This window comes from Micromonospora sp. NPDC049903 (assembly GCF_044460945.1).
GTDB lineage: Bacteria > Actinomycetota > Actinomycetes > Mycobacteriales > Micromonosporaceae > Micromonospora.
In genome coordinates this window covers 317,350-375,020 of the sequence record NZ_JBITKL010000001.1, presented here as the reverse complement: position 1 = coordinate 375,020, position 57,671 = coordinate 317,350, and the positions used below count along the sequence as shown (strand labels likewise).

Below are 57,671 nucleotides of genomic sequence, written 5' to 3'. Positions count from 1 at the left end.
GGCGGCGTACCGGTGGAGGGCATGGAGTCCCTCGCCCCTGCGCTGATCGGCGACGACTCGATGGAGTTGCTGCTGGACTGCATGCCCGAGGGCACGTACGTCCTGCTCTGCGACCCGGAGCGGATCCGCACCCGGGCGCACGACCTGGTGCGTACCTCGGAGGAGTTCCTCCAGGCGAGCTGGGCCGCCGCGGCCGTCGGCGGCCAGGCCCCGATCGACCTCGGCGCGGCCGCCTTCCGCACCCTGGCCGACGTCCGCGCGACCGCCGCCACGCTGCGTCGGCCCTGGTGGACGCTGTCCCCGTTCGGGCTGGCGGAACCTGACGCCGCCCCGGAGCGGCAGCCGTGGGAGGACGCGCCGGAGGCGGTCGACGTCACCCCCGACGACGCCATCGCGGTCAGCCTGAGCGCCCAGCCCGCGCCGCTCTATCACGGCGAGACCGACCGGGTGGTGGCCGACCTGACGCGCTGGGCCGGTGAGGGCTGGTCGGTCGCGCTGGTCTTCGAGGGGCACGGGCCCGCCCACCGGGCCGTCGAGGTGCTCCGCGACGGCGGCCTGGGTGCCCGGATGACCGAACGGGTCCCGGACGCGCCGGTGCCGGGCGAGGTGCTGGTCACCTGCGGCAGCCTCACCGGCGGCTTCGTCGACGAGGCGGCCCGGTTCGTGCTGCTCACCGGCAGTGACGTCACCGGTGGCCGGGGCGTCTCCACCCGGGACATGCGCAAGATGCCGAGCCGGCGGCGCAACACCATCGACCCGCTGGAGCTGCGGGCCGGCGACCACGTGGTGCACGAGCAGCACGGCATCGGCCGGTACGTGGAGCTGGTGCAGCGGACGGTCAACGGCGCGTCCCGGGAGTACCTGGTCATCGAGTACGCCGCGAGCAAGCGCGGCCAGCCGGGAGACCGTCTCTTCGTCCCCACCGACCAGCTCGACCAGCTCAGCCGGTACGTTGGTGGCGAGCAGCCGACGCTGCACAAGATGGGCGGCTCGGACTGGCAGAAGTCCAAGGCGCGGGCCCGCAAGGCGGTCCGGGAGATCGCCGCCCAGCTCATCCAGCTCTACGCCGCCCGCAAGGCGTCCAAGGGGCACACCTTCGGCCCGGACACCCCGTGGCAGCGGGAGCTTGAGGACGCCTTCCCCTGGCAGGAGACGCCCGACCAGCTCGCCGCCATCGAGGAGGTCAAGCGGGACATGGAGCAGAGCGTCCCGATGGACCGGCTGATCTGCGGCGACGTCGGCTACGGCAAGACCGAGATCGCGGTACGCGCGGCGTTCAAGGCGGTCCAGGACGGCAAGCAGGTGGCCGTGCTGGTGCCCACCACCCTGCTGGTGCAGCAGCACTACAACACGTTCGCCGAGCGGATGAGCCAGTTCCCGGTGACGATCCGGCAGCTCTCCCGGTTCCAGACGCCGAAGGAGGCCGAGCAGACGCTCGCGATGGTCGCCGACGGCACCGCCGACATCGTCATCGGCACCCACCGGCTGCTGGCGGCCGCCACCCGATTCAAGTCCCTCGGGCTGGTCATCGTCGACGAGGAGCAGCGGTTCGGCGTCGAGCACAAGGAACACCTCAAGTCGATGCGGGCCGCCGTCGACGTGCTGAGCATGTCGGCGACCCCGATCCCGCGCACTCTGGAGATGGCGATCACCGGCATCCGGGAGATGTCCACCATCGCCACCCCGCCGGAGGAACGGCACCCGGTGCTCACCGCCGTCGGGGCGCAGGACGACCGGCAGGTGGCCGCCGCCATCCACCGCGAGCTGCTGCGCGATGGACAGGTCTTCTACCTGCACAACCGGGTCGAGTCGATCGAGCGGGCGGCTCGCCGGCTGCGCGAGCTGGTGCCCGAGGCCCGGGTCGCGGTGGCACACGGCCAGATGGGCGAGGACGCCCTGGAGAAGGTCATGGTCGGCTTCTGGGAGAAGGAGTTCGACGTCCTGGTCTGCACCACGATCGTGGAGTCCGGCATCGACATCCCGAACGCCAACACGCTGATCGTGGAGCGGGCCGACCTGCTCGGCCTGGCCCAGTTGCACCAGATCCGGGGCCGGGTGGGCCGGGGCCGGGAGCGGGCGTACGCGTACTTCCTCTATCCGCCGGAGAAGCCGCTCACCGAGCACGCGCACGAACGGCTGGCCACCATCGCCCAGCACACCGAGTTGGGTGCCGGCATGTACGTGGCGATGAAGGACCTGGAGATCCGGGGCGCCGGCAACCTGCTCGGCGGCGAGCAGTCCGGGCACATCGAGGGCGTCGGGTTCGACCTCTACGTCCGGATGGTCGGCGAGGCGGTGCAGGCGTTCAAGGGCGAACGTCCCGAGGAGGAGACGGACGTCAAGATCGACCTTCCGGTGGACGCTCACCTGCCGCACGACTACGTCGGCGTGGAGCGGCTGCGCCTGGAGATGTACCGCAAGCTCGCCGAGGCGCGCGACGAGGAACGGTTGCGCGAGGTGGCGGCCGAGATGACCGACCGCTACGGCGAGCCGCCCGCGCCGGTGCAGAACCTGATCGCGGTGGCGCGGTTCCGGCTGCTGGCCCGGCAGTACGGCCTCACCGACGTCAGCATGCAGGGCAAGCACCTGCGCTTCGGGCCGCTGCCGCTGCCCGACTCGAAGCAGATGCGACTCAAGCGCTACCACCCGGACTCGGTCTACAAGGCCGCGCTCGACCAGGTCAGCGTGCCGCGGCCGACGACCCGTCGGATCGGTGGCGAGCCGCTGCGCGACCAGGCGCTGCTGGAGTGGTGCGCGCAGTTGCTCTCCGACGTCCTCGGTGCCCCTGCGGTGGCCGTGGGTGCTGGTGGCACCGGTGGGTAGGGGGCATGAGAGAGTGACGGGCATGCGTGCTCGCCGTCTTGTCGCCGTCGCCAGCGTGGCGGTCGGCCTCGTCGCCCTCTCCGGTTGCCGTTCCGAGCCCGGTGTCGCCGCGTACGTCGGTGACCACCGGATCACCGAGGACGCCGTCACCGAGGTCATCGACGACGCCCGGGCCAAGAACCCGGAGCCGGCCGAGCCGGTGCCCGGCCAGCAGCAGGTACGGCTGCCCGGGCGCGGCGAGGTGGTGAGCACCCTGGTGCTCGGTCAGGTCTGCGAGCGGATCTCCGCCGCCGAGGGCTACCGCCCCCAGGGGCAGGCCGAGGCCGCCCAGGTGGCCCAGCAGCTCGGCATCAGCCCGGAGGCCACGTACGCGCGGCAGGTCGCCGAGCTGTACACCTGCCTGTCCGGCATCCCGGTCGGCTCGCCGGTGGCACCGACCGAGCAGGAGCTGGCCGACCTGGTGGCGGCGGGCAAGCGCGCCGGTGCCGTACCCGCCGACGTGACCGTCGAGCAGGCCGCCCCGCAGCTCGACGGCGAACAGCTCCGCCAGGCCCTGGCCACCCGCGACGCTCTGGCCGGGGCGGTCGAGACGTACGACGTGACGGTCAACCCGCGCTACCGTCCGCTGGAGTTCCCGGTGCTCAGCTTCGCCGGTCAGGCGGTCGCGGTGGGTGTGCCGCTGGGTGAGCCCGGTTCCGACGCGGTCACCGACGTCTCCACTCCGAGGCCGGCGCAGACCGGCCCGGTCGACGGCTGACCGTGCCCCGGATCGTCCTGCTGGTGACCTCGCCCCGGTTGCCGGCCGGTCTGCTGACGGCGGCCGCCTGGGACGTCGTACGCGCCGCGCCGGTGTTCGCCGGTGCGGAGAGCGAGCTGACCAACGCCCTGCGGGTCGCCGGTGCCGAGGTGCGGGTGCTCGACGGGCCGGCGGTGCCGGCGCTGCTGGACGCCTCGGCGACGCACGAGACCGTGGTGTGGCTGGCCGGCCCGGCCGGTGACGAGTCGCTGGCCCGTCAGCTGGGGCTGCGGTTGGCCCGCGAACCGGGGCTGGCCGAGCTGGAGCTGATGTACGGCTCGTGGGATCCGCCGGGGGCCCGGCTGCTCGACGCGGTGGCGGTGCTGGACCGACTGCTCTCCCCGGGTGGTGATCCGTGGAAGCGGGCGCAGACCCACCGGAGTCTGGCCGGGTTCCTGCTGGAGGAGTGCTACGAGGCGTACGACGCGATCGGTGCCGGGGACACCGACGCGTTGCGCGAGGAGTTGGGTGACGTGCTCCTCCAGGTGGTGCTGCACGCCCGGCTGGCCGAGGAGCTGCCCGAGGGCGAGCGGTGGACCGTGGACGACGTGGCCGGTGGCCTGGTCGACAAGATGGTCCGGCGCAACCCGCACGTCTTCGCCGACGCCCAGGCGGGCAGCCTGGAGGAGATCACCGCGAACTGGGAGCGGATCAAGCAGGCCGAGAAGTCCCGGGACTCGGTGCTCGACGGCATCGCGGTGAGCCAGCCCGCGCTGGCGCTGGCCGCCAAGACCCTGGAACGCGCCACCCGGGCCGGGCTCGGTGTGCCGCTCCCGTCGCCGGAGGCCCAGCCGGATGCCGAGGCCGCTCTGGGCGCCGCCCTGCTGACCGCCGTGGCCGAGGCCCGCGACGCCGGCCTGGACCCGGAGACCGCCCTGCGCCGCGCCACCCTCGCCCACGCCGAGTCCATCCGCAAGGCCGAATCCACCGCCCGCCCGAGCTGACGCACCGCCCCCCTGACGCGCTCCCCGGATCGTGGCAGTGCAGCTGTTCCAGGTCCGGCGTGTCGAACAGCTGCGCCGCCACGCTGCTGCCAAATGCCGAAGCCCCACCATCGCGCTGAGGTTGGGCAGCCCAGCGGCCCGATCGACCGGCCAGGTGCACGAACCCCTGCCAGATGGCCGGCGTGGCTCCGTGATCAAGAGGTTTGCATCGGAAAACCGTGTCGGCACGACGCAAACTCCTTGATCACCGGAGTGGATGGACCGTTTGCGGTGGGCGGGGCTCGCCGGCAAGGGAGGCGGGGCGGGGCGGGGGGAGGGGGCGGGGCGGGACCGCTCCAGCGGCGGGGGGCGGGTGGGGTGGTTAGGGTCGGGGGGTGGAGAAGTTCGGGGTGGTGGCGGAGCGGATCGTCGAGGCGTTGCTGGTCAGTCGGCCGGGGGTGGCCACCTCGGTCGGAGACCACCGGTACGACGACCGGTTGCCGGATCTCTCCGCCGACGCGGTGGCGGCCGACCGGGCGATGCTCGTGGATGCGGCCAGCGTGTTGTGCGAGATCGACCCGGACCCGGGCGACGTCGAGGAGCAGGTGGACCACGCACTGCTGGCGGCGGCGGTCGACCGGGAGTTGTTCGAGCTGACCGAGATCCGGGCACACGAGTGGGACCCGCTCGCGCACAATCCCGGCCCGCTGCTGCACGCGCTCGTCGCCCGGCCGTACGCGCCGGTCGAGGAGCGGTTGACCGCGCTCGCCGGGCGGCTCGCCGCCGTACCGGACGCGTTGGCGACCGCGCGGGCGACGCTGCGCGACATGCCCCGGATCCACGCCGAGACGGCGGTCGGGCAGTTCACCGGCACCGCCGCGCTGGTCCGGGACGAGGTGCCGGCGCTGCTCGCGCAGGCACCGGCGCTGGTCGACCGGGTCGAGCCGGCGGCCACCGCGGCGATCGCCGCGCTGGAGGAGTTCGTCGCCTGGCTGCGCACCGGGCTGGCCACCGAGGACGGGCCGGGACGGGATCCCCGGTTGGGGCGGCGGCGCTGGGAGGCCCGCCTGTGGCACACCCTCGACACCGAGCTGGGCGCCGCCGAGATCCAGCGGCGGGCCTGGGCCAACCTGGACCGGATCGGTGAGGAGATCCGGGCGGCGGCGGTCGAGCTGGTCGGCGGTCCGGCCGACGACGAGACGGTACGCCGCGCGCTGGACCTGCTCGCCGCCGAGCACCCCGACGACCACACCATCGTCGACCTGGCCTCGATCACCATGGACGAGGCGAGCGACTTCGTTCGCGCGCACGACCTGGTGAGCGTGCCGGACGACCCCTGCGTGATCCAGGTGATGCCGCAGTTCGCGCGCGGCGTGGCGGTGGCCTACTGTGACGCGCCGGGCGCGCTGGAGACCGCCGACCTGCCCACCTTCTACTGCATCGCGCCGCCTCCGGCGGACTGGCCGGCGCATCGCGTGGATTCGTTCTACCGCGAGTACAACGACCACATGATCAGGAACCTGACCGTGCACGAGGCGATGCCCGGTCACTTCCTCCAGCTCGCCCACGCCCGCCGTCACCGGGGCGCCACCCGGGTCCGCGCGCTGACCCGGTCCGGTCCGTTCGTCGAGGGTTGGGCGGTCTACGCCGAGGAGCTGATGGCCGGGCACGGGTTCGGCGGGCTACCGGTGCGGTTGCAGCAGCTCAAGGTGCAGTTGCGGATGACCCTCAACGCGTTGCTGGACCAGTTGGTCCACGCCGAGGAGGCGTCCGAGGCGGAGGCGATGGCGTTGCTGACCGGGCGCGGCTTCCAGGAGGAGGGTGAGGCGGCCGGCAAGTGGCGCCGCTCGCTGCTCACCTCGGCCCAGCTCTCCACCTACTTCGTCGGGTACGCGGAGGTCGCCGACATCGCCGCGGCCCGCCCGTCCGAGGTGGCGCTACGGGACTGGCACGACGAGATGTTGGCGCACAACTGCCCGCCCCCGCGCCATCTGCGGACCCTGCTCGGGATCTGAGCCTCAGGTGGCGGGTCGGCGGTCCACCACGCCCGCGCCCGGCGGTACCTCGAACGCGGCGCCGTCGACCTGCTCCTGGTAGCGGCTCAGCGCCAACTCCACCGGCACGCCGTCGATCTGGCCGGTGAAGCTGCCGAGCACGCCCTCCGCGGTCACGCAGGCGTTGAAGCTCTCGGCCGTCTGCCGCACGTCGACGCAGGTCGCGTGGTGCCCGGCGATGGTGTTCTCGCGTTGGGTGATGACCGCGCCGGGATCCAGTGCGGCACTGGTCAGCAGGCCCATCACCAGCGGCGGCGTGACCAGGCCCTCGCGTTCGGCGGCGGCGAAGACGACCACCGGCGGCTTGCTGTTCGCAGCGGGCGGCGCTTCGAGCGTGCAGACCGTCCGCCCGTCGTCGGCCTCGCAGCGGGTGGTCGCCTCGGCGGTGACGGTCAGCTTGCCGTCCGGCCACTCGTACGCCGACCGGGCCGGGTCCTGCGACTGGTTGATCGACGCGGTCCGTCCGCCGGAGAGTTGGTACTGCGCCGAGTAGGTCAACTCCAGCGCCCGGTCGATCCGGGCGGCGAGTTCGTTGACCACGTCGGCCCGTCCCATCGCCCGTCCGGCGTCGTCCAGAGCCTGACAGCCAGTGACGGTGAGCAACGCGATGACCGACACGGCGAGCGTACGGAGGGTGGTCGAGGCGGCGGGCATGGCGCCAAGCCTGATCGATCAGGTCCCGCTCGTGCAAACCCGTTGCCGGTTGACGCACGAGAATTCGGGAATGTCCGACCCGTCGGCGGTCACAGAGCGGGTCGCGGCCCGCCCGGTCGCGGTGCGGAGGAACGGGGACCGATACGCTGCGTTCAACACCTGCCTCAGCCGCACCGTCGCGGCCCATACCGCACGAGACGACACGAACGAGGAGCGACTCAGTGGCAACCATCGAGGTAATCGAGGCTCGGGAGATCCTGGACTCGCGGGGTAACCCGACGGTCGAGGTCGAGGTCGGGCTGGACGACGGCACGGTCTCCCGGGCGGCGGTGCCCTCCGGCGCCTCCACCGGCGCCTTCGAGGCGGTCGAGCTGCGCGACGGTGACAAGGGCCGCTACCTGGGCAAGGGAGTGGAGAAGGCGGTCGCCAACATCGAGGACCGCATCGTCGACCAGCTCATCGGGTACGACGCCAGCGAGCAGCGGGTGATCGACCAGAAGATGCTGGACATCGACGGCTCCGACAACAAGGGGGAGCTGGGCGCCAACGCCATCCTCGGCGTCTCGCTGGCGGTGGCCAAGGCGGCAGCCGGCAGCGCCGGGCTGAGCCTCTTCCGCTACCTGGGCGGGCCGAACGCGCACCTGCTCCCGGTGCCGATGATGAACATCCTCAACGGCGGGGCGCACGCCGACAGCAACGTCGACATCCAGGAGTTCATGATCGCGCCGATCGGCGCGCCGAGCTTCCGGGAGGCGCTGCGCTCCGGCGCTGAGGTCTACCACGCGCTCAAGACCGTGCTGAAGAAGAAGGACCTGTCGACCGGGCTCGGCGACGAGGGCGGCTTCGCCCCGAACCTGCCCACCAACGCCGCCGCGCTGGACCTGATCGCCGAGGCGGTGGAGAAGGCCGGCTACACGCTCGGCACCGACATCGTCTTCGCCCTGGACGTCGCCGCCACCGAGTTCTTCGCCGACGGGCGCTACACCTTCGAGGGCGTCGCCAAGAGCGCGGAGGAGATGAGCGAGTACTACACCAAGCTCGCCGACGCGTACCCGATCGTGTCGATCGAGGACCCGCTGGCCGAGGACGACTGGAGCGGCTGGCAGACGCTGACCGCCGCGATCGGCGACCGGGTCCAGATCGTCGGTGACGACCTGTTCGTCACCAACCCGCAGCGCATCGCCCGGGGCATCACCGAGCGGGCGGCCAACGCGGTGCTGGTGAAGGTCAACCAGATCGGCTCGCTGACCGAGACCCTGGACGCGGTCGACCTGGCCCACCGGGCCGGCTTCAAGTGCATGATGAGCCACCGGTCCGGCGAGACCGAGGACACCACCATCGCCGACCTCGCGGTGGCCACCGGCTGCGGCCAGATCAAGACCGGTGCCCCGGCCCGCTCCGACCGGGTGGCCAAGTACAACCAGCTCCTGCGCATCGAGGAGGAGTTGGCCGACGCGGCGCGGTACGCCGGTGCGGGCGCCTTCCCGCGTTACCGTTCCGCCTGACGGGTGGTGAACCTCGGGGGAGGGGTGTGATGCAGCAGCGCCGCACGCCGGGTGGTCAACGTCCGGCCCGCCGGCCCGGCCGCACCGGTCGGCCCGGCACCGGCCGGGGCGCGGTCCGGGACGGCGGAGGGGTCCGCGCCGAGTCGCGTACCACCGCCGGCCGGGCGCCGTCGGCCGCCCGCGGTGCCGAGGGCGTACGCTCCGCCAAGCGGCCTGCCGCAGCCCGGCGCACCGCCGCAGGCGGCGTCACCCGGCTCTCCGCACCCCAATCCCGAGGTCTCACCGGCCGGGCCACCGTGCTGGTCGCGGTGCTGATCGCGCTCGCGCTCGCCTACACGTACCCGGTCCGGGTCTATCTCGACCAGCAGGCCGACATCGAGCGGATGGAGGCCTCGCAGGCCGCCCAGCGCAAGCTGATCGCCGAGCTGACCGAGGAGGCCGAGAAGTGGCAGGACGACGCGTTCATCGAGGCCAAGGCGCGGGAGCGGTTCTTCATGACCCGGCCCGGTGAGAAGTTGGTGGTGCTGCTCGACGACCCGGCCGGCGCCGCCCGGGACGCCGGCACCGCGCAGCCCGGCACTCCGTCCACACCGGACCGCTGGTACGACACGCTCTGGTCGAGCGTGCGCGCCGCCGACGCGACCCCGACCGTCGACTGAGCACCGACCACCCCCGCACGAACGAGAGATGGCACCGTGACTGTCGTACCACCGCAGGAGCCGGCGGCGGCCTCCGTACCCCCACCGAAGCGGGAGCCGGCCACGGAGGCCGACCTCGCCGCGGTGGCCGCGCAGCTCGGACGCCCGCCGCGCGGCACCCGGGCGGTGGCGCACCGCTGCCCGTGCGGCCTGCCCGACGTGGTGGAGACGACGCCCCGGCTGGCCGACGGCACCCCCTTCCCGACGCTCTACTACCTGACCTGCCCCCGCGCGACCGCGGCGTGCAGCCGGTTGGAGTCGGCCGGGTTGATGCGGGAGATGGCCGACCGGTTGGCCGCCGATCCGGAGCTGGCCGACCGCTACCGGGCCGCGCACGAGGACTACCTCGCCCGGCGGGACTCGATCGCCGAGGTCCCCGAGATCGCCGGCATCTCGGCCGGCGGGATGCCCGGCCGGGTGAAGTGCCTGCACGTCCATCTCGGTCACGCGCTCGGTGCCGGGCCCGGCGTGAACCCGTTCGGTGACGAGACGCTGGACCTGGTCGAGCCCTGGTGGGCGGCGGGCCGGTGCGTCGACGTGCCGGACGCCGAGTGAGCGGCGAGCCCGCTCCGGACGGGGCCGACGACATCCTGGTCCGGCCCGCCCGCACCGCCGACGTCCGGGCCATCCGTCGGCTGGTGGACACCTACACCGACGACCGGCGGCTGCTCAGCAAGGCCACCGTCACGCTCTACGAGCACGTGCAGGAGTTCCGGGTCGCCAGCCGGGTCGCCGACGGCGCGGTGGTGGGCTGCGGCGCGCTGCACGTGATGTGGGAGGACCTGGCCGAGATCCGGACGGTGGCGGTCGACCCGACCTGCCGGGGTCGGCGGATCGGGCACCGGATCGTGGCCGAGCTGATCGAGGCGGCGCGGGACCTGGGCATCGCGCGGATCTTCGTGCTCACCTTCGAGACCCGGTTCTTCGGCTCGTTCGGCTTCACCGAGATCGACGGCGCTCCGGTGCCGAACCCCGTCTACGAGCAGTTGCTGCGCTCGTACGACGAGGGCGTCGCCGAGTTCCTCGACCTGGAACGGGTCAAGCCGAACACGCTGGGCAACACCCGGATGCTGCTGCGTCTCTGAGGCCGGGTGCCCGGTCGGCTCGCCACTGTAGGGTGACCGTCGTGACGACGCGTGTGGCCGCCATCGACTGTGGCACCAACTCGATTCGGTTGCTGGTCGCCGACCTGCCCGACCCGTCGGAGGGGCCCTCGGCGCCGCTGCGCGACGTGTCCCGGCGGATGGAGATCGTCCGGCTGGGCCAGGGCGTCGACGCCACCGGACGGCTCGCCCCCGAGGCGATCGAGCGGACCCGGGTCGCGCTCGCCGACTACGCCGCCGAGATCGAGAAGTCGGGTGTCGAGCGGGTGCGGATGTGCGCCACCTCGGCGAGCCGGGACGCGGAGAACGCCGCCGACTTCCGGGCCATGGTGCAGCAGACGCTGGGCGTGGCGCCCGAGGTGGTCAGCGGCGACGAGGAGGCCCGGCTCTCGTTCACCGGCGCGGTACGCGGACTGCCGTCCGACGCGCGGTCGCCGTATCTGGTGGTGGACATCGGCGGCGGCTCCACCGAGTTCGTGGTCGGCAGCCGGGACGGCGGCGTCGACGCGGCGATCTCGATGGACATCGGCTGCGTCCGGATGACCGAGCGGCACCTGCACGGGGACCCGCCCGGGCTGGACGAGATCGCCGCCGCGCAGGCCGACATCGCGGTGGCGGTCGACCGCGCGTTGACGGTGGTGCCGGGACGCGAGGCGGCCACGCTGGTCGGGCTCGCCGGGTCGGTCACCACCGTGGTCGCGATCGCCGAGGGCCTCACCGGGTACGACCCGACCCGCATCCACCACGCCCGGGTGTCGTACGAACGGGTGGCGCAGGTGACCGCCGAGCTGCTGGCGGCCAATCGGGAGCAGCGGTTGGCGATCCCGGTGATGCACCCGGGCCGGGCCGACGTCATCGGTGCCGGCGCGCTCGTCCTCCGGGTGATCATGGAACGGGCCGGGATGGACTCGGTGGTGGCCTCCGAGCACGACATCCTCGACGGCATCGCCTGGAGCCTCGCTCCGGTCGGCTGAGTGCCTTCTGGGAAATAGCTGAACGGTTGATGCCCACGGGGCGACGGACGACATCGATGATCGCTTACGGTGTCGTCTGCTCATCCACCCTGGAAGGACAAACCGTGTCAGAGCAGGTCGCATCGGCTCCCGCGCCGAATGCTTCGCAGGACCCGTCGAGTGTCCCGGCACCGCCCTCCGGAGAGGCGGCGGGGCAGTCGGCGCCGCCGACCGAACCGGCGCGTGGGTCCGGTGGCAAGAAGAAGCTGATCGGCATCGTCGGCGCGCTCGTCGTGTTCGCGGTCATCACCGGTCTGAAGTTCGGCCTCGCCAGCCTCTTCGACTCCGACAAGACCGCCGAGGCGAAGTCCGGTGACTGCATCGCCGAGCTTCCCGAGACGATCGGCGAGCAGGAGACCGAGGTCAGCGGTGCGAAGGTGGTCGCCTGCACCGACACCGACGCCGCGTACAACGTGGTCGGTCGGGTCGACGACCAGACCGAGGCCCAGGCCCGCACCGGTGAGGCGTGTGAGCCGTACTTCAAGGAGGGCGAAGACGGCTACGTCTTCTACAGCGTCAAGCCCGGCGCCACCGGCTACCTGCTCTGCCTGACCCGGAAGGCCTGACGGCAGGGCATGGCCCCGCACCATCGACGGCGGCACCGACCCGGTGCCGCCGTCGGCGTGTCGAGCGGGGTGTGCGAACGGGAGGTGAACACCACTGCTCCCGCATCTTCCTAGCGATGGTCACCCCGTGGCAGGCTACCGACACGTACGACCACTGGGCGACCAGCCAACGATGACTGACCGCTAGGAGGATGGGCCGATGGGCGAGATGGTTACTTACCGTGGCGGCGGAGGTACCGGCGAGGGGTATCTCGCGGTGCCCGCCAGTGGCACGGCCAGCCCTGCGGTCATCGTCATCCAGGACTGGTGGGGCCTGGTGCCGCAGATCCGGTCGGTGGTGGACCGCTTCGCCGAGGCGGGCTTCGTCGCGCTGGCCCCGGACTTCCGGCACGGCGAGCCGGCGGGCAAGCCGAGCGAGCCCCGACGACTGTTGAACGGTCCACAGATGGACGAGGCGGCCCGCGAGATCGCGGTGGCCGCCGACTACCTCGCCGGGCGTGCCGAGGTGACCGGAAAGGTCGGCTGCGCGGGTTTCTGCGCCGGGGCGAGCCTGGCGCTCTGGGCGGCCAGCCACTCCGAGCGGATCGTCGCCGCCGCCGCGTTCTACCCCCGGCTGCCCTGGGAGGGCATGCGTCCGGAGTGGACCGACTACGCCGGCAAGGACGCCCTCGTGCACTGCTCCGAGGCGGACGGCACCTCCACCGACCCCGGCGTCCAGACGGTCCGCCGGGCGATCGAGAACGCCGGCGGCACCTGCCAGTTGCACGACTACCCGGGCACCGCGCACGCCTTCTTCAACGAGGACCGGCCGGAGAAGTTCGACCTGCGTGCCGCCACCAGCGCCTGGGCCCGCACGCTCGAACTGTTCCGGGCCAAGCTTGGCTGAGTCGCGTACCCCGGCCGACGTGGTCGCCCGCGCCACGCGGGCGGCCGACCTGACCGACCTCGACGCGGCCGTCGCCGACTGCTTCGCCTGCCCCCGGCTGGTCACCTGGCGGGAGGAGGTGGCGCGCACCCGACGCGCCGCCTTCCGCGACCAGGAGTACTGGGGCCGGCCGGTACCCGGCTTCGGTGACCCCGAGGCCCGGATCGCCGTGCTCGGGCTGGCCCCGGCGGCACACGGCGGCAACCGCACCGGACGGATCTTCACCGGCGACCGCTCCGGCGACGTGCTCTTCGCCGCGCTGCACCGGGCGGGCCTGGCCAACCAGCCGACCAGCGTGGCCGCCGACGACGGACTGGCCCTGCGGCACACCCGGATCTTCGCGGCGGTGCGGTGCGCCCCGCCGGACAACAAGCCGAGCCCGGCCGAGCGGGACACCTGTGCGCCCTGGCTGCACCGGGAGGTCGACCTGATCCGACCGACGCTGCGGGTGGTGGTGGCGCTGGGCGGCTTCGCCTGGGCCGCGTGGTGGCCGGTGGCACGCCACGTGTACGGCGTCCGTCCGCCCAGCCCGCGACCGTCGTTCGGCCATGGGGCACACTGGTCCGGCACGGCCGTACCGGAACTGCTCGGCTGCTATCACGTCAGCCAGCAGAACACCTTCACCGGACGGCTGACACCAGGAATGCTTGACGATGTGTTCGCCCGGGCGAAAGAACTGGCCGGGTTGGACTGACGCTGCGGGGTGGTGGAGATGGCGGACGCGACGCAGACGAGCCCGCCGTACGCCCTGGTGGAGCGAAGGTAGGTCGACGTGGACCTGCTGCGCAAGTGGTGGCCCGTCACCGCGGTGATCGGCCTGCTCGCCGTCGTCACGCTGGCCGCCGCGCACTCGTCGATCGGCGCGAGCCGGATCCCGCCGGCGGTGCAGGACGCCCCGTTCGTCCTGGAGTACCCGACCGGCGACCCGCGTCCCTCGATCCCGGTCGAGCCGCGCGACGCCGCCGAGCAGACCCGGGCCGAGATCCCGCCCTGGATCGGCACGCTGGCGTTGGCGCTGCTCGGGCTCGTCCTGCTCGTGGTCATCGGCTACCTCGCCTGGACGGTGATCCGGGGCATGACCCGCCGGGTCACCCGGCGGCTGCCCGCCCGTCCGGCCCGCCGCAGCGCCGCCGGCACCGCCCGCGAGGTGGTCGCCGCGGTCGACGCCGGCCTGGTCGACCTGGACGACCGGGACACCGACCCGAGGACCGCCGTGATCGCCTGCTGGGTCCGCCTCGAAGAGGCCGCCGCCGGTGTCGGGGTGCCCCGACTGGCCGGTGACACCCCCACCGACCTGGTCACCCGGCTGCTGCGCGGGGACTCCGCCAACGGCGTGCCGACGATCGTCAGCGCCGACGTGCTGGCCGAGCTGGCGCAGGTCTACCGCGAGGCACGGTACGCGACCCGCCCGGTCGAGGAGCGCACCCGCGACCAGGCCCGCGCCGCCCTGCAACGGTTGCGCGGCGAACTCACCGCCACCGCCGCCGCCGGAGCGCCGGCATGAGCAAAACCAGTATCGACGACCTGCTCAGCTTCGAGGAGGAACGGCCGGTCCAGCAGGAAGCGCCCCGGGGTGGGCGGCTGCGGAGCCTGCTCGGGTTCCTCGGCCTCACCGCCGCCGCGACCGTCGTCCTGATCGCCGGGCTGCGGGCGGTCGGGTTGCGGGTGTCCCTGGTGGTGCTGGTCGCCGGAGTGGTCACCGTGCTCGCGGTACGCCGCATCGTCGCCACGCTCGCCCCTCCGCCGCGCTCCGGACAGACCGTGGCGCGGCCGCAGCAGGACGGCGAGGAGGACGGGATGTACAACTGGGACGCCCGAGACGCGCTGCGCACCGCGATCAACGGGTGGGAGCTTCCGCTGGAGTGGTCCAAGACCCAGCCGGAGCGCTTCTCCCACGTGATCCTGCCCCGCCTCGCCGAACTGGCCGACGAGCGGCTCCGGCTCAAGCACGGCGTGACCCGCGAGTCGGATCCCGGCCGGGCCCGGGCCCTGCTGGGCGAGCGACTGTCGACGTTCCTGGACACCCCGCCCCGCCGTACCCCTTCGCCGCGCGATCTCGCGGCGATCGTCGCCGAACTGGAGAAGATCTGATGAACGACGTCGGCCAGACGATGCCCCCCGCCGAGGTCGGCCGCCTCGCCCGGGCGGTGTTGGACGCGGTGGGCCAGGTCGTGGTCGGCAAGCGGGACTCGCTGGAACTGGTCCTCGCCGGCATCCTCGCCGGTGGACACGTGCTCCTGGAGGACCTGCCCGGCCTGGGCAAGACGCTCACCGCGCGGTCCTTCGCCCAGGCGCTCGGGCTGGACTTCCGCCGGCTCCAGTTCACCCCGGATCTGCTGCCCGCCGACGTCACCGGTTCGTTCCTCTACGACCAGCGCAGCGGCGACTTCACCTTCCGGGCCGGCCCGGTCTTCACCAACCTGTTGCTGGCCGACGAGATCAACCGGACGCCGCCGAAGACCCAGTCCGCCCTGCTGGAGGCGATGCAGGAGAAGCAGGTCTCGGTCGAGGGGGTCACCTATCGCCTGGACGAGCCCTTCCACGTGCTCGCCACCGCCAACCCGATCGAGTACGAGGGCACCTATCCGCTGCCGGAGGCGCAGCTGGACCGTTTCCTGCTGCGAGTGTCGTTCGGATACCCGGAGCGCGAGGAGGAGTGGGAGGTGCTGCGTCGGCGGATGGCCCGCCGCCGCGAGGAGGCCGAGATCAAACCGGTCGTGGACGCCGCCACCCTGCGCGCCATGCAGGCGGCGTTGGAGGACGTGGTGGTGGAGGACTCGGTCGGCCGGTACATCGTGTCGTTGACCGCGGCCACCCGGGAACACCCGTCGGTGCTGGTCGGTGCCTCGCCGCGTGGCTCGCTGGCACTGCTGCTGCTGGCCCGGGTGCGGGCCGTGCTCTCCGGCCGGGACTACGTGGTGCCGGAGGACGTCAAGGACGTCGCGGCACCGGCGTTGGCGCACCGGATCACGCTGCGGCCGGAGATGTGGCTGCGCCGGGTCGACCCGTCCTTCGTCGTCGGCGAGGTCCTCGACGGCACTCCCGCGCCGGCCAGTGGCGCGCTGCCCAGTTACGCCGCCGGTGGACCGGGACACTGACCCGTCGTGACCGCTCCGGACCGACCGGCCCCGCCGAGCTGGACGCCGACTGCGGCGCTCGGCCGCGCGGTGCTGCTCACCGGCCTGCTGCTGGCCGCCGCAGTGCTGTTGGGTCGGGTCGACCTGGTCGTGCTGGCCGTGCCGTTCGCGCTCGGCACCGCGTACGCGCTGCGTCGCCGACCCACCGAGCTGCCCCAGGTGTGGATCAGTGCCGACGAGGCGCACCTGGTGGAGGGCGGCGACGTGAGCGGCACGGTCAGCGTCGGCAACCCGGGCACTGTGCCGTACGACGTGGCGGTGCTGCGTACCCGGGTCTCGCCGTGGCTGCGGGTGACCCGGGCGGCCCTCGCTGGTGGCGACGCGCCCGCCGGCCGGCGGTCCTCTCCGACCGACCGGCCCTTCGTCACCTCCGTCGCCCCGGACACCGCAGTCGACCTGGAGCTCTCCGGCACCGCGTTGCGGTGGGGACGGCACCGGATCGGCCCGGCCGGCGCCCGCGTCGCCGCCGCGCAGGGCATGCTGACCTCCCGTGCGGTCTACGCCGAGCCGATCAGGTCCAAGGTGTACCCGAAGACCGAGCCGTTCGACGCGGTCGAGGCGATGCCCCGGGCCGCCGGCCTGGTCGGCGCGCACCATTCGCGTCGGCCCGGCGAGGGCGGCGAGTTGGCCGGTGTCCGCGTGTTCGCCCCCGGCGACCGGCTGCGCCGCATCGACTGGCGGGTGTCGCTGCGGGCCCGGCAACTGCACGTGGCGTCCACCCTCTCCGACCGGGACGCCGAGGTGGTCGTGCTGCTCGACGTGCTCGCCGAGGCGGGCCGCTCCGGCGGGATCGCCGGCACCGCCTCGGTGCTGGACACCACGGTCCGGGCCGCCGCCGCCATCGCCGAGCACTACCTGCACCGGGGCGACCGGGTGGCGTTGCTGGAGTACGGCCCGAGCGCCCGCCGCCTTCGTCCGGCCACCGGACGCCGCCAGTACTTGACCGTCCTGGAGTGGCTGCTGGACGTGAAGGCGCAGTCCTCCCCGCACGAGCCCTACGACCAGGTGTTCGGGCCGCAGGTGCTCTCCGCCGACGCACTGGTGGTGGTCCTCACGCCGCTGCTGGAGGAGCGGTCGGCGCAGATGCTGGCCCGGCTGGCCCGCTCGGGACGGTTCGTGGTCGCAGTGGACACCCTGCCGGCCGACCTGACCCCGCCGACCGACCGGGGCTGGGCCGAGGTGGCGTACCGGCTGTGGCGGCTGGACCGGGAGACGATGATGGCCCAGCTTCGCGAACACGGGGTGCCGGTGGTGCCCTGGGCCGGTGCGGGCAGCCTCGACCAGGTGCTGCGGGACGTGGCCCGACTGGCCACGGCACCTCGGGTGGGTGGCCGGTGATCGCGCGGCTCAAGGCGGTACGGACGGCGGCCGGTCGGATCACCCTGGCCCCGATCCTGGTGCGCTTCGGCGTCTTCCTCGTCACGTTCGCCGGGTTGCTGCTGTCGTACCCCGTCCAGATGCTCCAGGGGCAGACGCTCGGCGCGCTGGCCGTGGTCGCGGTGGCTCCTGCGGTGTCACCGCACCGGTTCTGGCCGAGCTTCGCCACGCTGGTCACGGTCGCCGGCTGGGTGCTCGCCACCGACCTGCACGAGCGGCCGATCGCGCTGTGGCGGCTGCTGTTCGTGGCGGCGCTGCTCTACCTCGCGCACACGCTGACCGCCCTGGCGGCACTGCTGCCGTACGACGCGGCGGTGGACCCGGATCTGATCGTGCGTTGGCTCACACGGGCGGGCACAGTGGTGCTCGCCACGTCGGTCCTCGGGGTGCTGCTGGTCGAGTTGGCCCGGGTCGGCAGCGACGGCACCGGACGGATGCCGGTCACGATCGCCGGTCTGCTGGTGGTCGTCGGGTTGACCGCGATGCTGGCCTGGCTGCTGCGACGCAGGTGAACGGCGGTTCGGACGGGATCGCCGGGGCCTGCGGTGCCGCTGTGATTCGTCCGGTTTCGTCCCTGCGGTAGCGCGGGTCACACTGAGGTTGTGCTCGGTCACAGAAGGGTGCCGCGAGCGGGGTTACCGGCGCTGGCACGGGAAAGATGTAAGCGTGAATCCGAAGCGGATCCTTGTGGTGGGTGCCGGGCACGTCGGGCTCTACGCGGCCCTGCGCCTGTCGAAGAAGCTCAGCTCCCGTGAGGCCGAGGTCATCGTCGTCGACCCGCAGCCGCACATGACCTACCAGCCGTTCCTCCCCGAGGCGTCGGGAGGGAACATCTCTCCGCGGCACTCCGTGGTGCCGCTGCGTCGCGAGTTGCGCAAGTGCACGGTGGTCGCCGGTGCGGTGACCCGCATCGAGCACGACCGCAAGACCGCCACCGTGCAGCCGATCGTCGGCCCGCCACGGGAGATCGCGTACGACCACGTCGTGGTCGCACCGGGCTCGGTCTCCCGGACCCTGCCCATCCCCGGCCTGCACGAGCACGGCATCGGGTTCAAGACCATCGGCGAGGCCATCTATCTGCGCAACCACGTGTTGGAGCAGTTGGACGTGGCGGCCGCGACGACCGACCCGGAGGTCCGGCGCCGCGCCCTCACCTTCGTCTTCGTCGGCGGCGGTTACGCCGGCATCGAGGCGCTCGCCGAGATGGAGGACATGGCCCGGCACGCGCTGAAGTACTACCCCGAGCTGACGGCGTCGGACATGCGGTGGGTGCTGGTCGAGGCCACCCAACGGGTCCTTCCCGAGGTCGACCGGGACATGGGTGCCTACACCGTGCAGCAGTTGCTCAAGCGGGACATGGACATCCGGCTGGACACCCGCCTGGAGTCCTGCGTCGACGGGGTGGTGAAGCTCTCCGACGGGGACAGCTTCAGCTCGGACACCATCGTCTGGACGGCGGGCGTGAAGCCGGCGCCGATGCTGGACGCCACCGACTTCCCCCGCGACGAGCGGCGTCGGGTCACCTGCCGGCCCACCCTCCAGGTGGTCGACGGTGACCGGGTGGTCGAGGGCGCCTGGAGCGCCGGGGACTGCGCCGCCGTACCGGACCTGACCAAGCCGCCGGGCAACTTCTGCTCGCCGAGCGCCCAGCACGCGGTACGCCAGGCCCAGCGGATGGCCGACAACATCGCCGCCGTGGTCCGGGGCGGGCAGCCGGTCGACTACAAGCACAAGCACGCCGGCAGCGTGGCCAGCCTCGGCCTGCACAAGGGCGTGGCCCAGGTCTACGGCGTCAAGATGACCGGCTGGCCGGCCTGGTTCATGCACCGGACGTACCACATGAGCCGCATCCCCTCGTTCAACCGCAAGGTCCGGGTGGTGGTCGACTGGACGTTGGCGTTCTTCCTCAAGCGTGAGGTGGTCGCCCTCGGTCAGTTGCACGATCCGCGCGAGGAGTTCGCCGAGGCGTCCTACCCGGGCTCCAAGGCGTAGTGGTCCGAGCCCGCGCGGCCCACCGGCCGCGCGGGCTCAGACCCGCCAGATCCACGCGTCGGCCACCCGGCTGGACGGCCCGTAGAGCGCCTCCAGCGTCAGCCGCAGGCTGTCCGCGTGCGCGGTGGCGACCGCCAGCACCACGCAGGAGGCACCCCAGTGCCGCACGTCCTCGGCGGCCCGGCGGCGCTGGTTCTCGCCGACCACCGGGCGTAGGCCGCTTCGGGCCACCTCGGCGAGCAGCGCGGCCGTGGGCCGTGGGGCCACCCCCATCGCGGCGCTGCCGCCCCGGCCGTGCGGGCCGATGAAGAAGCCCTCCGGCATGCCGAAGGCGGCGTCGGCCGCCGTCGACCATCGCATCGGCCAGGGGTCCTTCGGCGTCGCCAGCGGCACCGGCACCAGCACCCCGCCCGGTTCGACGCAGGTCCGCCAGTGCCCGGCGGTGACGAACTCGGGCACCGGCGTGCGCGCGGCGGTGGGCAGCGGCGTCGGGACCAGTGGCAGGAGCACCACACCGGCCGTCACCAGCGCCAGCCGTCGGGCACGCCGCCCCACGCGCAGCGTCCGGTCCAGCGCGAGCACCAGGATCGTCGCCGCCAGCGGCGGCACCGCCAGGGCGAAGCGCATCGGTAGCGCACCGTCCACCACCGGCAGCCCGGCCAGCAGCGCGTACGGCCCGGGCAGGCCGGTGCCCTCGCCCCGGTGGACCACCTCCGGGCCGAGCGAGAGCGTCCCCATCACCAGGATGCCGGCGAGGCAGGCCAGCACCAGCGGGCGCCGCCGCAGCCAGAGCGCGCACCCGGCGGTGACCACCAGCAGGGGCCAGCCCAGGAAGGTGTTGTACTCGGCAGGCCCGGTGGTCAGCTCGGCCGAGCGCTCGTCACCGAGCAGGGTCAGCGGCGAGACCGCCCACCAGCTGCGCAGGTCGGCCGAGAAGTAGTGCGGGCTGAACATGCCGTCGGCGACGCCGAGCGGCCCGGCGAACTGGAGCCACAGCGGGCGGGCGAGCACCAGCAGGGCCAGTCCGGTGGCGAGCGCCATCCCGCCGACGAAGGCGGGCAGCGCGCGGCGGGTCAGGTCCCGGTCCACGGCCGCCATGGTCGCGGCCATCACCAGCAGGGTGACGGCGGCGAGGAACAGCACCTCCTCGCCGACGAACACCTGGACGCAGACCACGGCGGCGAGCCCCACGGCAGAGGTCACCAGCCGCCGCCGGTCCGGCCCGGCACGCCCGGTGCCGTCGGCGGCCCGGAGCAGGCGCACCACCAGCCAGACCACGACCGGTAGCAGCCACTGGGCGGTCATGTGCAGGTGGCTGTTGGTCTGCGAGACCATCCCGGGGCCGAAGCCGCACAGCGCGCCGCCCAGGACGGCGGCCAGGCGGTGCGCGCGCAGCAACCGGGCGAACAGCAGGTACCAGGCGGTCGCGGTGGCGGCCAGGTTGCCGGCGGCGAGCAGGGCGAAGGTGACCGGCGCGCCGAACACCAGGGTGACCGGTGCGAACAGCAGGCCGAGGGCGACGACCGAGGTGTTGGCCATCAGGTTCACTCCGTCCGGGGCGTTCAGCCGGTCGGTGTGCAGCCCGAAGTCGCCCAGCAGGGCCCGCGCGTCCACGGTCAGGAACCACTCGTAGAGGACCTGGTCCTCGGGGTTGAGGGCGAGCACCCGCCCCGTCGGGTCGGGCCAGAGCCCGTGTGTGAGCCAGCCCGCCAGCACCACGAACACCAGCCCCACCAGCAGGTCGGCCCGGTGCCGCGTGACGGCCGCCACCAGCCGGGCCCGGCGTGGCAGGCGTACCCGATCGGTGGTACGGATCGCCCGCTCGGACACGCCGTTTTCGCGTGCGGTGGGTGCGGCGCTGCTCACGGCCTCGACCCTAGTGCGGGTGCTCCGCGCGGGACGCCGCAGCGGGCGGGAACCCGCTACCGTGGCACTGCACCACGCGTGTCGTCGCGTCGGGGTCACCCGCCCGGGTGGTGGAACGGCAGACACGGCCGCCTTAAAAGCGGCTGCCGCAAGGCGTGCGGGTTCGACCCCCGCCCCGGGCACTCTCAGGGTTCCCTCAGCATTCCGATCGACACCGCGCTGCTCCGGCCGTTTACTCTTGTAGCGCGCGTTGACGTGCCACGACCCCCTTAGGGAGGCCAGAGAGTGAAGACTTCGAACCCGGTGCTCGCCCGGCTCGGCCAGGCGGCCGAGCGGGAGCGTGCCGCCGGGTACGCCCCGACCGGGCCGTACGGACAGCCCGGATACCCCCAGCAGCAGTACCCGCCGCAGGCCGGTTACCCCGGTGCGCCGGGTTACCCGTCCGCGCCGCCGGCGGTCACCCCCATGTCGATCGACGACGTGGTGGTCAAGACCGTCATGCTCCTGGCCATCGTCGGTGTGACCGGCGCGGCGGCCTGGGTGATGGTGCCCGACGCGCTGCTCGGCGTCGCCTGGATCGGTGCCGCCGTCGTGGGCCTCGTGCTCGGCATGATCATCTCGTTCTCCAAGATGGCGAACCCGGCTCTGGTCATCGCGTACGCGGTGGTCCAGGGTGTGCTCGTCGGCGCGGTGAGCAAGTTCTTCGAGTCGCTGTACGACGGCATCGTGATCCAGGCGGTGACCGCCACCTTCGGTGTCTTCTTCGTGATGACCATGCTCTACCGGGCGAAGGTCATCCGGGCGACGCCCAAGTTCGTCAAGGGCATGGTCGCCGTGATGGCGGGTCTCTTCGCCGTCATGCTGATCAACCTGGTGCTGGCGATGTTCGGTGTGAACACCGGTCTGCGTGACGGCAGCCCGCTGGCCATCGGGTTCAGCATCGTCTGCATCGTGGTCGCCTCGCTGAGCTTCATCCTCAGCTTCAAGGAGGTCGAGGACGGCGTCCGGATGGGCCTGCCGCAGCGCTACTCCTGGGTCGCCGCCTTCGGCATCCTGGTCAGCCTGATCTGGCTCTACATCGAGATGCTGCGCCTGCTGAGCTACTTCCAAGGCGACGACTGACCATCGCCGCCCAGCGACCGACCGGCGCCCGCCCCACCCGGGGCGGGCGCCGTCGTTCGTAGCCGCACCCGTCGCCCGGGCCGCAACCGTCGACGACGGCCATGATCGCCGGCCCCGGGCCGGTGCGTACAGTGCGGGGATGGGCGATTCGCAGGGGCGGGACGAGGTGGGGCGAGGCGTGGAACTGCTGGTGCGGCAAGTGGGGCACTGGCAGCACCCCCGCTGGGCGGCCCCCGCCTCCCGAGGCAACCTGTCCCGGGCGGACCTGGTGCACCGGTTGGTGCAGGAGATCGCCAACCTGGCCGCCGACGCGGAGGGGCAGCCCCGGCGCAGCGTGCCCCGGCTCGACAACGACCTCGTCCTGCCCGACCAGCTCCGGGTGGTCGCCGCCGACCTGCTGGCCGCCGGTCCGCCCGAGGAGACGCTGGCGCGGGCCGCGACCGAGGTGGCCGCGACCCGCACTGCGCTCTAGGTGTTCCCGCGTCAGTTGAGGCGTTCGAGGACCATCGCCATGCCCTGCCCGCCGCCGACGCACATGGTCTCCAGGCCGATGGTCTTGTCGTGCCACTGCAACGCGTTCAGCAGCGTGCCGGTGATCCGGGCACCGGTCATCCCGAAGGGATGACCGACCGCGATCGCGCCGCCGGCCACGTTCAGCTTCTCCTCGGGGATGCCGAGCTGCCGGTACGACGGGATCACCTGAGCCGCGAACGCCTCGTTGATCTCCACCAGGTCGACGTCGTCGATGGTCATGCCGGCCCGCGCCAGCGCCTGCCGGCTGGCCTCGACCGGACCGAGCCCCATGATCTCCGGCGAGAGCGCGGTGACGCCGGTCGAGACGATCCGGGCCAGCGGGGTGACCCCCAACTCCTCGGCCCGCTGGGCGCTCATCACGACCACGGCGGCGGCACCGTCGTTGAGCGGGCAGCAGTTGCCGGCGGTGATCCGCCCGTCCGGCCGGAACACCGGCTTGAGCGCGGAGACCGCCTCCAGCGTCACCCCGGCACGCGGGCCGTCGTCGGCGGAGACCACGGTGCCGTCCGGCGTGGTGACCGGGGTGATCTCGCGGGCCCAGAAGCCGTCGGCGATCGCCTTCTCGGCCAGGTTCTGGCTGCGGACGCCGAAGGCGTCCATGTCGGCGCGGCTGACGTCGTGCACCTGGGCCAGGTTCTCGGCGGTCTGCCCCATGGCCAGGTAGACGTCGGGGAGTGCGCCCTGCTCACGGGGGTCGGTCCAGACCGGGGCGCCGGCCTCCGTACGGCTCTTGGAACGGTCCCGCGCCTCGGCGAACCGGGGGTTCTCCCAGCGTCCCAGCAGGGCCTGCGCCTCCGGGGGCAGGACGTCGGAGTTGCCCCGGGCGTAGCGGGAGACGGTCTCGACACCGGCGGAGACGAAGACGTCGCCCTCACCGGCCCGGATCGCGTGCATCGCCATCCGGGTGGTCTGCAGGGACGAGGCGCAGTAACGGGTGGTCGTGGCGCCGGGCAGGCCGTCGAGGCCCATCAGCACGGCCACCACCCGGGCCATGTTGAAGCCCTGCTCGCCGCCGGGCAGACCGCACCCCAGATAGAGGTCGTCGATCTCGCGCGGGTCGAGCTGGGGGATCTTGTCCAGGGCGGCCTGCACGATGGTGGCGGCGAGGTCGTCCGGCCGGACATCACGGAGGGAACCCTTGTGGGCCCGGCCGATGGGGGAGCGGGCGGTGGCGACGATCACGGCGTCGCGGGACGACTCAATCGGCATGGGCACACGCTAACTCGGTGGTAACTTGCAGCGGAAGTTTTCCGCAGTCGGGAAATGTCACCCCGCCGGGGCGGCCGATCGACCCAGGTCAGCGGCGAGGCGTCACCGCCGCTGCCGCGACCACGGCCGGCAGCAGTGCGTGCGCCCAGACCCGGTAGCCGTCCGCCGAGGGGTGGTAGCCGTCGTGGCAGAACGTGCCCGCGTCGGCCCGGAACACCGGACCGGTCTCGGTGGCCAGGTCGACGACCGTGCCACCGGCGTCCAGGACCGCGCCGGTCTGCGCCCGCGCCACCCAGCGCCCCACCAGGCCGACGACCTGACGCAGGGGAGGGGCGATCGCGCGTACCGCGCCCAGGTCCGGGCAGGTGCCGACGACGACCTCCACGCCCGCCTGGCGCAGCCGGTGCACGGCCGCCCCGAGGTAGGCGGCGGCGTCGGCCGGGCGGCGCATACCGGTCACGTCGTTCGCGCCGACCAGGATGACCGCGACGTCCGGCCGCTCGCCGAGCAGCGCTCGGGCCACCTGGGTGGCCAGGTCGGTCGAGCGGGAACCGGAGACGCCGACGCTGGACAGGTGCACCTGCCGCCCGGCGGGCCCCTCGGCGAGCAACTCGGCCAGTTGACCGCCGATGGTGTCGCCCAGCCGGTCGACCCCGACGCCGAGCGCCGAGGAGTCGCCGAGCAGCACCAGCCGCAGCACCGGCGCGTCGCTGCGGCCGACCGTGGCCCGCAACGCGAGCCCCAGCTCCGGCTGGGCGTACCGGCGGTTGCGCGCCGCCACGGCCTGTCCGGCCAGGACGGCGGCACCACCGAGCGTGCTGGCGAGCAGGGAGACGGCGGCGGTGCGGGCGACCCGGGCACCGGGAGAGAGCCCGGTCATCGTGCCGCTCCCAGGCGCGTACCGGCACACCGTGACCCGTGCTGCGGCCTGATCCGCTCAGTCATCTGAGTCCCTCCACTGCGGGTGAGTCGATCGCGGAGGCCGGCTGTGGCGTCGCGCCGCCCCCGAAGAAGCCCCGGCGGCGAAGCTGTGCCCACCGACCGGCCGGCCCGCTCTCCCTGCCGCGGACCTGCGTGCCGCTGACCTCCGTCCCCGGGTGCTGGGCCGCTTCCTGAGCAGCCTTCGGCAATGACCGTACGCCTTCCGGGCGCGCGCGCGAAGGCCCGCGTTCGGCGCCCTGCGAGAGCGCGGAGACCACCGTGGGCAACAGGGCCGCGGCGGCGGCCGCGTAACCCTCGGCGGACGGGTGGAACCGGTCCCAGGCGAACATCCGCCCCGGCTCGGCGTCGAACCGGGGACCGAGCAGGTCACCGAGGGAGACCGTCCAGCCGCCCGCCGACACGACCGCGACGGTCTGGGCGGCGGCGAGCTGCCGGCTCCACCGGCGGGCCAGCCAGCGCAGCGGCGGTTGGATCGGCCGGATCGCCCCCAGGTCGGGACAGGTGCCGACGACCACCTCGGCGCCCGCCTCCCGCAGCGCGCGGACCCCCTCGGCGAGATGGCGGATGGCCAGGGCGGGTGGCGTCCGGTTGGTCACGTCGTTGGCGCCGATCAGGATCACCGCCACGTCGGGATCGCACTCCAGGGCCGCCTCGACCTGGAAGCGCAGACCCGCCGAGATGGCGCCGACCACGGCGAAGCGGTGCAGCCGGACCGGCCGTCGTAGCCGTCGGGACAGGCCGGTGGCCAGCAGCGCACCGGGCGTCTCGCGGCGGCGGTGCACGCCGTAGCCGGCGGCCGAGGAGTCACCGAGCACGACCACGGTGATCGGCGTACCCGGGAACTTCGCACCGTAGACCCCGTCACAGCGCGGCGGTGGCGCCTCGGCCATCGGGATGGTCCGCCGGGCCTGCCGGGCCTGGCCGAACAACACTCCGGTGGTGGCCGCTGCGGCGGCCACCGAGGCACCGGTGCCGATGGCCGCGAGGCGGGCCACCCGCCACGCGCGCTGCCAGCGCGGACGCTCCGAGACGACGGAATCAACCACCCCCATGAGGCGACACTAGCGCGCGGGTACGACGGCTCGCTGTCGTCGAGGACTCTGCACGGATGCCTGGAAAACGACCGATCTGGGTACTTGGCGCTGCGGTGTCGTGTGACGGATCGTGGAGGTTGCGCCGGGTCGTCACGCTGCACGGTGGAGAGGAGCACGACGATGGCTAAGACGTTGAAGCGGGGTGCGGCGTTCGTGGCCCTGGCCCGGGCGCTGACGGCCGGTGCCCGGGGCGGTCCGTCGATCGGCGCGCGGGTCGGGGCGCTGCCCAGGATGATCTCGGCCACCGCGCGCGGCCAGTACGACGGCGGCCTGCGGTTGGCGATGATGACGGCGGCCACGGCCTACATCGTCTCGCCGATCGACGCCGTACCGGAGATGTTCCTGACGGTGTTCGGGCTGATCGACGACGCGGTCATGGTGACCTGGTTGGCCGGCGCGGTGCTGGCCGAGACCGAGCGTTTCCTGGAGTGGGAGGCGCGGGGCGGCTCCGTGATCCCGGGGCACGTGGTGCCCTGACCCGACGTACCCTGGGCGCGGGAATCACGCGATCACCCGCCCGGCCTCCGGCGCCGGCGCCGGAGGAAAGGGCACAACGAGGTGCAGTACTACGACAACGTCGTCGAGATGATCGGCAACACGCCGCTGGTACGTCTGCGTACCGTCGCCGAGGGCATCCAGGCGACCGTGCTGGCGAAGGTGGAGTACCTCAACCCCGGCGGCTCGGTCAAGGACCGGATCGCGGTGCGGATGGTCGAGGACGCCGAGGCCGCCGGCATCCTCCGGCCCGGTGGCACCATCGTCGAGCCGACCAGCGGCAACACCGGTGTCGGGCTGGCCCTGGTGGCGCAGCTCAAGGGCTACCGGTGCGTGTTCGTCTGCCCCGACAAGGTCAGCCAGGACAAGCAGGACGTGCTGCGGGCGTACGGCGCCGAGGTGGTCGTCTGCCCGACCGCCGTCGCGCCCGAGGACCCCCGCTCGTACTACAACGTCTCCGACCGGCTGGCCCGGGAGATCCCGGGCGCCTGGAAGCCCAACCAGTACGCCAACCCGGCCAACCCCCGCTCGCACTACGAGACCACCGGGCCGGAGCTGTGGAAGCAGACCGAGGGCCGGATCACGCACTTCGTCGCGGGCGTCGGCACCGGCGGCACCATCTCCGGCATCGGGCGCTACCTGAAGGAGGCGTCCGGCGGCAAGGTCAAGGTCATCGGCGCGGACCCGGAGGGCTCGGTCTACTCCGGCGGCACCGGCCGGCCGTACCTGGTCGAAGGGGTCGGTGAGGACTTCTGGCCGGAGACCTACGACCGCAATGTGGCCGACGAGATCATCGAGGTGTCGGACAAGCAGTCCTTCGAGATGACCCGGCGGCTGGCCCGCGAGGAGGGGCTGCTGGTCGGCGGCTCCTGCGGGATGGCGGCGGTGGCGGCGCTGGAGGTGGCCCGCGCCGCCGGACCGGACGACGTGGTCGTGGTGCTGCTTCCCGACGGTGGCCGGGGCTACCTGTCCAAGATCTTCAACGACGCCTGGATGGCCCGCTACGGCTTCCTGGACAACTCCGGCTCGGAGCCGACCGTGGCGCAGGCGCTGGCCGCCAAGCCCGGTCAGCTTCCCGAGCTGGTCCACGTGCACCCCACCGAGACGGTCCGCGACGCGGTCGACTACATGCGCGAGTACGGCGTCTCGCAGCTCCCGGTGCTCAAGGCCGAGCCGCCGGTGGTGACCGGCGAGGTGGCCGGCTCGATCGCCGAGAAGGACCTGCTGGACGCGCTCTTCACCGGCCAGGCCCAACTGCACGACACGATCGAGCGGCACATGGGGCCGGCGCTGCCGATGATCGGTGGTGGCCAGCCGGTCAGCGAGGCGGTGAACCTGCTGGAGAAGTCCGACGCCGCGCTGGTGCTGATCGACGGCAAGCCCAAGGGCGTCCTCACCCGCCAGGACCTGCTCGCCCACCTCGGCGCCCGCTGAGGTCTAGCGAAGCCCGCGTGCAAGGAAGGGCACCTTATTAACGCCTCGTGCATAGCAGGGGTCCCTTACTAACGCCGAACGCGGCTCCGTGATGTCGACATCGGGAAGCTGCGAGATCGACTGTTAGCAGGGGACCCCTGCTCTACCGCAGGCGTTAATAAGGTGCCCTTCCTTACACCGCACGGGTGTAGCGCAGCTGGGGGGCCTGCGTGGCACCGATCAATTCGACGCGTTCGACTCCACTGGGGGACCAGCCGCCACGCTCGTAGAAACGGCGTGCGGGCGCGTTCTCGCGCAGCACCCAGAGTGCCGCACGGCGCCAGCCCCGCGTACGCATGCCGGCCAGGGCGTCGACCATCAGTTCGCGACCGACGCCCCGGCCGCGCTCGGCGGGGGCCAGGTGGATCGCGCACAGGAGCCCGGTGTCCGGGTCGTCCTCGTCGTCCGGGCCGGAGTAGCTGAAGCCGGCGAGGGTGTCGCCCCGTACGGCCAGGATCATCCGGTGGCTGTCGCGCTCCCAGATCCACCGCTCGGCCCAGTACTCACCCATGGCCTCCGGAGTCGGGTCGGCCAGCGCCTCGGGCGGCAGGAACGACGAGTACGCGGCGACGCGTGAACGCTGGTGCAGGGCGCCCACCGCCATCAGGTCGTCGACGGTTGCGGTACGCAGCGTGACAGTCACTCAGCCGAGGGTACCCGGCGGGGCGGCACCTGAACCGTGGTCAGATCCTCGGCGATCACCAGGTCCCCGTCGAAGTGTCGGCGCGCCTCCTCGGCGAAGCGGAGCGGGTCGGCGTAGCGCTGGGAGAAGTGGGTCAGCACGAGTCGGCGTACCCCCGACTCGGCCGCCACCCGCGCGGCCTGGCCGGCGGTGAGGTGCCCGACCTCGGCGGCGAGTGCCGCCTCCGACTCCAGGAACGTCGACTCGATCACCAGCAGGTCGGCCTGGTCGGCCAGCGCGTACACGCCGTCGCAGAGGCCGGTGTCCATCACGAAGGCGAACCGCTGCCCGGGGCGGGGCACGCTCACCTCCTCCCGGGTGACGCGACGCCCGTCCCGGTCGAGGTGGCCGACGCGCTGCAACTCGCCGACCGCCGGCCCGTCGATGCCGTACGCGGCCAGCTTCTCCGGCAACATCCGGCAGCCGTCCGGCTCCACCAGCCGATACCCGTACGTGTCGACGGGGTGCCGTAGTCGGCGGGCCTCCAGCGTGCCGCAGCGCAGCGCGATGCGCTGCCCGTCCGCCTCGATCGGCGTGACGGCCAGCTCGGCGGTCTCGTGGAAGGAGCTGGCGTGCCGCAGTCGGGCGAAGTACTCGGCGCCCTCGGCGGGGAAGTGCACCGCCACCGGCCGCGAGACCCGGTCCAGGGAGAGGCGCTGGATGGTGCCGGGCAGGCCGAGGCAGTGGTCGCCGTGGAAGTGGGTGACGCAGATCCGGGTCAGGTCGGTGGCGGTGACCGTGGTGTGCAGCAGTTGCCGCTGGCTGCCCTCGCCCGGGTCGAAGAGGATCACCTCGCCGTCCCAGCGGAGCACGTACCCGTTGTGGTTGCGGGCCCGGGTCGGGGCCTGACTGGCCGTCCCCAGCACCACCAGCTCGCGCATCGACACGGCGACCTCCAGGAAGGGGACCCGGACAAAGGGCGACCCCCGGGGTTTCCGCGCGGACGCGGACCGACTGGACTGAGTCGGCACCCCGGGGGTCGGGTGGCTTGTCGTGGATTCGCCGCACCGCTGCCACACGGTCTCGACGCTTGTTACTGCCCGCCTGCGAACAGACGGTCACTGTCGAGGACAGCGGCTAGCGGACAGCCACCTCACGAGTCCGATTGCTATACAAGTCTGGACCACCTCCTTTCACGTGTACCGCCACGTTATCCAGCGGTGGCCGCACCGGCAACGGATTTCGATCACATCTGTCGGGACGGGCCGTGCCGGGCGTCCCGGTCAGTCCGGGGCGATGCCGATCGGGCCCTTGCGGGGGCCGTCCGCGCTGGCCGGCTGCACCGCCAGCGACGGGAAGTCGGCCAGGTCACCCTCCGGCTCGGCGTCCCACTCGGGGAACACCAGGTCGCTCTGGAGATAGAGGCAGAGCAGTTGGGCCAGGTGGTGCAGCCCGTCCAGGTGGGTACGTTCGTGCCCGTGGGTGGCGTCGACGCCGAAGCCGAGCAGGGCCACCCGGGCGTGGGCGCCCGCCTCGACCGCCGCCGCCACGTCCGAGCGGTAGTAGTCGAAGACGTCGCGGACCAGGTCGACGTCGTGTTCACGGGCGATCGCCGCGAGGTTCCTGGTCAGGTGGTAGTCGAACGGCCCCACCCCGTCGCCCATCGCCAGGGTGGCGGCGTTCTCCCGGGACTGCTGCCCGGGGGCGACCACGGCGGCGTCCACCGAGACGATCTCGGCCACGTCCGGGTCGAGCCCGTGCGACGCGCCGTGGCCGATCTCCTCGGTCACGGTGACCAGCAGGTGCGCGGTGACGGCGGGCTTCACCCCCGCGTCGACCATCGCCTTCATCGCCGCCAGCACCGCCGCCACGCCGGCCTTGTCGTCCAGGTGCCGCGACTTCACGTAGCCGCTGGGCGTGACCGTCGGGTTGGGCAGGAACGCCACGAAGTCCCCCGCGTCGATGCCGAGCGCCCGCAACCCGGCGATGTCCTCCACCGGCTCGTCGATGCGTACCTCGACCTGATCCCAGCCGATGCCCTGCTCGTCCACCGCCTCGTTGTAGCGGTGTCCGCTGGCCTTGAGCGGCAGCACCTGACCGGTGACCACCCGGTCCAGGTCGTCGGTGAAGACCCGGACGTGCGCGCCCTCGGCGAACCGGGCGCTGTGCGTACCGATCGGGTTCAGCTCCAGCCGACCGTTCTCCTTGAGCCGCTTGACCATCCCGCCGATGGTGTCGGTGTGTACCACGATCGCCCGGTCCGCCCCGGTTTCCCGGGGGCCGGGCAGGCAGGCGCTGAGCGCGCCCCGGCGAGTCAGCGTCGACGGGATGCCGAGTGCCGACAGGCGCTCGCCGACGTACTGCTGCACGTGGTCGGTGCGCCCCGACGGGCTCGGGATGTCCAACAACTCGACCATCACCTGACGCAGATAGTCGAGGTCGATGGGGAGCGGAGTGGTCTTGCGTACGGTCATGCCCCAGATGGTGCCGCACCGGCCGGGGTCCACAGCCGTTGCGGTGCCCGAGTCCCGGGGAAAAGCAGGTCCACGAAGCGTTCGGCGGTGGGCTGGGGCTCGTGGTTGGCCAGCCCCGGCCGCTCGTTGGCCTCGATGAAGACGTGTTCCGGCCGGTCCGGGGCGGGTACCAGCAGGTCGAGCCCGGTGACCGGGATGTCCAGCGCCCGACTGGCCGCCACGCACGCCTCCGCGATCATCGGGTGCAGCTCCCCGGTGACGTCGTGGATGGTGCCCCCGGTGTGCAGGTTCGCGGTCCGGCGTACGGCCAGCACCTGCCCCTCGGGCAGGACGTCGGTGAGCGCGTACCCGGCCTCGGCGACCACGTCCCGGGTCATCTCGTCGAGCGGGATGCGGGACTCACCACCCGTGGCGGCGGCCCGACGCCGGCTCTGCCGTGCGATCAGCTCGGTGATGTCGTGCACGCCGTCGCCGGTGATCGAGGCGGGTCGGCGTACGGCGGCGGCCACCACCTCGTGGTCGATCATCACGACGCGCAGGTCCTCACCGGTGCACAGCTCCTCCAGCAGCACCTCGGGACAGAACCGGGCGGCCAGTTCGACGGCGGCGGCCAGCGCCTCGTCGGTGCGTACGCCGACGGTGATGCCGTTGCCCTGTTCGCCACGGGCCGGCTTGACCACCAGGTGGCCCACCTCGGACAGGAACTCGGCGTCGGCGGCGTCACCGGTGGCGGTCCGCCCACGCGGCACCGACAGGCCGGCCTCGGTCAGGATGCGACGGGTGACCCGCTTGTCGTCGCATCGGCTCATGGCCACCGCCGAGGTCAGCTCGGAGAGCGACTCCCGGGTGAGGATGGTCCGGCCGCCACTGGTCAGCCGCAGCTCACCCCAGGCCGCGTCGGTCACCTCCACCCGGATGCCCCGGCGCATCGCCTCGTCGGCGACGATCTTCGCGTACGGGTTGAGCTCGTCGTAACCGGCCGGCATGGCCGGCAGGAACAGCCGCTCGTTGATCGGGTTCTTCCGCTTCACGCAGAGCGTGGCGGTGCGATAGAAGCCGAGCCGCTCATAGAGCCGGATAGCCCCCGCGTTCTCGGCGAGCACCGACAGGTCGACGTACGCGCGCCCCCGGGCCACCAGCCGGGTGGCCAACTCGGTGATCAGCGCCTGGCCGGTGCCGGGCGGCGCCTGGTTGAAGTCGACCGTGAGGCACCAGAGGCTGGCACCGTTGTCCGGGTCGTCGAAGACCGCCACGTGGTCGACGCCGGTGATGGTGCCGACGATCTCGCCGGTCGCCGCCTCCGCCACCAGGTGCAGGAAACGGTCCGTGGCGGCGTTGTCGACCAGGATGTCCACCGGGGCGGTGACCATGCCGTTGGCCGCATAGATCCGGTTGACCGCGTCCGCGTCGGCGGCGTCGCGCAGCCGGCGGATGCGTACCCCGGGCAGCTCGCCACGCCCGTTCACGGCGGCCGGGGTGTCGGCGTTTCCTGCCTCCTCGCTCGTCCCGTCGGCCCGACGCGGACCCGACCGGGCCCCGCCCAGCGGCAGCCGGAAGGTCAGCGACGGGTCGATGAACAGTTCGTCGGGCAGGCGGGAGACCAGCACGTGCGGGTCCCGCAGATAGATGCAGATGTCGCGGGCGCCGGCCGCCTCGGAGCGCAGCACGTCGGCGACGGCGGCCTGGTCGGCGAAGGTCTGGCCGAAGACCAGCCGTCCCCACCCACAGTCGAGGATGACGCCCTCGTCGCCGCCGGAACGGTCGTCGTCGGTGGCGTCGCCGCCGGTGTTCGCGGCGATCGGATCACCGCCCGGCCCGACCCGCTCGTACCGTCGTCCCGCGCCTCGACCTCGGTCGGTCCGGGCCACCCCGGTCGCCAGGGTGTCGGTCACGGTCAGTCGATTCCGTGGCTCTGGAGCCACATTTCCAGGAGTCCGAGTTGCCACAGCTTGTTTCCGTTCAACGGGGTCAGTTCGGCGTTGGGCGCGTCGAGCAGGGCGTTGACGTAATCGGTGCGGAACAGGTCGCGGCGGCGGGCCTCGGGCGCGGAGAGCGCGTCCCGTACCCGGTCGAGGAGCTTGCCCTCCAGGTGGGTGAGGCCCGGGACCGGGAAGTAGCCCTTCGGCCGGTCGATGACCTCGTGTGGCAGCACCCGGCGGCCGATCTCCTTGAGCACCCCCTTGCCGCCCTGAGCCAGCTTCAGCTCCGGCGGGCAGGCGGCGGCCAGTTCGACGAACTCGTGATCCAGGAAGGGCACCCGGGCCTCCAGCCCGTGCGCCATGGTCATGTTGTCGACCCGCTTGACCGGGTCGTCGGTGAGCATGATCTGCGTGTCGAGGCGCAGGCCGGCGTCGACGGCGGTCTGCGCGCCGGCCCGTGCCAGGTGCGCGGCGACGAACTCCCGGGCCGGGTCGGCGTCGGTGAGCCACTCCCGGTTGAGCACCCGGGCCAGGCCGCTCGCGTCGCGGTCGAAGAAGGCCCGGGCGTACGTGTCGAGAGCCTGCTCGCGACCGACCTCCGCCAGCGGCGGGTACCAGTGGTAGCCGCCCAGGATCTCGTCGGCGCCCTGGCCGGACTGGACCACCTTGACGTGCCGGGAGACCTCCTGGCTGAGCAGGTAGAACGCGACACAGTCGTGGCTGACCATCGGCTCGCTCATGGCCGCCACGGCGGCCTCCAGCGGCGGCACCAGGTCCTGGGCGGCGATCCGGAGCTGGTGGTGGTCGGTGTCGAAGGTCTTGGCGACCACGTCGGAGTAGCGGAACTCGTCGCCCTCCCGGCCGCCGACCGCGTCGAAGCCGATGGAGAAGGTGGAGAGACCGCGCTGCCCCTCACCGGCGAGCAGGGCGACCACCAGGCTGGAGTCCAGGCCGCCGGAGAGCAGTACGCCCACCGGCACGTCGGCGACCATACGACGCCGTACGGCGGTGGTCAGCGACTCCAGCAGCGCGTCCTGCCAGTCCTTCTCCGACCAGCCGGAGTGCTCGTCCCGGCGCAGGAAGGACGGGTCCCAGTAGACGCGCTCGTGGGTGGCGCCGTCGGGCTCGTAGACCCGGACGGTGGCCGGGGGCAGCTTGGTGACGCCGCGCAGGATGGTGCGCGGCGGCGGCACGATGCTGTGGAAGCTGAGGTAGTGGGCGAGCGCCACCGGGTCGATGGTGGTGTCCACGCCGCCGCCTGCCACCAGGGCGGGCAGCGTGCTGGCGAAGCGCACGACGCCGGGCGACTCGGCGAGGTAGAGCGGCTTGATGCCGAGCCGGTCCCGGGCCAGCACCAGGCGGCCGGTGTCCCGTTCGGTGATCGCCACGGCGAACATGCCGATCAGGTGGTCGACGAAGTCGAGCCCCCACTCGGCGTACGCCTTGATGACGACCTCGCTGTCGCCGCTGGAGAAGAAGTGGTGGCCCTTGGCCGCCAACTCGGCGCGCAGCTCGCGGTAGTTGTAGATGCAGCCGTTGAAGACGCCGGTCAGGCCGGCGGCCGAGTCGACGATCGGTTGGCCGCTGGCGGCCGACAAGTCGATGATCTTCAGACGGCGATGGCCGAGGGCGACCGGCCCCTGAGCCCACACCCCGCCACCGTCAGGCCCCCGGTCGCACATCGTGGCGGCCATTCGCTCCACCGTCCCGACGTCGGCACGCGACGCGTCCCGTCGGAACTCCCCAGCCAGTCCGCACATGCGAGCCAATGCTGCCAGAGGTTGTTGCGATTCGCCTGTTGAGACCATGACGGTCGTGTAACAGCATTGCTAGAATCCGCGCCCGCTCAATCAGCCGGGCGACATCTGCCGGCGAGAGCGGGCAGAAGATGCCCTACTGCGGAGATATGTCCGACTTGCCCCGGCTGTCGGCCTGTGACGAGCGCCGCAATTTGGATCTTCGGGCCCGGTGCGTACCGGCCCGCCCGTCGGGCGAGCCGGTCGCCAGAGGGTCAGCCGGTGGTGCGCGCCACGCCGACCGGGCAACTCAGCCCGTTCGGGCCGTGGTTGCAGTAGCCGTTCGGGTTCTTGGTGGGTGCCAGATACTGCTGGTGATAGTCCTCGGCAAGGAAGTAGTCGCCGAGGCGGCTGATCTCCGTGGTGATCTCGCCCTTGCCCGCGCGGGCCACGATCGGCGCGAACGCCTCCCGCGACGCCTCGGCGGTGGCGAACTGCTCGTCGGTGGTGGTGTAGATCGTCGAGCGGTACTGCGTACCGACGTCGTTGCCCTGGCGCATACCCTGGGTCGGGTCGTGGTTCTCCCAGAAGACCTTGAGCAGGTCCTCGTAGCTGATCGTCGCGGGGTCGTAGACGACCTGGACCACCTCGGCGTGCCCCGTCCCGCCGGAACAGACCTCCTCGTAGGTCGGATTCGGGGTATAACCACCCGCATATCCGACGGAGGTGGTGTAGACGCCCGGGAGGGTCCAGAACAACCGCTCGGCACCCCAGAAACACCCCATGCCGAACACGGCGACCTGGGAGCCCTCGGGGAACGGCCCCTTGAGCGGGGTGCCCAGGACCTCGTGCCGGTCGGCGACCGGCATCGCGATCGGGCGGCCGGGCAGGGCCCGGTCAGGGGAGATCATCTCGGCCTTCATGCTGCGGAGGAACACGGTGGAACTCCTTTCGTACCTTCCCCGCGTGCAACACCGGCGGACCCCACTTCCTTACCCGCCCCACGCGCGCTCAGGCGCTGTCCGGCACGGCGTGCCGCACGCGATCGGCGTACGCTCTCGCCTCGGCGTCGTCGGCGTAGCGGGTACGCGGCCAGAAGAAGCCGCGCAGGCCGTCGCCCTTGGTCCGGGGCACCACGTGGGTGTGCAGGTGGGGTACCGACTGGGACACCTTGTTGTTCATCGCCACGAACGTGCCGCCCGCGCCCAGACCGCTCTCCACCGCGACGGTGAGCCGTCGGACCAGCCCGAAGTAGCCGGCGAGTGACTCCGGCGGCAGGTCGGCGAGGGTGACCAGGTGGGTGCGGGGCACCACCAGCACGTGTCCCTTGAACACCGGACGGGTGTCCAGGAACGCCACGCCGTCGGCGCTGTCGACCACCCGGAACGCCGGCACCTCGCCCGCCACGATCCCGCAGAACACACATCCCGCCATCGGCTCAGATTATGGCCGTACCCACGTGTCCCGCTCGGCGCGTTGATTCGACTTGCTAAGAAGTCTGAAAAAGTTCAGAATTTAGGCATGGCTACTACCACCGAGGTGCAGTGGAGTGAGCTGCAACGCGACCCCAAGAGCGTGGCGGCCCTCGCGGACTCGGGCGACGTCCGGGTCCGCCGCCGCGACGGTGCCGCATTGCTGCTCACTCGGGAGGACCGGGTGATCGCTGCGGGGGAGGGAGCGATCGCGGCGGCCCGCACCCTCCGCAATGCCCTGGTGCACCTTCCCGTCGATGTGGCTGCCACCGTGCTCGCGGAGGAATTCCCCTGGTTGCGGTTGCTCCCGGACGCCGATCTACCGGAGTTCATCTCGGACTTCACGACGGCGGCCAGGATCTCGGCCGACCTGGGGCAATGGTCGGTGCTGACGCAGACTCTTCGTGAGTGGAAGGCGACCGCAGCCGTCTACACCGATCCGGCGCTGGTGCGCGAACTGACCCAGCCGTTGTCCGACGATCACGGCCCGGTGCCCGGCCCTTCGGAGGAGTGAGGGTGCCGGCCAAGCGAGGGGACCGCGTTGCGCCGCCCGGCCGGCCGGGCGGATGGGAGGCGAGGTTTGCCTCGTCCGAGGCGGCCAAGGGCTGGGACCACCTGTGTCAGACCGCCCGGTCGAACACCTGGGAGGCGTGGGTCGTCCTCACCGAGCGGCCCGTCGATCCGGAGAATCCCGCCCGTCAGCACCGGCTTCGCGGCGGGCTGTCGCATCGCGAGGTCGGAGGGAAGACGCTGGTGCAGTGGCAGTACGAGGTGACGGCAGGCGGCCGGATCTGGTACTGCCCGGATCCCGACCGCCGGATCGTGTGGATCGTGGCGGCGGGACCGGGACATCCCAAATCCACCGAGTGACCGGCCCACGATCGGGTTCCATGGGCTGGGACGCGGGGGAGGACTAACGTCTGCGTCATGACCCACGGCTTCGAGACGCTCGCGATTCACGCCGGCCAGGACCCGGAGGCCCGCACCGGCGCGGTGATCCCACCGATATACCAGACCAGCACCTACGCCCAGGACGCCGTCGGTGCGCCCCGGCTCGGATACGAGTACAGCCGTTCCGGCAACCCCACCCGGGACGCGCTCCAGGAGTGCCTGGCGGCGCTGGAGGGCGGGCCGGTCGGTCTCGCCTTCGCCAGCGGTCTGGCCGCCGAGGACACGCTGCTGCGGACCGTCTGCGGCCCCGGCGACCACGTGGTGATCCCGGACGACGCGTACGGCGGCACGTACCGGCTGTTCGCCAAGGTGGCGCAGCGGTGGGGGCTGACGTACACCCCGGCGAAGGTCTCCGACCCGGACGCGGTGCGGGCCGCGATCCAGCCCGGCACCACCAAGGTGGTCTGGCTGGAGACGCCGACGAACCCGCTGCTCGGCATCGCCGACATCGCCACCCTGGCCGCCGTCGCCCACGACGCCGGAGCGCTGCTGGTGGTGGACAACACGTTCGCCTCGCCGTACCTGCAACAGCCGATCGCCCTCGGCGCGGACGTGGTCGTGCACTCCACCACCAAGTACGTCGGCGGTCACTCCGACGTGGTCGGCGGTGCGCTGGTGGCGGCCGACGCCGGGCTCGGCGAGGAACTGCGCTACCACCAGAACGCCATGGGCGCGGTGAACGGCCCGTTCGACGCCTGGCTGACCCTGCGCGGCATCAAGACCCTCGGGGTACGCATGGACCGGCACTGCGACAACGCCGAACGGATCGTCGGCTACCTGGACGGGCACGCCAAGGTGGCCGAGGTCCTCTATCCGGGCCTGCCGTCGCACCCCGGTCACGAGGTGGCCGCCAAGCAGATGCGCCGGTTCGGCGGCATGATCTCCTTCCGGGCGGCCGGGGGTGAGGAGCACGCCGTCGAGATCTGCAACCGGGCCCGACTCTTCGTACTCGCGGAGTCCCTCGGCGGGGTGGAATCCCTGATCGAACACCCGGGTCGGATGACACACGCCAGCGCTGCCGGCTCGCCGCTTGAAGTTCCCTCCGATCTCGTGCGACTGTCTGTCGGCATCGAGACGGTCGAAGACCTGCTCGCCGATCTGGAGCAGGCGCTGGGCTGACCGCTGGCTGGGGAGGGTGGCCGTGCAGGACATCATGCCGACCTGGGTCGGGGCGACCGCCAAACAGATCGCCCGGGGCGTACGGCGGGGCGACGTCTCCGCCACCCAGGTCCTGGCCGACCATCTCGACCACGTCGCGAAGGCCGACGTCGACCTCGCCGCGTTCCGCACGGTACGCGGCGGGGAGGCGGTCACCGAGGCGGAGAAGGTCGACGAGCAGGAGGACCTGGGCAACCTGCCGCTGGCCGGGGTGCCGGTGGCGGTCAAGGAGAACACCCCGGTGGCCGGGGTGCCCACCTGGAACGGTTCGGCCGCGGTGCGTACCCCGGTGGCCGAGGCCGACCACGAGGTGGTCCGCCGGCTGCGCGGCGCGGGCGCGGTGATCCTCGGCGTCACCCGGATGCCCGAGCTGGGCCTCTGGGGGGTGACCGACGACGGCACCGCGGTCACCCGCAACCCCTGGGACCTGGGGCGTACCCCGGGCGGCTCGTCGGGTGGCGCGGCGGCGGCGGTCGCCGCCGGGCTGGTGCCGATCGCCCACGGCAACGACGGTCTCGGCTCGATCCGCATCCCGGCGGCCTGCTGCGGCCTGGTCGGCCTGAAGCCCGGCCGGGGCGTGGTGCCCTGTCAGCTCGGTGCGGAGGACTGGTTCGGGCTGACCGAGCACGGCATGCTCGCCACCACGGTCGCCGACGCGGCGGTGGGTTTCCAGGTGCTCGCCGGTCGGGCCCAGGAGAAGCTGGTCCCGCCGCAACGGCTGCGGGTCGGGGTGTCGCTGCGCTCCCCGGTGCGCGGTGTCTCGCCGGACGCACCGAACCGCGACGCGGTCGCCGCCGCCGGTCGGCTGCTCGCCGCCGCCGGGCACGACGCCGTCCCGGCCGACCCGGTCTATCCGACCGCCCTCGGTCTGCAGGGCATCGCCACCTGGTTCGCCGCCGCCGCCGCTGACGTGCGGGCTGCCGGCATCGACCGGCGCGACCTGCAACCCCGTAGCCGCCGGCACGTCACGTTTGGCGAGTGGGCCTGGCGGCGCGGGTACGTCCGGGAGGCCGACCGGACGGCCTGGCGTGAGCGGTCCATCGGCTTCTTCGCCGACCACTCGGTCGACCTGCTGCTCACCCCGGCGCTGGCCAGCGCGCCGCCGCCGGCCACGAGCTGGTCGGCCCGGTCCTGGCGGGCCAACATGCTGGTCAACATCCGGTACGCCCCGTACGCGGCACCGTGGAACATCGCCGGGCTGCCCGCGCTGGTGGTGCCGGTGGGCCGCCGCCCGGACGGCCTGCCGCTGGCCGTGCAACTGGTCGGGCCGCCCGGGTCGGAGCTGCTGCTGCTAGGCGTCGCCGGTCAGTTCGAGATGGCGGCCCCGTGGACTCGGCACGCTCCCGGCTACCCGCGCGTCGGAACGGGGTCACCGGCCGGCGCGTGACCGTGCGTACCGTTCCGGTCGACGCGGCGGGACGTCTGCCGGCCGCCGCTGTACCGGACGTGCCCTGGTCGACGTCTGCGCCGGTCCGGGCCCTGGGGGACCCCGGTGGGGCGGGTGGCACGATCGGGGCATGACGGAACTGGTCAGCCTGGACGACGTGCGGGCGGCGCGGGAGCTGCTCGCCGAGGTCACCCGCACCACCCCGCTGGAACCCTCCCGCCCGCTGAGCGCGGCGCTCGGCGGGCCGGTCTGGCTCAAGTGCGAGAACTTCCAGCGCGCGGGGTCGTACAAGGTGCGCGGCGCGTACGTGCGGATCTCCCGTCTGTCGTCGGCGGAGCGGGAGCGGGGCGTGGTGGCGGCCAGCGCCGGCAACCATGCGCAGGGGGTGGCCCTCGCCGCCGGGCTGGTCGGCGCGCACGCCACCGTCTTCATGCCGGTGAACGCGCCGCTGCCGAAGGTGGCCGCCACCAAGGGGTACGGCGCCCAGGTGGAGCTGGTCGGTGCCACGGTGGACGAATCCCTGGTGGCGGCGCAGACGTACGCGGAGCGGACCGGCGCGGTGTTGATCCACCCGTTCGACCACCGGGACGTGATCGCCGGCCAGGGCACGGTCGCGTTGGAGATCCTGGAGCAGTGCCCTGAGGTCAGGACGATCGTCACCGGGGTCGGCGGCGGCGGGCTGGTCTCCGGGATGGCGGTGGCCGCCAAGGCACTGCGCCCCGACGTCCGGGTGATCGGGGTCCAGGCGGCGGGCGCGGCGGCCTTCCCGCCCTCCCTGGTGGCCGGTGAGCCGGTACGCCTGCCCGACTTCTCCACCATCGCCGACGGCATCGCGGTCGGTCGACCCGGTGACGTCACCTTCACCCACGTCCGCAAGCTCGTCGACGAGATCGTCACGGTCACCGAGGAGGACATCTCCCGGGCGCTGCTGATGCTGTTGGAGCGCGGCAAGCAGGTGGTGGAGCCGGCCGGTGCGGTGGGGGTGGCCGCGTTGCTGGCCGGGGCGGTCGAGGTGGAGCCGCCGGTGGTGGCGGTCCTCTCCGGCGGCAACATCGATCCGCTGCTGATGCTGCGGGTCATCGAGCACGGCCTGGCGGCGGCCGGGCGCTATCTCCGGGTGACTGTCCGCTGCTCGGACCGGCCCGGGCAGCTCGCCTCGCTGCTGCGGCAGATCGCCGAGCACCGGGCCAACGTGGTGGACGTGGAGCACCAGCGGGCCAATCCGCACCTGCGCCTCGGTGAGGTCGAGGTGGCGCTGTCGGTGGAGACCCGGGGCGTGGAGCACTCGGACACGCTGATCAGTGCGTTGCGGGCCAGCGGCTACCAGGTCTCGATCGCACCAGAGGCGTGACACCGTCCGGTGTCACGCCTCTGGGTTGCTGCGACGGCCGCCCCCTGCCGGGCGGCGGGTGGCTCAGCCGGAGAAGGGCTCGAAGCTGACCACGGTCACCTTGATGTCCGCGCCACTGGGCGCGGTGTAGGTGCAGGCCTGGCCCGCCTTGCCGCCCAGGATCGCCTGGCCGAGGGCCGACTCGGGGCTGTAGACGGTGAGATCGGTGGTCGAGGAGATCTCCCGGGAACCGAGCAGGAAGGTCTCTGTGTCGTCGGCGTCGTCGTCGAAGTAGATCGTCACGACCATCCCGGGTGCCACGGCGTCGACGGTCGGCGCCTCGCCGACCTGGGCCGTGCGGAGCAGTTCCTTCAAATAGAGGATGCGCCCCTCGGCCTTGCCCTGCTCCTCACGGGCGGCGTGATAGCCGCCGTTCTCGCGCAGGTCACCTTCCTCGCGCCGCGCGTTGATCTCGGCGGCGATGACCGGCCGGTTGGCGATCAACTCATCGAGCTCGGCCTTCAGGCGGTCGTAGGCGTCCTGGGACAGCCAGGTGGCGGGCGCCTCGTTGCCATTGGACACAGGCGGTCCTCCTCGGTTGTGCGGGCTGGCTGACAGGTGAACCTCCAAGTTACCAGTGCCGTACGACAAGGAGTGTCGGTGATCACGCTGGTGCGCTGGGCGGCCCCGGGCCGCGCGGCGCCTCGACGGTCGCCGCCCCGCCGCAGGCCGGGTGGGTCCGGCCCGTCGTCGCGATGGGTTCGGGCCACCGTCACGGGTGGGTGCGGGCCACCGTCGCGCGGGCGTTCGGCCTGCCGTCCCGGCGGGTGCTACCGGCCGTACCGGATGGGTTCAGACCGCCGGTCGGCAGCGGACGACCTCGCCGATGAAGGGGCGGGCGCTGGTGGCGAGCGTGTGCCGGACGGTGACGCTGCGCTGCCCGTCGGCGGCGGTCACCGGGATCTCCTCCCGGGCCACCTCCGCCCCGGCGTGGTCCCGGGCCCGCAGCGCGCAGACCGCCGAGCCGCCCGCCGGCAGGTTCACCCGGAAGTTGACCACCACCTGCTGGTCGGTGATCTCGCCGTAGGTGATCACCTGGGCGTCGTAGGCCGGGTCGCCGTACTGCCGGTAGAGCCGGAACGAGACGGCGGTGAGCGCCATCAGCACGGCGATCACCAGCAGCGTGGTCAGCAGCCGCCGACGTCGACCCGGCGTGCGGCGGCGACCGTACCGGCCGGGCGGGAACACCGGCGCGGTCGATGCAGGTGTGGCGTGCGTCTCGGTCACCGGCGGGTATCTCCTGGCGTCGTTGTCGGGCCTATCGGCAAGAATGGCAGAGCGCCGTCGTTCCTGTCCGATCGGGCAGTGCTGGTCGTGAAGGCAGTGCTGGTCCTGGGGTCAAATATGACAGGCCGGCACGGGCCGGGACTGCGACGGGGGAGGATTCCGGCAGGTCAACGGTGTGGCCCGTGGCCCGCCGGTGGGGCAGAGACGAGGAGCGCCGACCGTGGCAGAACAACTCCGGCTCATGGCCGTGCACGCGCACCCAGACGACGAGTCGAGCAAGGGCGCCGCGACCATGGCCAAATACGTCGCCGAGGGGGTGGACGTGCTCGTCGTCACGTGCACCGGCGGCGAGCGGGGCAGTGTCCTCAACCCCAAGCTGGACCGGCCCGAGGTGTGGGCCAACATCGCCGACATCCGCCGGGCGGAGATGGACGCGGCCCGCGCCATCCTCGGCATCGAGCAGGCCTGGCTGGGCTTCGTCGACTCGGGCCTGCCCGAGGGCGACCCGCTGCCGCCGCTGCCGGAGGGCTGCTTCGCACTCCAGGACGTCGAGATGGCCGCCGGTCCGCTGGTCCGCCTGATGCGGCAGTTCCGCCCGCACGTGGTCACCACGTACGACGAGGAGGGCGGCTACCCGCACCCGGACCACATCATGTGCCACAAGGTCAGCGTGGCGGCCTTCGAGGCGGCCGGTGACCCGGAGCGCTACCCCGAGCTGGGTGAGCCGTGGCAGCCGCTCAAGCTCTACTACGACATCGGCTTCTCCAAGGGCAAGATCCTCGCCCTGCACGAGGCGGTCCTGGCCACCGGCGCCGCCGAGTCGCCGTACGCGGAGTGGATCACCCGCTGGGAGCACCGGCCGGACAAGGGTCCACGGATCACCACCCGGGTCGAGTGCGCCGAACACTTCCCCGTCCGGGACGACGCGTTGCGGGCCCACGCCACCCAGGTCGACCCGGACGGCTTCTGGTTCCAGGTGCCGATGGAGCTGCAACAGCGCGCCTGGCCGACGGAGGACTTCCAGCTCGTACGCTCGCTGGTCGACTCGCCGCTGCCCGAGTCGGACCTGTTCGCGGGCATCCGGGAGACGGCCCATGCCCGCTGATCCGGCGGCGGGCTACCCTGGTCGGACATCGCACTCCGGAGGAATCCCATGTTGACCGCTGCCCAGGTGCTCGCCCAGAACAATTTCGGGGACACCCGCACGGGGGGCCTGGCCGGTCCGATGGGCCTGTTCCTCATCCTCGTCCTGGGCACCGCCACCGTGCTGCTGATCCGCAACATGAACGCCCGGCTGCGCCGGCTGCCCGACCACTTCCCCGGCCAGGAGCCCGCCCCCGCCGAGTCGGGCACCGCGCAGCGAACGGTCGGTGATCCGACAGATGAGAACGTGATGCTGGATTCATCCGGTGACGCTCCCAACCGGCGTCAGCAGCGTCGCGACGGCTGATCGGGGCATGATTCACGCTGAACCGGATGGTCGCCCCCTGTTGCGACCATCCGGTTTGGCTTAGCCTTCCGCCGGGAGGACCAGACGTCCTCATGCCGTGCGCGGGAGGGGGTGCCGATGACCATCGCAGTCGTTTCGGCCCTCCGCGCGCCCTATTCCCGCCCGGCGGGAGTGGGTCGGTGACCTCCGGCAGGGCCGGTCATCCGCTCGATCGGCCCGAGGGCCGTCGCACCCCGATCGGGGTGCACCTGCTGACGGCCGCCGTCGTCCTCACCGCCGTGGTGGCCGCCGTGGTGGGGCTCAGCGTGCCGGTCGGGCTGCCGGCCGACGACCCGTTCGGGCCGTACGGCGGGCTGACCCGCTTCGGCATCGCGATCGCACTCTTCGCACTGTCGCAGTTGGCCCGGCTGCGGTTCCGGGCCGCCGCCGGGGTGGTCTCCATCACCTGGGCCGAGGCCGCGCTGATCGTCTGCCTCTATCTGGTGCCTCCCGGGTGGCTGCCGGCCGCGGCCCTGATCGGCATGATGCTGGCCTGGACCATCCTGTCCGTGGTGGACGAGGGCAGGTCCACCTGGGACGTGGTGCGCATCGCCGCCTCCCAGACCGCCGCCGTCGCCCTCGCGGTGTCGGTCACCACCTCGCTCGGCGAGCCGCTGCTGGCCACCCCGACCCCGGCACTCGCGCTCGCCGTCGCCGCCGGTGCCCTCACGTACCTGCTGGCCGGTGCCTGGCTCGGTGGGGTCATGCTGGCGCTGCGGCACGACATGCCGATCGGGCGACCGCTGCTGGCCGCGTTGCGGGGCAAGCTGCTGATGTTCGTCGGCAACGTGGTGGCCGCCCTGCTCGTGGTGGCCCTGATCGAGTTCGATCCACGGTGGCTGGTGCTGCTGCCCGCGCCGCTGTGGCTGCTGCACCAGACCTACCGGCAGCGGCTGCGCGACGAGCGCGAGCGGCGTATCTGGCGGTCGTTCGCGGAGGCGACGGCGGCGCTCAACCAGCTCGACGAGCGTGGTGTGGCGACCGCCGGGGTGACCGGCGCGCTCACTGTGTTCGAGGCGGAGCTCGTGGACGTGGAGGTGGTCCGGGGAGACGGTCGCTGGCGCCGATATCGGGGCGATCCCAGCGGTCAGGTGGTCGACCGGGAGATCGCGCCACCCGGCGACGACGAGTCCTCCCCGGACGAACTGCTCCGGGACCTGTCGGTCGGTGAGAATCGAGTCGGCCGACTACGGGTCCGGCTGCCCCGCACGGCGCCGCCCACCGACCGGGAACGGCACGCGCTGGCCGCCTTCGCCGAGGCGCTCTCCGCCGCCCTGCACGACGCGGCCACCCACCGCGAGCTGCGGGTGGTCACCGCGCGTTCCTCGTACGAGGCGGTGCACGACCCGCTGACCGGGCTGGCCAACCGGACGGCCATGCTCGGCCAGGGCGACCAGACGCTGCGGAAACTCGGGCACGACCACCCGGTGGCCCTGCTGCTGCTCGACATCGACCAGTTCAAGGAGGTCAACGACACGCTCGGGCACGCCGCCGGTGACCAGCTCCTGCGGTTGACCGCCAACCGGCTGGGCGCTCTGACCCGCGCAGGCGACCTGCTCGCCCGGCTCGGCGGCGACGAGTTCGCGCTGCTGTTGACCTCGGTCCCGGTGCTCGGCGACCGCACCGCCCCGATGGCGTACGCGCTGCGGCAGGCCCGCGAGATCACCGAGCGGTTGGCCGCGCCGACCGAGGTGGCCGGGGTACGGATGTCCGTCGAGGTGTCCGTGGGCGTGGTGGTGGCGCCGGCCGGCACCGCCGACCTGACCGAGCTGATGCGCCGGGCCGACATCGCGATGTACCAGGCCAAGTCCGGTGGCGGCAGCGTGGCGGCGTACGACGGCTCCCGGGACGCGGCCAGCACCGACCAGCTCGCGCTGCTCGCCGAGCTGCGTGAGGCGTTGCTGACCGACGATCAGCTCGTGCTGGTGTTGCAGCCGGCCGTGGACCTGACCACCGGCGCGCCGACCGGGGTGGAGGCGCTGATCCGCTGGCGACATCCGCGCCGGGGCTGGCTGGGGCCGGCCGACTTCATCCGGCCGGTGGAGAACAGCGAGCAGTTGGGCAACTTCACCCGCTACGTGCTGGACAAGGCGCTCGGGGTGGCGGCCGGCTGGGCCCGGGAGGGCCTGGACATCCCGATCTCGGTCAACCTCTCCGCCCGCAGCCTGCTCGACCACCGCCTGCCGGCGGAGATCGCCGACGCGTTGCGCCGGCACCAGGTCCCGGCCGACCGGCTGGTCCTGGAGATCACCGAGACCGTGGTGATGAGCGAGCTGGAGGTTATCGACCAGGTGCTCAGCGCGCTCCGGTCGATGGGCGTGCAGCTGGCCGTGGACGACTTCGGCACCGGCTTCTCCTCCTTGGCCTTCCTCACCCGGATCCCGGTCGATGAATTGAAGGTGGACCGGTCGTTCGTACTCCGGATGGCGGACTCGCCGGAGGCGGCGGCGATCGTCCGAAGCACCGTCGGGCTCGCCCACGAGCTGGGGCTGCGGGTGGTGGCCGAGGGCGTGGAGACCGCCGCCCAGCGGTCGGCCCTGGCCGAGCTGGGCTGCACCGCCGCCCAGGGTTACCACTTCTTCAAGCCGATGCCCGCCGACAAGATCGGTGCCGTGCTCGGCTCGCTGTCCCGCCAGAGTCCCAGCAACGTCCTGCCGCTGCGCGCCGACGGCGCCTCCTGACCGCGACCCGCCCGTCCGCCTCCTGTATGGGACGGACGGGCGGCGGCACGGGCGGGACGGCGGACGGTCAGGCGCGTGGCAGGGTCCGGGCGACCACCTGAGGGATCGGGGCCCAGTCGGCGGAGGCGATGCTGGCGTGCCGGGCGGCCAGGGCGGTGAGGCGGGCAAGGGCGGCGTCCGGGTCGGTGTTGCCGATCGCGGGCGGGACCTTGTGCGCATCGGTCATCACCAGCAGGTAGTGGTTGGCCGAGTACCAGGCGGTGTCGATGGACCCGGTGACGTACGCGCTGGCGTCGCCGTCGAAGACGACGAACCAGGGACGCAACCCGGTCTCGGCGTACTGGGTGCGGGGGTCACCGGCCCGCGCCCGGTGCACGGCGGGGAACGCCTTCGCGCTGCCGAGGGTGCCGGCCGCGTCCAGCGCGACCAGGTGTCGGGCGTACTCCACGTCGGTGCGGAGCACGTCGGTCGGGTTCCCGTGCTCGACCGTGCCCGGGATCAGATAGACGATCACCTTCCCGGCGAGCTGCCGCCGGGTCGGCCAGGCGTCGGCACGGGCTGCGGCGTCCAGCGAGGCGTGGCCGCCGCGCAGCTCGGCCGGGGTGAACAGCCGATCGCCGAGTCGGGCGGCGAGGACCGCGTCGAGATGGGTCGGCCCCTGGCCGGTACGGGCACTGAAGCCGGTCTTCAGCTCGATCTTGAGCAGCAGCGGCCCGGCGTCCGGGTGCGCGGTCAGCCACAGCCGGATGTTGTCCAGGCAGTGCTCCAGGTTGCGGTTCCGGGTGCCGGAGTAGAGCTGGCTCGCGCTGGTGGCGGCGACACAGTTGTTGTCGTTGCCGAGTGGGTTGGAGTGGCTGACCCGCCACTGCCGGGTCAGGATGTCCGGCCACACGTCCAGCTCGATCAGTCCGGGGCGGGCGTCCAGGGACTGTGCCAGATAGGGGTAGGTCGCCTTCTCGTACGCGTTGTGCGTACCGACGCCGGTGGTGGCCGAGATCCGGGCGTCCGGGTCGACGGCGGCGGCCGAGGCCGGTGACGCTGCCACCAGCACGCCGGCGGTGAGGGTCGACAGGGCCGCACCGGCCGCGAGGGCGGACCGGGCCACGCGGGCAGTGAGGGCGGACCGGAACCGGGATCTGCGCATGGGGTACCTCCTCGTCACCCGGCGGGTCGCCGGGAACATGCACAGATCTAAATGGACCGACGTGAACGGCGGAAGGCGTTCCGGCGCACGGCGTCCGACCGGCGGTCGGTCGCCCGGCTGGATATGGTCGTCGGGTGAACCGACTCGCGGATGCCACCAGCCCGTACCTCCTCCAGCACGCGGACAACCCGGTCGACTGGTGGCCCTGGTGCGAGGAGGCGTTCGCCGAGGCGAAGCGGCGGGACGTGCCGGTGCTCATCTCGGTCGGTTACTCCGCGTGTCACTGGTGTCACGTCATGGCGCACGAATCGTTCGAGGACGCGGGCGTCGGCAAGCTGCTCAACGAGGGCTTCGTGTCGATCAAGGTGGACCGCGAGGAGCGGCCCGACGTCGACGCCGTCTACATGACCGCCACCCAGGCGATGACCGGCCAGGGCGGCTGGCCGATGACGGTCTTCGCCACCCCGGACGGCACCCCGTTCTTCTGCGGGACGTACTTCCCCCGGGCGAACTTCGTCCGGCTGCTGGAGTCGATCGGCACCGCTTGGCGGGACCAGCGCGACGCCGTACTGCGTCAGGGCGCCGCGGTGGTGGAGGCGATCGGCGGCGCCCAGGCCGTCGGCGGCCCCACCGCCCCGCTCACCGCCGACCTGCTCGACGCCGCCGCCGACCAACTGGCCGACGAGTACGACGAGACCCACGGCGGCTTCGGCGGCGCTCCCAAGTTCCCGCCGCACATGAACCTGCTCTTCCTGCTGCGGCACCACCAGCGCACCGGCTCGACGCGGAGCCTGGAGATCGTCCGGCACACCTGCGAGGCGATGGCCCGGGGCGGCATCCACGACCAGCTCGCCGGTGGCTTCGCCCGGTACGCGGTGGACGAGCACTGGACCGTGCCGCACTTCGAGAAGATGCTCTATGACAACGCCCTGCTGCTGCGCGTCTACACGCAGCTCTGGCGGCTCACCGGCGACGCGCTGGCGCTGCGGGTGGCCCGGGACGTCGCCCGGTTCCTCGCCGACGAGCTGCACCGCCCCGGCCAGGGCTTCGCCTCGGCGCTGGACGCGGACACCGAGGGCGTCGAGGGGCTCACGTACGCCTGGACCCCGGCTCAACTGGTCGAGGCGCTCGGCGAGGAGGACGGCCGCTGGGCCGCCGACCTCTTCACCGTCGTCGAGAACGGCACCTTCGAGCACGGCACGAGCGTGCTGCGGCTGGCCCGCGACGTCGACGACGCCGACCCGGAGGTCCGCGCCCGCTGGCAGGACGTGGTCCGCCGGCTGCTGGCCGTCCGCGACACCCGTCCGCAGCCGGCCCGCGACGACAAGGTGGTGGCCGCCTGGAACGGGCTGGCCGTCACCGCGCTCGCCGAGTTCGTCCGGCTCGTCGAGACCACCGGGCGGATCGGCACCGAGGGCGAGGCGAACCTGCTCGACGGGGTCGCCATCGTCGCCGACGGTGCGATGCGCCAGACCGCCGAGCACCTGGCCCGGGTGCACGTGGTGGACGGGCGGCTGCGCCGCGCCTCCCGGGACGGCCGGGTGGGGGAGCCGGCCGGCGTGCTGGAGGACTACGGCTGCGTGGCCGAGGCGTTCTGCGCCATGCACCAGGTCACCGGCGAGGGGCGGTGGCTGGAGCTGGCCGGTGAGCTGCTCGACGCCGCCCTGACGCACTTCGCCGCCCCCGACGGGGCGTTCTACGACACCGCCGACGACGCGGAGCGCTTGGTGGCCCGGCCCGCCGACCCGACCGACAACGCCACTCCCTCCGGCCGCTCCGCCATCGCCGCCGCCCTGGTCAGCTACGCGGCGCTCACGGGCGAGAACCGGTACCGGGAGGCGGCCGAGGCGGCGTTGGCCACCGTCGCGCCGATCGTCGGGCGGCACGCCCGGTTCACCGGGTACGCGGCCACCGTGGGCGAGGCGCTGCTCGCCGGCCCGTCCGAGATCGCGGTGGTCACCGGGGACCCGGCGAACGATCCGCTGGTCGCGGCGGCGTACCGACACGCCCCACCCGGTGCGGTGATCGTCGCCGGGCAGCCCGACCAGCCGGGGGTGCCGCTGCTGGCCGGTCGGCCGTTGCTCGACGGCGGGCCCGCCGCGTACGTCTGCCGGGGTTTCGTCTGCCGACGGCCGGTGAGCGGCGTGGACGACCTGGTGGCGCAACTGCGCTGACACCGGTGTCCGCCGACCGGCACCCCGATCGGCCCGGATAGGCTGACGCCGCTATGGATTCCCGTACCGGTCTGCCTGTTGTCGGCATGGTGGGTGGCGGCCAGTTGGCCCGGATGACCCACCAGGCCGCGATCGCCCTCGGCCAGTCGCTGCGCGTGCTCGCCCTCACCCCGGACGACGGCGCGGCGCTGGTCGCCGCCGACGTCCAGTACGGCGACCACACCGACCTGGCCGCGCTGCGCACGTTCGCCAAGAGCTGCGACGTGGTCACCTTCGACCACGAGCACGTGCCCACCGAGCACATCCGCACCCTCACCGCCGAGGGGGTGAAGCTGTTCCCGCCCGCCGACGCACTCGTGCACGCCCAGGACAAGCAGGTCATGCGGGAGCGGCTCGGCGGGCTCGGCGCGCCCAATCCGGCCTGGCGACCCGTCACCGCCCCGGACGACGTGGTGGCCTTCGGCGACGAGGTGGGCTGGCCGGTGATGCTCAAGGCGGCCCGGGGCGGGTACGACGGCCGGGGCGTGTGGCCGGTGGCCGACGCCGCCGTCGCCGACGACCTGGTGCGGACCCTGCTCGACGGCGGGACGAAGCTCATCGTCGAGGAGCGGGTGGCGTTGCGCCGGGAGTTGGCGGTGCAGGTGGCCCGCTCGCCGTTCGGGCAGGTCGCGGTCTATCCGGTGGTGGAGACGGTGCAGCGGGACGGCATCTGTGTCGAGGTGCTGGCACCCGCGCCCGACCTCGCCGAGGAGCTGGCGGTCTCGGCCCAGCAGCTCGCCATCGACCTGGCCACCGCGCTCGGTGTGGTGGGCCTGCTCGCGGTGGAGCTGTTCGAGGTGGCCGATCCGGCGGCCCCGAGCGGCAGCCGTGTGGTGGTCAACGAGCTGGCGATGCGCCCGCACAACTCCGGGCACTGGACCATCGAGGGCGCCCGGACATCGCAGTTCGAGCAGCACCTGCGGGCCGTGCTCGACTACCCGATGGGCGACACCGCGCTGACCGCCCGGGTGGTCGTGATGGCGAACGTGCTCGGTGGCGAGCCCGGCGGCATGTCCATCGACGAGCGGCTGCACCACCTCTTCGCCGCCGTACCGACCGCCCGGGTGCACCTGTACGGCAAGCAGGTCCGTCCCGGTCGCAAGATCGGGCACGTCACGGTGCTCGGCGACGACCTGGACGAGGTACGCGCCCGGGCCGCCCGCGCCGCCCGCTGGCTCCGCGACGGCGCGGAGTGACCGTACGCGTCGTCCGCGCGACGTCGCGAAGTGACCGTACGGGCCGTCCGTCACCGGCTCCGCGATGCTGCGGAGTGATCGTGCGGGCCCCGCAGGTGTGAACGAGAGGGAGAACAGCGTGAGCACGGTCGGTGTGATCATGGGTAGCGACTCGGACTGGCCGACCATGAAGGCGGCTGCCGACGTGCTCGCCGAGTTCGAGGTGCCGTACGAGGTCGAGGTGGTCTCGGCCCACCGCACTCCGGTGAAGATGATCGACTACGGTAGGGCCGCCGCCGGGCGGGGCATGAAGGTGATCATCGCGGGTGCCGGTGGCGCCGCCCACCTGCCCGGCATGATCGCCTCGGTCACGCCGTTGCCGGTGATCGGCGTGCCGGTGCCGTTGAAGCACCTCGACGGCCTGGACTCGCTGCTGTCCATCGTGCAGATGCCGGCGGGGGTGCCGGTGGCCACGGTGTCGATCGGCAACGCGCGCAACGCCGGGCTGCTCGCCGTACGCATCCTGGGCATCGGCGAGCCGGCGCTCGTCGATCGGATGTCGGCGTACCAGGCGGATCTGGAGCAGCTCGTCGCCGAGAAGGACGCGGCTCTGCGCGCTTCGCTGTAGGGGCGCTGTGTGTTAGGAGGGGCCCCCTGCTATGCACGAGGCGTTAGCAGGGGACCCCTCCTTACATCCGACCGGCCCGGTCACCGCATGCCGCGCAGCGCCGTCTGGAGGCGTTCCTGGGCGCGGCGGCGGCGTTCGTTGCTGGCGCCGAGCACGAGCAGCAGGAGACCGACCGGGATCAGCACCAGCCACGGCCCGAGGCTGAACAGGGCGTGTACGGCGGCGATGGCGGTGACCACCGCGCCGACGATCACCGGCGCCTGCTGACGGGTCATGGAGCCGAAGACCAGCACCGCCACCGCACCGAGCAGCAGCAGCACCTGCCGCAGCGTGCTGGAGTCGGTGGCCAGCACGATCGCCAGGGTGGGTACGAAGGCCGCGACCAGCGCCGGCCCGTACGCGACCCAACTGCTCAGGTCGGCCCGCTGCCGCAACTCCAGCACGCCGACCAGCAGTGCCAACGCCGCGAACGGCAGCGTGTACGCCTCGGGCAGCGCCACGTCGGCGACCCACATCAGGATCCACCAGGCGGTGATCTCGCAGATCACCACGCCCCAGAACAGGATGCGGCGTTCCATCGGCCGTCGACCGGGCCGGGTGGCGGCGAGCCCGAGGACCGCACCCCAGGCGGCCAGCAGGGCGGCGATGTGCCGGGGCGAGTCGAAGGCCAGCGCCAGCGCGATGAGTGCGGCGGCGTACCCGCTCCACTCCACCGTCGCCGCCTCGCGCCGCGCCTCGGGGCGACGGAACCGGGGCAGGATCGCGGCGAAGACCTGGAGGGCCGCACCGACCGCGAGCACGCCGAACGCCGACCAGACCGGGGCGAGCCCCGCCACCAGCCCGGCGGTGAGCACCAGGAGCTGCGCCTTGAGCGAGGCGAACAGCCACCCGAGGATGCGCGCCCGGGAGGTGGTGCCGTACAGGGCGGCGACCACCCCGACGGCGACCCCACCGGCGAGGGTGAACAGGGTCAACTCCCGGGTGGCGAGGCTGCCGGCGAGTCCCGCCCCACCGGCGGCCAGCCCGATCACGAAGACCAGGACCCGGGCCAGCCGGATCGAGCGGGCCCGCTCCTCGATCGGGGGCGGCGGGGTCAGTGCCAGCCCCAGCATCGAGATGGCGAACACCGCCAACGCCGAGAGGGTGCTCGACGGCCAGCCGCTGCCGAGCGCGACCGGGGCGATCAGCAGGGTCACCGCGGCGCCGGGCAGCACCACCGGCACCGCCCGGGTACGCCGACCGCCGCTGAATCCGGTGGCGGCCAGGGCCGCGGTGACGGTGAGCAGCAGCGCGGTGAGCACATGGGTGGGGTTCACTGCGGCCGGCGGAGGGTTCAGCAGCTCCGGTGGGGGCCCCTGCCAGATCCGGCTGAGCGTGCGGTGCGGGTCGACGAGCGCGGCCAGCAGCGCCGGGGCGATCGAGACCAGCGCCAGGATCACCGGCAGCGTGGCGGCGGCCAGCGCCCCGGCGGCGGGGCTGACCCGCCACCGACGCCGTCTGCCGTCCTCGGGTAGCCGGCGCAGGGCGCCGTCCAGCAGGACCGTCCACCGGCGAACCGGCTGCGCCGCGCCGACCGGTGGTTCGGTGGCCCCCCGGACCAGTTCGGCGAGCACCCCGAGCAGGGCTGCGGCGGCGGCGTACACGCCGATCGGCAGGTGCACGGGCACGGCGGCCAGCGCGGTCACGCTCGCCCCGCCGACCACCCCGGCGCTCGCCCAGGGCAGGTACTGCGGGACCTGGCGGCGGACGGCGGCGATCGCGGCCAGCCCGAGACTGGACGCGGCCAGGCCAGCGGTCAGCACCACCTGGGTCGGGTGCCCGAACTCGACGGCCAGGGCGGCGGTGGCGCCGGGCAGCGCCAGCAGCGCGGCACCGGTGCCCGCTCCGCCGATCTGCGCCAGGTGCGGCGGCATTCCCTCGACGTGGATGTCGTCGACCAGCGGCTCCGCCATCGACCGGGCGAGCATCGCCACCACCGCACCGATCAGCACCACGCTGGCCAGAGCCAGCGCGGTCGTCCACGGCCGGACCAGACCGGCGCCGGTGGCGTGCAGCGCCACCACCCCGGCGGCGGTGATCCGGGACAGCCCGGCCCGGGGGTCGACGGCGGCGACCGCGGCCATGCCGAGGACGGCGGCGACCATCGCACCGATCACCACCGGTGACCACCAGCTCAGGTTGAACGCGGCGGCGGCGCCGATGGTGGCGAGCACCACCGCCGCGTTGGCGACGTCGTAGCGCCAGGGCGACGGCAGCAGGATGCCGGCGGCCAGCGCGAGCAGCAGCAGTGCGATCGGTCCCTGCCACGTCGTACCGCCGGTCGGTGCGGCGGGCCAGCCGGTGAGGTCGCCGTTCCAGATCGGTCCGGGGGTGGCCAGCACGCCCACGCCACCGCGCAGCGCCATCCACCCGGCCAGCAGCCCGATCAGCACCCCGCCGACGGCGAGGCCGAGCACCGGTCCGCGCCGCCACTGCTCGGGCATGGCCCGCGCGGCCACCGAGACCACCAGGACCAGCGCGGCGGCGACCGCGAGTTGCCCACCCGGTGCCAGCACCGTGCCGATCCGCAGCAGGGTGGCGACCAACGCCGCGGTGACCGCTGCGGCGGCCAGGTCGGAGCCGTCCATCGTGGCGTCGGCGCGACGGCCGCTGTCGATCGACGGGGCCAGGAAGAGCAGCACGGCGGAGACCAGCAGCAGCGCGCCCACCCAGGCGTCGGCCACGGTGGCGCCCGGTGCGCCGAAACCGGCGGCGGCGACCACCAGCGCGCCGAGGCCGGTACCCACCGACAACGGCGTCGGAATGTGGCGCTGGGACACCTGCACGATGGCCGCGTAGCCGAGGGTGACGCAGACGGCGAGGAAGCTGGCCGCCAGCACCGGGACGGTCACCTCCCGCAGCGCGGCGGGGGTGAGTATCGGGTCGGTGGGCAGGGTCGCCGCGACGAAGGCGGCGACCGCTCCGGGCAGGGCGAAGGCCGCGCCTCCGGCAGCCCAAGCGGAGACGGTGTCGGCCGTCGCCGGGGCGAGCCGGATCCGGGGCGCGGCGGCGATCAGGATGCCGGCCAGCACGAGGGCGAGCAGCACGGCGGCGGTCGACGCCGGGCGGGCCAGGGCCGCGCCCGCACCGGCCAGACCGACGCCGGTGGCGGCGATCGCGTGCGCCAGGGCGGCCCGGGGGGTACGCGCGGAGAGGCCGACCGCCCCGATCCCGATCGCGGTCACCACCATCGGCCAGGGCGCCAACGCCCAGGACAGCCCGAAGGAGGCGGGTACGGCGAGCGCGGTCAACGCGGCACCGGTCACCGCGAACTCGCGGCGGATCTCCGGCGGCAGGGCCAGCACGGCGGCCACGGTCAGCAGGAAGGCGCTGGTGGCGAGCTGCCAGGCGGCCGGTCCCACCGAGGCGGCGAGTTCGGCCGGATACTGATCCAGGTCCGCCGCCCAGGCCGGCAGGGCGGCCTGGATGGGGGCGAGCCCGGCCCGCAGGGCGCTGCCGGCGACCAGCACCCCGGTGACCGTCAACGCGATCGCGGAGGCGAGTTGCGGGCCACGGCGGGCGGACTGCGGCACCGCCCGGACGGCCAGGCCGGTGACCGTGATGACCGCTGCGATCAGCAGCAGGGCGCGACCGGGCAGGGCCACCGAGGCGATCCGGCCGAGCGCGCCGATGACGGCCAACGTGAGCACGCCCGCGCCGATGTCGGGCAGTGGCGGCCGCCGAAGCACCAGCGTCCCGGCCAGGCAGACGGCGACGGCCAGCAGCAGCACCAGGCCGGCCACGGTGGCGCCCGGCACGGTGATGGCCCGCACCAGGGCGGTCACCGCGTACGCGATGGCGACCGCGACCGCGACGCCGTGCAAGACCCAGGTCAGCTCCCGCAGCCCGGGTACCGGCCGGGTCGGCGTGGCGGTACGCCCGGCGTTGGTCGGGTCCAGCAGCTCACCGGCCTCTTCCGGCGCTCCTTCGGGCCGTCCCTCGGCCTGCCGCTGGCGGGGCGGGTGCGTCCGGCCGAGCGGGCTCGCCTCGTCGGCGGGCAGCTGCTCCACGGTGACCGGGGAGCGGGCCAACCAGAGGTCGAGCAGGGCCACCACGGTCAGCACCAGCGCCCAGCCGACCGGTCCGCTGATCCGGTCGTAGGCCAGCAGCGGCACCACCGGCTGGGCGGCCAGGACGGTCGCGAAGCGGGGTGCGCGCAGTCGCGTCCAGCCGGCGTACCCGACCGAGACGGCGGCGGTGACCGCGAAGATCACTCCGGCGAAGACGGCGCCGGAGGCACCGCCGGCGCCGATCGCGTCGACGGCCCAGAGTGCGTACCCGGCCAGCGGCACCAACAGCAGGCCCACCGCCGCGATGGTCTCGGCGGTGGAGGTCAGTCCACGCCGGACCAGCACCGGCGGGGCGAGCAACATGAGCACGGTGGCGAGCAGCAGGATGCCGAGCCGGGACAACGCGTCCATCGAGCTGGTCGCGACCACCGCGAAGACCACCGCGGCCACCCCGAGCAGCAGTGCGCCGAGCCCGAGCGGGATGTTCTGCACCTCACGCGAGGAGGCTTCCGGCGGGTGCTCCGGGTCGTCGGCGTCCAACCAGACCGGCGCGTCCGGAGGCGGCTCGCCGGACCCGAAGGCGGCACCCTGCCGGGGCACCCGTGGCGGGGCGTCACCACCGGCCGGGCCGTACGTCGCCCGGCTGCTGCCGTCCCCGGGCGGCCGACGCCTGCCGTCGACGGGTTGCTTGCGGGCCGAGGCGGCGCCGCCCGGCGGCCTACGCGTCGGCCCGTGGGCATCGTCGGCGAAGCGCGTCGGACCGGTGACACCGTCTCCGGGGGACATGTGCGTCGAGCCGGTGACACCGTCGTCGGTGGGGACGCGCGTGGACCCGGTGGCGTCGTCGCCGGCAGGCATACGGGCCGTCGAGGTGGCGCCGTCGCCCGGTGGCGTACGCGTCGCTCCGGCGGCGCCGTCGGCGGGCTGTCGCCGTGGCGGCGGGGTGGTGCGGTCGGCCGTCGCGGCCGTGGTGGTGCCGTCGCCCGGGGCAGTGCGCGGCGGGCGACGGCGCAGCACGCGGCGTGACCGGCCGGACTGCTTGAGACGTTCGTCACCTGAGTTGCCGGCGTGCGCGAGGATGTCCCGCTGGAAGATCGCGGCCTGCATCTTGGACGCGAGTTGCCGTTGCTCACTGGCGATGGCGGCCTCGCGGGCCTTCATCTCCGCGATGGACCGCTCGATGTCCGCCAGGTGCTCGGCCCATTGTGGCTGGTGGGCACCGCAGCGCGGGCAGCGGACGGCCGGCTTGATCTCCTGGCCGCACGAGGAGCACTGAAAGTTCGCCACGACACCCCTCCACCCGCAGTGTGGATTCCCACTGTCGCAGCATGCCCAATGCAGCCCAGGAATTCGACCGTTGTCGGCGGGTCACACACCCCAAGATCGAGCAACCCCGAACCGATCCCGCCCAGTCGAGCCCTTCGAGTCAGTCCGCCGCACCCCCCGACGACCCGCCGAGCAAAGCGAAGGCCCAGATCCCATCCCCCGCCGGGGATGGACCGACTCACGCAGCCTGCGGGACGTCAGGTTTTCCGGGGGAGCCCGCCCGCGCAGGGATCAAGCCTGACCGCCCGGAGCGGGTGGGCTCCCCCCGGAAACCCCCCCCCCCCCCCCCAGAAAACCAACATCAAAGACGCCCCCACCCCCCCAAAACC

At 72.8% G+C, this 57,671-nt stretch carries 49 protein-coding genes and 1 tRNA gene (1 of these 50 running past the window's edge); 34 read left to right on the top strand and 16 right to left on the bottom strand.

Annotation, left to right across the window (positions count from 1 at the left end; translation table 11 throughout):
* The 4 genes from mfd to ACIBO1_RS01675 all read left to right on the top strand — a co-directional run.
* Positions 1-2,823, top strand: the 3' portion of a protein-coding gene (gene mfd / locus ACIBO1_RS01690; RefSeq protein ID WP_396740614.1) for a transcription-repair coupling factor. 849 nt of this gene lie to the left of the window's left edge; 2,823 of the gene's 3,672 nt are visible here — the last part of the coding sequence; its start codon lies off the left edge, out of view; the stop codon is at positions 2,821-2,823.
* 22 nt (positions 2,824-2,845) lie between these two features.
* On the top strand, positions 2,846-3,580 hold the full coding sequence (locus tag ACIBO1_RS01685; RefSeq protein WP_396740612.1) for a hypothetical protein: 735 nt from the start codon (positions 2,846-2,848) through the stop codon (positions 3,578-3,580).
* 2 nt (positions 3,581-3,582) lie between these two features.
* The gene (locus tag ACIBO1_RS01680; RefSeq protein WP_396740610.1) at positions 3,583-4,563 is read left to right on the top strand and encodes a nucleoside triphosphate pyrophosphohydrolase; all 981 of its coding nucleotides are present in this window, start codon (positions 3,583-3,585) and stop codon (positions 4,561-4,563) included.
* A gap of 374 nt (positions 4,564-4,937) precedes the next feature.
* Complete coding sequence (locus ACIBO1_RS01675) at positions 4,938-6,557, top strand: DUF885 domain-containing protein (RefSeq protein WP_396740608.1); 1,620 nt, start codon at positions 4,938-4,940, stop codon at positions 6,555-6,557.
* Between the two features lie 3 nt (positions 6,558-6,560).
* On the opposite strand, the gene ACIBO1_RS01670 is transcribed toward ACIBO1_RS01675, so the two are convergent.
* Positions 6,561-7,250: a hypothetical protein gene (locus ACIBO1_RS01670; RefSeq protein WP_396740607.1), complete on the bottom strand. Its 690-nt coding sequence runs from the start codon at positions 7,248-7,250 to the stop codon at positions 6,561-6,563.
* A 221-nt stretch (positions 7,251-7,471) separates the two neighbouring features.
* On the opposite strand from ACIBO1_RS01670, the gene eno reads away from it, so the two are divergent.
* The 14 genes from eno to ACIBO1_RS01600 all read left to right on the top strand — a co-directional run bounded on the left by eno (position 7,472) and on the right by ACIBO1_RS01600 (position 19,566).
* Positions 7,472-8,755 (top strand): phosphopyruvate hydratase, encoded by a 1,284-nt coding sequence (gene eno, locus ACIBO1_RS01665; protein WP_396740605.1) that lies wholly within the window; start codon positions 7,472-7,474, stop codon positions 8,753-8,755.
* A 29-nt stretch (positions 8,756-8,784) separates the two neighbouring features.
* The gene (locus ACIBO1_RS01660) at positions 8,785-9,414 is read left to right on the top strand and encodes a septum formation initiator family protein (protein WP_396740603.1); all 630 of its coding nucleotides are present in this window, start codon (positions 8,785-8,787) and stop codon (positions 9,412-9,414) included.
* Positions 9,415-9,450: 36 nt separating this feature from the next.
* Positions 9,451-10,008, top strand: a complete 558-nt coding sequence (locus ACIBO1_RS01655) for a DUF501 domain-containing protein (protein ID WP_350695693.1) — start codon at positions 9,451-9,453, stop codon at positions 10,006-10,008.
* Positions 10,005-10,538, top strand: a complete 534-nt coding sequence (locus ACIBO1_RS01650; protein ID WP_396740601.1) for an amino-acid N-acetyltransferase — start codon at positions 10,005-10,007, stop codon at positions 10,536-10,538. The genes ACIBO1_RS01655 and ACIBO1_RS01650 overlap by 4 nt, the downstream gene beginning before the upstream one ends.
* Before the next feature lie 53 nt (positions 10,539-10,591).
* On the top strand, positions 10,592-11,530 hold the full coding sequence (locus tag ACIBO1_RS01645) for an exopolyphosphatase (protein ID WP_396741464.1): 939 nt from the start codon (positions 10,592-10,594) through the stop codon (positions 11,528-11,530).
* A 104-nt stretch (positions 11,531-11,634) separates the two neighbouring features.
* Positions 11,635-12,135, top strand: coding sequence for a hypothetical protein (locus tag ACIBO1_RS01640; protein WP_396740599.1), 501 nt, complete (start codon positions 11,635-11,637; stop codon positions 12,133-12,135).
* A 199-nt stretch (positions 12,136-12,334) separates the two neighbouring features.
* Positions 12,335-13,021 (top strand): dienelactone hydrolase family protein, encoded by a 687-nt coding sequence (locus tag ACIBO1_RS01635; protein WP_396740597.1) that lies wholly within the window; start codon positions 12,335-12,337, stop codon positions 13,019-13,021.
* Complete coding sequence (locus tag ACIBO1_RS01630; protein ID WP_396740595.1) at positions 13,014-13,754, top strand: uracil-DNA glycosylase; 741 nt, start codon at positions 13,014-13,016, stop codon at positions 13,752-13,754. Before ACIBO1_RS01635 ends, ACIBO1_RS01630 begins: the two co-directional genes overlap by 8 nt.
* 78 nt (positions 13,755-13,832) lie before the next feature.
* Entirely contained in the window at positions 13,833-14,564 is a 732-nt protein-coding gene (locus ACIBO1_RS01625) for a DUF4129 domain-containing protein (RefSeq protein WP_396740593.1), read from the top strand.
* On the top strand, positions 14,561-15,151 hold the full coding sequence (locus ACIBO1_RS01620) for a hypothetical protein (RefSeq protein ID WP_396740591.1): 591 nt from the start codon (positions 14,561-14,563) through the stop codon (positions 15,149-15,151). Before ACIBO1_RS01625 ends, ACIBO1_RS01620 begins: the two co-directional genes overlap by 4 nt.
* A complete protein-coding gene (locus tag ACIBO1_RS01615) occupies positions 15,151-16,158 on the top strand; it encodes an AAA family ATPase (protein ID WP_396740589.1) in 1,008 nt (335 codons plus the stop codon). Before ACIBO1_RS01620 ends, ACIBO1_RS01615 begins: the two co-directional genes overlap by 1 nt.
* A gap of 6 nt (positions 16,159-16,164) precedes the next feature.
* A complete protein-coding gene (locus tag ACIBO1_RS01610) occupies positions 16,165-17,535 on the top strand; it encodes a DUF58 domain-containing protein (RefSeq protein ID WP_396740588.1) in 1,371 nt (456 codons plus the stop codon).
* Entirely contained in the window at positions 17,532-18,086 is a 555-nt protein-coding gene (locus tag ACIBO1_RS01605) for a hypothetical protein (RefSeq protein ID WP_396740586.1), read from the top strand. Before ACIBO1_RS01610 ends, ACIBO1_RS01605 begins: the two co-directional genes overlap by 4 nt.
* Positions 18,087-18,240: 154 nt before the next feature.
* Positions 18,241-19,566, top strand: coding sequence for an NAD(P)/FAD-dependent oxidoreductase (locus tag ACIBO1_RS01600; RefSeq protein ID WP_396740584.1), 1,326 nt, complete (start codon positions 18,241-18,243; stop codon positions 19,564-19,566).
* 36 nt (positions 19,567-19,602) lie between these two features.
* Here ACIBO1_RS01600 and ACIBO1_RS01595 read toward each other — a convergent pair whose 3' ends face one another.
* Positions 19,603-21,432, bottom strand: coding sequence for a hypothetical protein (locus ACIBO1_RS01595; RefSeq protein ID WP_396740582.1), 1,830 nt, complete (start codon positions 21,430-21,432; stop codon positions 19,603-19,605).
* 101 nt (positions 21,433-21,533) lie between these two features.
* On the opposite strand from ACIBO1_RS01595, the gene ACIBO1_RS01590 reads away from it, so the two are divergent.
* The 3 genes from ACIBO1_RS01590 to ACIBO1_RS01580 all read left to right on the top strand — a co-directional run bounded on the left by ACIBO1_RS01590 (position 21,534) and on the right by ACIBO1_RS01580 (position 23,026).
* Positions 21,534-21,614: transfer RNA gene (locus tag ACIBO1_RS01590), tRNA-Leu, on the top strand.
* Between the two features lie 103 nt (positions 21,615-21,717).
* Positions 21,718-22,554: a Bax inhibitor-1/YccA family protein gene (locus ACIBO1_RS01585; protein ID WP_131055973.1), complete on the top strand. Its 837-nt coding sequence runs from the start codon at positions 21,718-21,720 to the stop codon at positions 22,552-22,554.
* Positions 22,555-22,693: 139 nt separating this feature from the next.
* Positions 22,694-23,026, top strand: a complete 333-nt coding sequence (locus ACIBO1_RS01580) for a hypothetical protein (RefSeq protein WP_396740580.1) — start codon at positions 22,694-22,696, stop codon at positions 23,024-23,026.
* Between the two features lie 11 nt (positions 23,027-23,037).
* On the opposite strand, the gene ACIBO1_RS01575 is transcribed toward ACIBO1_RS01580, so the two are convergent.
* From ACIBO1_RS01575 to ACIBO1_RS01565, 3 genes are all read right to left on the bottom strand, one after another.
* A complete protein-coding gene (locus ACIBO1_RS01575; protein ID WP_396740578.1) occupies positions 23,038-24,297 on the bottom strand; it encodes an acetyl-CoA C-acetyltransferase in 1,260 nt (419 codons plus the stop codon).
* A gap of 88 nt (positions 24,298-24,385) precedes the next feature.
* Positions 24,386-25,177 (bottom strand): SGNH/GDSL hydrolase family protein, encoded by a 792-nt coding sequence (locus tag ACIBO1_RS01570; protein WP_396740577.1) that lies wholly within the window; start codon positions 25,175-25,177, stop codon positions 24,386-24,388.
* Positions 25,178-25,238: 61 nt separating this feature from the next.
* Entirely contained in the window at positions 25,239-26,291 is a 1,053-nt protein-coding gene (locus ACIBO1_RS01565; RefSeq protein WP_396740575.1) for an SGNH/GDSL hydrolase family protein, read from the bottom strand.
* Between the two features lie 162 nt (positions 26,292-26,453).
* Between ACIBO1_RS01565 and ACIBO1_RS01560 the strand changes: the two genes are divergently transcribed.
* Together ACIBO1_RS01560 and ACIBO1_RS01555 are read left to right on the top strand one after the other, a co-directional pair.
* Entirely contained in the window at positions 26,454-26,810 is a 357-nt protein-coding gene (locus ACIBO1_RS01560) for a YkvA family protein (protein ID WP_396740573.1), read from the top strand.
* 81 nt (positions 26,811-26,891) lie between these two features.
* Positions 26,892-28,262 carry a cystathionine beta-synthase gene (locus ACIBO1_RS01555; RefSeq protein WP_396740571.1) on the top strand — a complete coding sequence of 457 codons (1,371 nt, stop codon included), beginning with the start codon at positions 26,892-26,894 and terminating at the stop codon, positions 28,260-28,262.
* 172 nt (positions 28,263-28,434) lie between these two features.
* On the opposite strand, the gene ACIBO1_RS01550 is transcribed toward ACIBO1_RS01555, so the two are convergent.
* The 7 genes from ACIBO1_RS01550 to ACIBO1_RS01520 form a co-directional block, all read right to left on the bottom strand.
* Positions 28,435-28,944: a GNAT family N-acetyltransferase gene (locus ACIBO1_RS01550; protein ID WP_396740569.1), complete on the bottom strand. Its 510-nt coding sequence runs from the start codon at positions 28,942-28,944 to the stop codon at positions 28,435-28,437.
* A complete protein-coding gene (locus ACIBO1_RS01545; protein WP_396740567.1) occupies positions 28,941-29,870 on the bottom strand; it encodes a ribonuclease Z in 930 nt (309 codons plus the stop codon). Before ACIBO1_RS01545 ends, ACIBO1_RS01550 begins: the two co-directional genes overlap by 4 nt.
* A 336-nt stretch (positions 29,871-30,206) precedes the next feature.
* Positions 30,207-31,397, bottom strand: coding sequence for an osmoprotectant NAGGN system M42 family peptidase (locus tag ACIBO1_RS01540; RefSeq protein ID WP_396740566.1), 1,191 nt, complete (start codon positions 31,395-31,397; stop codon positions 30,207-30,209).
* Positions 31,394-33,289, bottom strand: a complete 1,896-nt coding sequence (gene ngg / locus ACIBO1_RS01535) for an N-acetylglutaminylglutamine synthetase (protein WP_396740564.1) — start codon at positions 33,287-33,289, stop codon at positions 31,394-31,396. The genes ACIBO1_RS01540 and ngg overlap by 4 nt, the downstream gene beginning before the upstream one ends.
* Positions 33,290-33,291: 2 nt before the next feature.
* On the bottom strand, positions 33,292-35,076 hold the full coding sequence (locus tag ACIBO1_RS01530) for an N-acetylglutaminylglutamine amidotransferase (RefSeq protein ID WP_350695656.1): 1,785 nt from the start codon (positions 35,074-35,076) through the stop codon (positions 33,292-33,294).
* Positions 35,077-35,327: 251 nt separating this feature from the next.
* A complete protein-coding gene (gene msrA, locus ACIBO1_RS01525; RefSeq protein ID WP_350695655.1) occupies positions 35,328-35,990 on the bottom strand; it encodes a peptide-methionine (S)-S-oxide reductase MsrA in 663 nt (220 codons plus the stop codon).
* A 73-nt stretch (positions 35,991-36,063) separates the two neighbouring features.
* Entirely contained in the window at positions 36,064-36,486 is a 423-nt protein-coding gene (locus ACIBO1_RS01520) for an HIT family protein (protein WP_396740562.1), read from the bottom strand.
* A gap of 87 nt (positions 36,487-36,573) precedes the next feature.
* Here ACIBO1_RS01520 and ACIBO1_RS01515 point away from each other — a divergent pair, with 87 nt between their 5' ends.
* From ACIBO1_RS01515 to ilvA, 5 genes are all read left to right on the top strand, one after another.
* The gene (locus ACIBO1_RS01515) at positions 36,574-37,038 is read left to right on the top strand and encodes a hypothetical protein (RefSeq protein ID WP_396740560.1); all 465 of its coding nucleotides are present in this window, start codon (positions 36,574-36,576) and stop codon (positions 37,036-37,038) included.
* 2 nt (positions 37,039-37,040) lie between these two features.
* Positions 37,041-37,394, top strand: a complete 354-nt coding sequence (locus tag ACIBO1_RS01510; protein WP_396740559.1) for a hypothetical protein — start codon at positions 37,041-37,043, stop codon at positions 37,392-37,394.
* Positions 37,395-37,451: 57 nt separating this feature from the next.
* Complete coding sequence (locus tag ACIBO1_RS01505) at positions 37,452-38,594, top strand: cystathionine gamma-synthase (RefSeq protein WP_396740558.1); 1,143 nt, start codon at positions 37,452-37,454, stop codon at positions 38,592-38,594.
* A 16-nt stretch (positions 38,595-38,610) separates the two neighbouring features.
* Complete coding sequence (locus ACIBO1_RS01500) at positions 38,611-40,020, top strand: amidase (protein ID WP_396740556.1); 1,410 nt, start codon at positions 38,611-38,613, stop codon at positions 40,018-40,020.
* Positions 40,021-40,150: 130 nt separating this feature from the next.
* Entirely contained in the window at positions 40,151-41,371 is a 1,221-nt protein-coding gene (gene ilvA / locus ACIBO1_RS01495; RefSeq protein WP_396740554.1) for a threonine ammonia-lyase, read from the top strand.
* 63 nt (positions 41,372-41,434) lie between these two features.
* On the opposite strand, the gene greA is transcribed toward ilvA, so the two are convergent.
* On the bottom strand, positions 41,435-41,932 hold the full coding sequence (greA, locus tag ACIBO1_RS01490) for a transcription elongation factor GreA (RefSeq protein ID WP_131053387.1): 498 nt from the start codon (positions 41,930-41,932) through the stop codon (positions 41,435-41,437).
* Positions 41,933-42,202: 270 nt separating this feature from the next.
* On the bottom strand, positions 42,203-42,637 hold the full coding sequence (locus ACIBO1_RS01485) for a DUF4307 domain-containing protein (RefSeq protein ID WP_396740552.1): 435 nt from the start codon (positions 42,635-42,637) through the stop codon (positions 42,203-42,205).
* Between the two features lie 220 nt (positions 42,638-42,857).
* Between ACIBO1_RS01485 and mca the strand changes: the two genes are divergently transcribed.
* The 3 genes from mca to ACIBO1_RS01470 all read left to right on the top strand — a co-directional run bounded on the left by mca (position 42,858) and on the right by ACIBO1_RS01470 (position 46,807).
* Positions 42,858-43,742 carry a mycothiol conjugate amidase Mca gene (mca, locus tag ACIBO1_RS01480; protein WP_396740550.1) on the top strand — a complete coding sequence of 295 codons (885 nt, stop codon included), beginning with the start codon at positions 42,858-42,860 and terminating at the stop codon, positions 43,740-43,742.
* 48 nt (positions 43,743-43,790) lie between these two features.
* The gene (locus ACIBO1_RS01475) at positions 43,791-44,087 is read left to right on the top strand and encodes a hypothetical protein (protein WP_396740548.1); all 297 of its coding nucleotides are present in this window, start codon (positions 43,791-43,793) and stop codon (positions 44,085-44,087) included.
* Positions 44,088-44,323: 236 nt separating this feature from the next.
* Positions 44,324-46,807 carry a putative bifunctional diguanylate cyclase/phosphodiesterase gene (locus tag ACIBO1_RS01470; protein ID WP_396741462.1) on the top strand — a complete coding sequence of 828 codons (2,484 nt, stop codon included), beginning with the start codon at positions 44,324-44,326 and terminating at the stop codon, positions 46,805-46,807.
* Positions 46,808-46,874: 67 nt separating this feature from the next.
* Here the strand turns inward: ACIBO1_RS01470 and ACIBO1_RS01465 are convergent, their stop codons facing one another.
* Positions 46,875-47,951 carry a phosphatidylinositol-specific phospholipase C domain-containing protein gene (locus tag ACIBO1_RS01465; RefSeq protein WP_396740547.1) on the bottom strand — a complete coding sequence of 359 codons (1,077 nt, stop codon included), beginning with the start codon at positions 47,949-47,951 and terminating at the stop codon, positions 46,875-46,877.
* Positions 47,952-48,085: 134 nt separating this feature from the next.
* Between ACIBO1_RS01465 and ACIBO1_RS01460 the strand changes: the two genes are divergently transcribed.
* From ACIBO1_RS01460 to purE, 3 genes are all read left to right on the top strand, one after another.
* Positions 48,086-50,125 carry a thioredoxin domain-containing protein gene (locus tag ACIBO1_RS01460; RefSeq protein WP_396740545.1) on the top strand — a complete coding sequence of 680 codons (2,040 nt, stop codon included), beginning with the start codon at positions 48,086-48,088 and terminating at the stop codon, positions 50,123-50,125.
* A gap of 53 nt (positions 50,126-50,178) precedes the next feature.
* Positions 50,179-51,360, top strand: coding sequence for a 5-(carboxyamino)imidazole ribonucleotide synthase (locus tag ACIBO1_RS01455; protein ID WP_396740544.1), 1,182 nt, complete (start codon positions 50,179-50,181; stop codon positions 51,358-51,360).
* A 118-nt stretch (positions 51,361-51,478) separates the two neighbouring features.
* Positions 51,479-51,967, top strand: coding sequence for a 5-(carboxyamino)imidazole ribonucleotide mutase (gene purE, locus ACIBO1_RS01450; RefSeq protein WP_350695631.1), 489 nt, complete (start codon positions 51,479-51,481; stop codon positions 51,965-51,967).
* 80 nt (positions 51,968-52,047) lie between these two features.
* Here the strand turns inward: purE and ACIBO1_RS01445 are convergent, their stop codons facing one another.
* The gene (locus ACIBO1_RS01445; protein WP_396741460.1) at positions 52,048-57,177 is read right to left on the bottom strand and encodes an SCO7613 C-terminal domain-containing membrane protein; all 5,130 of its coding nucleotides are present in this window, start codon (positions 57,175-57,177) and stop codon (positions 52,048-52,050) included.
* Between the last annotated feature and the right edge of the window lie 494 nt (positions 57,178-57,671).

Excerpts from the sequence above, each read along its gene's own strand:
- ACIBO1_RS01635 (WP_396740597.1), top strand. The coding sequence starts at position 12,335 with ATGGGCGAGATGGTTACTTACCGTGGCGGCGGAGGTACCGGCGAGGGG.
- ACIBO1_RS01670 (WP_396740607.1), bottom strand. The coding sequence starts at position 7,250 with ATGCCCGCCGCCTCGACCACCCTCCGTACGCTCGCCGTGTCGGTCATC.
- ACIBO1_RS01445 (WP_396741460.1), bottom strand. The coding sequence starts at position 57,177 with ATGAAGGCCCGCGAGGCCGCCATCGCCAGTGAGCAACGGCAACTCGCG.
- ACIBO1_RS01505 (WP_396740558.1), top strand. The coding sequence starts at position 37,452 with ATGACCCACGGCTTCGAGACGCTCGCGATTCACGCCGGCCAGGACCCG.
- ACIBO1_RS01580 (WP_396740580.1), top strand. The coding sequence starts at position 22,694 with ATGGGCGATTCGCAGGGGCGGGACGAGGTGGGGCGAGGCGTGGAACTG.
- ACIBO1_RS01475 (WP_396740548.1), top strand. The coding sequence starts at position 43,791 with ATGTTGACCGCTGCCCAGGTGCTCGCCCAGAACAATTTCGGGGACACC.
- ACIBO1_RS01465 (WP_396740547.1), bottom strand. The coding sequence starts at position 47,951 with ATGCGCAGATCCCGGTTCCGGTCCGCCCTCACTGCCCGCGTGGCCCGG.
- ACIBO1_RS01570 (WP_396740577.1), bottom strand. The coding sequence starts at position 25,177 with ATGACCGGGCTCTCTCCCGGTGCCCGGGTCGCCCGCACCGCCGCCGTC.
- ACIBO1_RS01660 (WP_396740603.1), top strand. The coding sequence starts at position 8,785 with ATGCAGCAGCGCCGCACGCCGGGTGGTCAACGTCCGGCCCGCCGGCCC.
- ACIBO1_RS01560 (WP_396740573.1), top strand. The coding sequence starts at position 26,454 with ATGGCTAAGACGTTGAAGCGGGGTGCGGCGTTCGTGGCCCTGGCCCGG.
- ACIBO1_RS01530 (WP_350695656.1), bottom strand. The coding sequence starts at position 35,076 with ATGTGCGGACTGGCTGGGGAGTTCCGACGGGACGCGTCGCGTGCCGAC.
- ACIBO1_RS01540 (WP_396740566.1), bottom strand. The coding sequence starts at position 31,397 with ATGACCGTACGCAAGACCACTCCGCTCCCCATCGACCTCGACTATCTG.
- ACIBO1_RS01575 (WP_396740578.1), bottom strand. The coding sequence starts at position 24,297 with ATGCCGATTGAGTCGTCCCGCGACGCCGTGATCGTCGCCACCGCCCGC.
- ACIBO1_RS01685 (WP_396740612.1), top strand. The coding sequence starts at position 2,846 with ATGCGTGCTCGCCGTCTTGTCGCCGTCGCCAGCGTGGCGGTCGGCCTC.
- ACIBO1_RS01520 (WP_396740562.1), bottom strand. The coding sequence starts at position 36,486 with ATGGCGGGATGTGTGTTCTGCGGGATCGTGGCGGGCGAGGTGCCGGCG.
- ilvA (WP_396740554.1), top strand. The coding sequence starts at position 40,151 with ATGACGGAACTGGTCAGCCTGGACGACGTGCGGGCGGCGCGGGAGCTG.
- ACIBO1_RS01455 (WP_396740544.1), top strand. The coding sequence starts at position 50,179 with ATGGATTCCCGTACCGGTCTGCCTGTTGTCGGCATGGTGGGTGGCGGC.
- ACIBO1_RS01565 (WP_396740575.1), bottom strand. The coding sequence starts at position 26,291 with ATGGGGGTGGTTGATTCCGTCGTCTCGGAGCGTCCGCGCTGGCAGCGC.
- ACIBO1_RS01515 (WP_396740560.1), top strand. The coding sequence starts at position 36,574 with ATGGCTACTACCACCGAGGTGCAGTGGAGTGAGCTGCAACGCGACCCC.
- ACIBO1_RS01615 (WP_396740589.1), top strand. The coding sequence starts at position 15,151 with ATGAACGACGTCGGCCAGACGATGCCCCCCGCCGAGGTCGGCCGCCTC.
- ACIBO1_RS01620 (WP_396740591.1), top strand. The coding sequence starts at position 14,561 with ATGAGCAAAACCAGTATCGACGACCTGCTCAGCTTCGAGGAGGAACGG.